This window comes from Comamonas sp. BIGb0152, assembly GCF_024809975.1.
Taxonomy (GTDB): domain Bacteria; phylum Pseudomonadota; class Gammaproteobacteria; order Burkholderiales; family Burkholderiaceae_C; genus Comamonas.
The window spans coordinates 227,732-285,402 of the sequence record NZ_JANUDY010000005.1; the positions used below are offsets into that span (position 1 = coordinate 227,732).

Annotated in this window: 45 protein-coding genes (2 of these 45 running past the window's edge); 21 read left to right on the forward strand and 24 right to left on the reverse strand. The window is 63.4% G+C overall.

Annotated elements, in window-relative coordinates; genetic code table 11:
* The 3 genes from M2375_RS11995 to M2375_RS12005 form a co-directional block, all read right to left on the reverse strand.
* Positions 1 to 428, reverse strand: partial view of a GntR family transcriptional regulator gene (locus M2375_RS11995; protein WP_259166976.1) — the 5' portion only. Its footprint begins 259 nt before the window's first position; 428 of the gene's 687 nt are visible here — the first part of the coding sequence; the start codon lies at positions 426 to 428; its stop codon lies beyond the left edge, outside the window.
* Positions 429 to 432: 4 nt separating this feature from the next.
* On the reverse strand, positions 433 to 1,740 hold the full coding sequence (locus M2375_RS12000) for a C4-dicarboxylate transporter DctA (RefSeq protein WP_259166986.1): 1,308 nt from the start codon (positions 1,738 to 1,740) through the stop codon (positions 433 to 435).
* A gap of 220 nt (positions 1,741 to 1,960) precedes the next feature.
* The gene (locus tag M2375_RS12005; protein WP_259166988.1) at positions 1,961 to 2,326 is read right to left on the reverse strand and encodes a RidA family protein; all 366 of its coding nucleotides are present in this window, start codon (positions 2,324 to 2,326) and stop codon (positions 1,961 to 1,963) included.
* Between the two features lie 131 nt (positions 2,327 to 2,457).
* Between M2375_RS12005 and M2375_RS12010 the strand changes: the two genes are divergently transcribed.
* Positions 2,458 to 3,123, forward strand: coding sequence for a TenA family protein (locus M2375_RS12010; RefSeq protein ID WP_259166991.1), 666 nt, complete (start codon positions 2,458 to 2,460; stop codon positions 3,121 to 3,123).
* 80 nt (positions 3,124 to 3,203) lie between these two features.
* Positions 3,204 to 4,403: a threonine ammonia-lyase gene (locus tag M2375_RS12015; protein WP_259166994.1), complete on the forward strand. Its 1,200-nt coding sequence runs from the start codon at positions 3,204 to 3,206 to the stop codon at positions 4,401 to 4,403.
* A gap of 11 nt (positions 4,404 to 4,414) precedes the next feature.
* Here the strand turns inward: M2375_RS12015 and M2375_RS12020 are convergent, their stop codons facing one another.
* Positions 4,415 to 5,923: a PLP-dependent aminotransferase family protein gene (locus M2375_RS12020; RefSeq protein ID WP_259166995.1), complete on the reverse strand. Its 1,509-nt coding sequence runs from the start codon at positions 5,921 to 5,923 to the stop codon at positions 4,415 to 4,417.
* Positions 5,924 to 6,031: 108 nt separating this feature from the next.
* On the opposite strand from M2375_RS12020, the gene M2375_RS12025 reads away from it, so the two are divergent.
* The 3 genes from M2375_RS12025 to M2375_RS12035 all read left to right on the forward strand — a co-directional run bounded on the left by M2375_RS12025 (position 6,032) and on the right by M2375_RS12035 (position 9,148).
* A complete protein-coding gene (locus M2375_RS12025; RefSeq protein ID WP_259166996.1) occupies positions 6,032 to 6,643 on the forward strand; it encodes a LysE family translocator in 612 nt (203 codons plus the stop codon).
* 109 nt (positions 6,644 to 6,752) lie between these two features.
* Positions 6,753 to 6,911 carry a hypothetical protein gene (locus M2375_RS12030; RefSeq protein WP_259167001.1) on the forward strand — a complete coding sequence of 53 codons (159 nt, stop codon included), beginning with the start codon at positions 6,753 to 6,755 and terminating at the stop codon, positions 6,909 to 6,911.
* Between the two features lie 368 nt (positions 6,912 to 7,279).
* Positions 7,280 to 9,148, forward strand: coding sequence for a phosphoenolpyruvate carboxykinase (GTP) (locus M2375_RS12035; RefSeq protein WP_259167002.1), 1,869 nt, complete (start codon positions 7,280 to 7,282; stop codon positions 9,146 to 9,148).
* Positions 9,149 to 9,587: 439 nt separating this feature from the next.
* Here the strand turns inward: M2375_RS12035 and M2375_RS12040 are convergent, their stop codons facing one another.
* A complete protein-coding gene (locus M2375_RS12040) occupies positions 9,588 to 10,025 on the reverse strand; it encodes a hypothetical protein (RefSeq protein ID WP_259167004.1) in 438 nt (145 codons plus the stop codon).
* 147 nt (positions 10,026 to 10,172) lie between these two features.
* Here M2375_RS12040 and M2375_RS12045 point away from each other — a divergent pair, with 147 nt between their 5' ends.
* Positions 10,173 to 11,150, forward strand: a complete 978-nt coding sequence (locus M2375_RS12045) for a LysR family transcriptional regulator (protein ID WP_259167012.1) — start codon at positions 10,173 to 10,175, stop codon at positions 11,148 to 11,150.
* Between the two features lie 38 nt (positions 11,151 to 11,188).
* On the forward strand, positions 11,189 to 12,034 hold the full coding sequence (locus M2375_RS12050) for a metallophosphoesterase (RefSeq protein WP_259167021.1): 846 nt from the start codon (positions 11,189 to 11,191) through the stop codon (positions 12,032 to 12,034).
* A gap of 126 nt (positions 12,035 to 12,160) precedes the next feature.
* Here the strand turns inward: M2375_RS12050 and M2375_RS12055 are convergent, their stop codons facing one another.
* The gene (locus M2375_RS12055; RefSeq protein WP_259167028.1) at positions 12,161 to 13,717 is read right to left on the reverse strand and encodes a Fic family protein; all 1,557 of its coding nucleotides are present in this window, start codon (positions 13,715 to 13,717) and stop codon (positions 12,161 to 12,163) included.
* Positions 13,718 to 14,060: 343 nt separating this feature from the next.
* On the opposite strand from M2375_RS12055, the gene M2375_RS12060 reads away from it, so the two are divergent.
* Positions 14,061 to 14,483, forward strand: coding sequence for a universal stress protein (locus M2375_RS12060; protein WP_259167038.1), 423 nt, complete (start codon positions 14,061 to 14,063; stop codon positions 14,481 to 14,483).
* A gap of 177 nt (positions 14,484 to 14,660) precedes the next feature.
* Here M2375_RS12060 and M2375_RS12065 read toward each other — a convergent pair whose 3' ends face one another.
* Entirely contained in the window at positions 14,661 to 15,605 is a 945-nt protein-coding gene (locus M2375_RS12065; protein WP_259167039.1) for a LysR family transcriptional regulator ArgP, read from the reverse strand.
* A gap of 87 nt (positions 15,606 to 15,692) precedes the next feature.
* Between M2375_RS12065 and M2375_RS12070 the strand changes: the two genes are divergently transcribed.
* Positions 15,693 to 17,027, forward strand: a complete 1,335-nt coding sequence (locus M2375_RS12070; RefSeq protein ID WP_259167040.1) for a D-amino acid dehydrogenase — start codon at positions 15,693 to 15,695, stop codon at positions 17,025 to 17,027.
* A gap of 67 nt (positions 17,028 to 17,094) precedes the next feature.
* Here the strand turns inward: M2375_RS12070 and M2375_RS12075 are convergent, their stop codons facing one another.
* On the reverse strand, positions 17,095 to 18,195 hold the full coding sequence (locus tag M2375_RS12075) for a branched-chain amino acid aminotransferase (RefSeq protein WP_259167044.1): 1,101 nt from the start codon (positions 18,193 to 18,195) through the stop codon (positions 17,095 to 17,097).
* A 241-nt stretch (positions 18,196 to 18,436) separates the two neighbouring features.
* The gene (locus tag M2375_RS12080) at positions 18,437 to 19,246 is read right to left on the reverse strand and encodes an alpha/beta fold hydrolase (protein ID WP_259167046.1); all 810 of its coding nucleotides are present in this window, start codon (positions 19,244 to 19,246) and stop codon (positions 18,437 to 18,439) included.
* Between the two features lie 156 nt (positions 19,247 to 19,402).
* Here M2375_RS12080 and M2375_RS12085 point away from each other — a divergent pair, with 156 nt between their 5' ends.
* Positions 19,403 to 19,930, forward strand: a complete 528-nt coding sequence (locus M2375_RS12085) for a flavin reductase family protein (protein ID WP_259167049.1) — start codon at positions 19,403 to 19,405, stop codon at positions 19,928 to 19,930.
* A gap of 94 nt (positions 19,931 to 20,024) precedes the next feature.
* On the opposite strand, the gene M2375_RS12090 is transcribed toward M2375_RS12085, so the two are convergent.
* From M2375_RS12090 to tssI, 12 genes are all read right to left on the reverse strand, one after another.
* On the reverse strand, positions 20,025 to 20,798 hold the full coding sequence (locus M2375_RS12090) for a ferredoxin--NADP reductase (protein ID WP_259167051.1): 774 nt from the start codon (positions 20,796 to 20,798) through the stop codon (positions 20,025 to 20,027).
* A gap of 159 nt (positions 20,799 to 20,957) precedes the next feature.
* Positions 20,958 to 21,782 (reverse strand): IclR family transcriptional regulator, encoded by an 825-nt coding sequence (locus M2375_RS12095; RefSeq protein ID WP_259167053.1) that lies wholly within the window; start codon positions 21,780 to 21,782, stop codon positions 20,958 to 20,960.
* Between the two features lie 29 nt (positions 21,783 to 21,811).
* Entirely contained in the window at positions 21,812 to 22,948 is a 1,137-nt protein-coding gene (locus M2375_RS12100; protein WP_259167055.1) for an alpha-hydroxy acid oxidase, read from the reverse strand.
* 13 nt (positions 22,949 to 22,961) lie between these two features.
* Positions 22,962 to 23,876, reverse strand: a complete 915-nt coding sequence (gene dapA, locus M2375_RS12105; protein ID WP_259167063.1) for a 4-hydroxy-tetrahydrodipicolinate synthase — start codon at positions 23,874 to 23,876, stop codon at positions 22,962 to 22,964.
* A 6-nt stretch (positions 23,877 to 23,882) separates the two neighbouring features.
* Complete coding sequence (locus M2375_RS12110; protein ID WP_259167065.1) at positions 23,883 to 25,646, reverse strand: ABC transporter permease subunit; 1,764 nt, start codon at positions 25,644 to 25,646, stop codon at positions 23,883 to 23,885.
* Positions 25,643 to 26,737 (reverse strand): ABC transporter ATP-binding protein, encoded by a 1,095-nt coding sequence (locus M2375_RS12115; protein ID WP_259167066.1) that lies wholly within the window; start codon positions 26,735 to 26,737, stop codon positions 25,643 to 25,645. Before M2375_RS12115 ends, M2375_RS12110 begins: the two co-directional genes overlap by 4 nt.
* Before the next feature lie 113 nt (positions 26,738 to 26,850).
* Positions 26,851 to 27,927, reverse strand: coding sequence for an ABC transporter substrate-binding protein (locus M2375_RS12120; RefSeq protein ID WP_259167069.1), 1,077 nt, complete (start codon positions 27,925 to 27,927; stop codon positions 26,851 to 26,853).
* A 55-nt stretch (positions 27,928 to 27,982) separates the two neighbouring features.
* A complete protein-coding gene (locus tag M2375_RS12125; RefSeq protein WP_259167071.1) occupies positions 27,983 to 29,413 on the reverse strand; it encodes an FAD-binding oxidoreductase in 1,431 nt (476 codons plus the stop codon).
* A 1,178-nt stretch (positions 29,414 to 30,591) separates the two neighbouring features.
* Positions 30,592 to 30,846, reverse strand: a complete 255-nt coding sequence (locus tag M2375_RS12130; protein ID WP_259167075.1) for an RHS domain-containing protein — start codon at positions 30,844 to 30,846, stop codon at positions 30,592 to 30,594.
* Positions 30,847 to 31,947: 1,101 nt separating this feature from the next.
* On the reverse strand, positions 31,948 to 32,133 hold the full coding sequence (locus M2375_RS12135; RefSeq protein WP_259167077.1) for an RHS domain-containing protein: 186 nt from the start codon (positions 32,131 to 32,133) through the stop codon (positions 31,948 to 31,950).
* A gap of 538 nt (positions 32,134 to 32,671) precedes the next feature.
* Positions 32,672 to 37,279, reverse strand: coding sequence for an RHS repeat-associated core domain-containing protein (locus M2375_RS12140; RefSeq protein ID WP_259167088.1), 4,608 nt, complete (start codon positions 37,277 to 37,279; stop codon positions 32,672 to 32,674).
* A gap of 61 nt (positions 37,280 to 37,340) precedes the next feature.
* Positions 37,341 to 39,686, reverse strand: a complete 2,346-nt coding sequence (tssI, locus tag M2375_RS12145) for a type VI secretion system tip protein TssI/VgrG (protein WP_259167105.1) — start codon at positions 39,684 to 39,686, stop codon at positions 37,341 to 37,343.
* A 412-nt stretch (positions 39,687 to 40,098) separates the two neighbouring features.
* Here tssI and M2375_RS12150 point away from each other — a divergent pair, with 412 nt between their 5' ends.
* Entirely contained in the window at positions 40,099 to 41,316 is a 1,218-nt protein-coding gene (locus M2375_RS12150) for an ABC transporter substrate-binding protein (protein ID WP_259167108.1), read from the forward strand.
* A gap of 90 nt (positions 41,317 to 41,406) precedes the next feature.
* Complete coding sequence (locus M2375_RS12155) at positions 41,407 to 43,308, forward strand: ABC transporter permease (RefSeq protein ID WP_259167110.1); 1,902 nt, start codon at positions 41,407 to 41,409, stop codon at positions 43,306 to 43,308.
* Positions 43,309 to 43,358: 50 nt separating this feature from the next.
* Here the strand turns inward: M2375_RS12155 and M2375_RS12160 are convergent, their stop codons facing one another.
* The 3 genes from M2375_RS12160 to M2375_RS12170 all read right to left on the reverse strand — a co-directional run bounded on the left by M2375_RS12160 (position 43,359) and on the right by M2375_RS12170 (position 46,990).
* Positions 43,359 to 43,709 carry a signal protein gene (locus tag M2375_RS12160; RefSeq protein WP_259167120.1) on the reverse strand — a complete coding sequence of 117 codons (351 nt, stop codon included), beginning with the start codon at positions 43,707 to 43,709 and terminating at the stop codon, positions 43,359 to 43,361.
* A gap of 142 nt (positions 43,710 to 43,851) precedes the next feature.
* Positions 43,852 to 45,456, reverse strand: coding sequence for a DUF3482 domain-containing protein (locus M2375_RS12165; protein WP_259167122.1), 1,605 nt, complete (start codon positions 45,454 to 45,456; stop codon positions 43,852 to 43,854).
* A 13-nt stretch (positions 45,457 to 45,469) separates the two neighbouring features.
* Complete coding sequence (locus M2375_RS12170; protein WP_259167124.1) at positions 45,470 to 46,990, reverse strand: DUF2868 domain-containing protein; 1,521 nt, start codon at positions 46,988 to 46,990, stop codon at positions 45,470 to 45,472.
* 94 nt (positions 46,991 to 47,084) lie between these two features.
* Between M2375_RS12170 and trpB the strand changes: the two genes are divergently transcribed.
* The 9 genes from trpB to M2375_RS12215 form a co-directional block, all read left to right on the forward strand.
* Positions 47,085 to 48,290, forward strand: coding sequence for a tryptophan synthase subunit beta (trpB, locus tag M2375_RS12175; protein ID WP_259167125.1), 1,206 nt, complete (start codon positions 47,085 to 47,087; stop codon positions 48,288 to 48,290).
* A 212-nt stretch (positions 48,291 to 48,502) separates the two neighbouring features.
* Positions 48,503 to 49,504, forward strand: a complete 1,002-nt coding sequence (locus M2375_RS12180; RefSeq protein WP_259167126.1) for a LysR family transcriptional regulator — start codon at positions 48,503 to 48,505, stop codon at positions 49,502 to 49,504.
* 11 nt (positions 49,505 to 49,515) lie between these two features.
* Positions 49,516 to 51,003, forward strand: a complete 1,488-nt coding sequence (locus M2375_RS12185; RefSeq protein WP_259167128.1) for a SidA/IucD/PvdA family monooxygenase — start codon at positions 49,516 to 49,518, stop codon at positions 51,001 to 51,003.
* Entirely contained in the window at positions 51,000 to 51,974 is a 975-nt protein-coding gene (locus tag M2375_RS12190; RefSeq protein WP_259167131.1) for an ABC transporter permease, read from the forward strand. Before M2375_RS12185 ends, M2375_RS12190 begins: the two co-directional genes overlap by 4 nt.
* Positions 51,971 to 52,897 carry an ABC transporter permease gene (locus M2375_RS12195; protein WP_259167133.1) on the forward strand — a complete coding sequence of 309 codons (927 nt, stop codon included), beginning with the start codon at positions 51,971 to 51,973 and terminating at the stop codon, positions 52,895 to 52,897. Before M2375_RS12190 ends, M2375_RS12195 begins: the two co-directional genes overlap by 4 nt.
* Positions 52,894 to 53,904: an ABC transporter ATP-binding protein gene (locus M2375_RS12200; protein WP_259167134.1), complete on the forward strand. Its 1,011-nt coding sequence runs from the start codon at positions 52,894 to 52,896 to the stop codon at positions 53,902 to 53,904. The genes M2375_RS12195 and M2375_RS12200 overlap by 4 nt, the downstream gene beginning before the upstream one ends.
* Positions 53,905 to 53,912: 8 nt before the next feature.
* Positions 53,913 to 54,941 carry an ABC transporter ATP-binding protein gene (locus tag M2375_RS12205; RefSeq protein ID WP_404979321.1) on the forward strand — a complete coding sequence of 343 codons (1,029 nt, stop codon included), beginning with the start codon at positions 53,913 to 53,915 and terminating at the stop codon, positions 54,939 to 54,941.
* A gap of 71 nt (positions 54,942 to 55,012) precedes the next feature.
* The gene (locus tag M2375_RS12210; protein ID WP_259167139.1) at positions 55,013 to 56,581 is read left to right on the forward strand and encodes an ABC transporter substrate-binding protein; all 1,569 of its coding nucleotides are present in this window, start codon (positions 55,013 to 55,015) and stop codon (positions 56,579 to 56,581) included.
* Positions 56,581 to 57,671 carry the 5' portion of an acyl-CoA thioesterase/bile acid-CoA:amino acid N-acyltransferase family protein gene (locus M2375_RS12215; protein ID WP_259167146.1) on the forward strand. Its footprint extends 217 nt past the window's final position, so only the first 1,091 of its 1,308 coding nucleotides appear in the window; its start codon is at positions 56,581 to 56,583; the stop codon falls past the right edge of the window. The genes M2375_RS12210 and M2375_RS12215 overlap by 1 nt, the downstream gene beginning before the upstream one ends.

The following is a 57,671-nucleotide window of genomic DNA, read 5'->3' on the forward strand; positions in this document are numbered from 1 at the left end:
AGCAGGCGGTGGCCCATGTTCTCGGCCAGGCAGACATGGAAATCGGCCAGCAAGAAGGCGCGCGTGGCGGCATCGGCGCCCTGGATCGCGCGCTGCTCCTCGTCGATATGCAGGCGCAGCTGGCGAATCACCTGCTGCATGGGGCGGCCGGCAGTCTCCAGAATGCCGGCCTCGATGATGCGCCGGGCGGCAAAGGCGTCGCGTGCCTCCTCGGCGCTGGGTTGCACCACATACCAGCCCCGGCGCGGCTGCACCTGCACAAAGCCGCGCGCCTGCAGCTGCATCAGCGCCTCACGCACCAAGGTGCGGCTGACCGAGAAGTTGTCTGCCAGCGCCTGCTCCCCCAAGCGCTCCCCGGGGGAGAGCTTCTGCGCGAGGATGGCTTCGACGACGCGTTCTGCAATGGTGGTGGGGCTGACAGCGGTCATGGGCTCAGGCGTGGGGTGTAGACAGCTCCGATTGTGCCGTGTCTTGCGGTAGTTTCTCGCCATTGAGCACCTTATGGGCCCGTTCGCGGTCGATATCGCCTTCCCAGGACGCAATGGCCACGGTGGCCACGCAGTTGCCGATCAGGTTGCCCAGTGCGCGGGCAATGCCCATGAACCAGTCCACCGACAGCACCAGCACCAGGCCGATGGCCGGAATCGCGGGGATGGCATGCAAGGTGGCGGCCAGCACCACAATCGCCGAGCCCGGCACGCCGTGCGCGCCCTTGGAGGTGACCAGCGCAATGGCCAGGATGGTCAGCAGATCGGTCATCGAGATCGGCGTGTTGGTGGCCTGGGCAATAAACACCGCCGCCAAGGTGATGTAGATCGAGAACGCATCGAGGTTGAAGGAGTAGCCGGTGGGGATCACCAGGCCGACCGTGGAGTCACGGATGCCCAGGTGGCGCAGCTTGGCCATGACCTGGGGCAGCACGCTGTCGGACGAGGTGGTGGCGAACACCACCATCAGCTCCTCGCGCAGGTAGCGCAGCAGCTTGATGAGGCTAAAGCCCGAGACCCGCATCGCAAAGCCCAGCACCACAAACACAAAGAAGGCGACGGCGACATAGAACAGCAGCACCAGCATGCCCAGCTGCTTGAGCGAGCCCACGCCGTACTGGCCAACGGTAAAGGCGATGGCGCCCAACACGCCCAGCGGCGCCAGCTTGATGATGATGCCCATCACCTTGAACAGCACATGCGACAGGGTGTCGATCAGCAGGCTGACCGGCGCGCCGCGCTCGCCCAGCATGGTCAGCCCGCAGCCAAACAGCACGGCAAACAGCAGCACCTGCAGCACATCGCCGGTGGCGAAGGCCTGCACCACGGTGGTGGGGATCAGCTTCATCAGAAAATCGACCGTGCCGCCGCTGGTCAGCTTGTCGGCATTGCTGGCGTAAGCGCTCATGGCCGAGGCATCGAGCTTGCTCGGGTCCACATTCATGCCTGCACCAGGTTGGAACACAAAGGCCAGCACCAGGCCCAACACCAGTGCAATGGTGGTGAGCACCTCGAAGTAGATCAGCGCCTTGACGCCGACCCGGCCCACGCGCTTGAGGTCCCCCGCGCCGGCAATGCCATGCACCACCACGCAGAACACCAGCACCGGGATGATCATCTTGATGAGCTTGATGAAAGCATCCCCCAGCGGCTTGAGCTTGACGGCCCAATCCGGGGCCAGCAGCCCGATGAGCACCCCCACGATGAGAGCCACCACCACCTGCCCGAACAGCGATCTGACAAAACGACGCATACGCATTCCTTTTGAGTTTGTATACAAGTTATAAAATTCTTGTATGCAAAATGTACCCAAGCACCTAACAATCAGTGAACAGGGATTACCCGTGAGCGTTCACCGACTTGTGCAGCCTGGGAGACACAAGCAAAAAGCCTGCCATGCAAGTTGCAAGACAGGCCTTGTATGCAAGGAGCGCTGCGTTCAGCGCCGTGCTGGGCAGTGCCAGGTGGCGCTATCAGGCCTTTTCGACGGCGGCGACCACCACCACTTCGATCTTGTAGGCCGGGTTGCCCAGCAGGGCTTGCACGGTGGCGCGGGGGGGCGTGTGGCCGGGGGCGACCCAGGCGTCCCAGACGCTGTTCATCTGGCCGATTTCCGTGATGTCGGTCAGATAGATCTGGCACTGCAGGATGCTGGCCTTGCTCGATCCGGCTTCGCCCAGCAGGCGGTCGATATGGCCCAGCACTTCTTGCGTTTGGGTAACGATATCGGCGCCGGGGTTGTTCTCGGGGATCTGGCCGGCCAGGTAGACGGTGCCGTTGTGGATGGCGATTTCGGACAGGCGGGCGCCGACGTGGCGGCGGTCGATGGCAGAGGTCATGCTCGTCTTTCGGTAGCTGAAGGGGCAAAGGGGATAAGCAAAAATCATAGCGCACCACCGGGCCGCTGCCCAGGCACAAGGCTGTTGCGGCACAATGGCCCTCTTCGCCCTTGCTGCCCCTGCCGCCCACCATGACTGCCAGCTTTTCCGAATCGCTCAAAGCGCTGAACCAGACCGCCTGGGATGCCTGCATCCACCACCGCTTTATCGACGAGATGCGGGCCGGCAGCCTGGATGACGCGGTGCTGCGCCGCTACCTGGTGCAGGACTACCAGTTCATCAACCAGTTTGTGGCCCTGCTGGGCGCGGCCATCGCCAGCGCCGACGGCTTTGCGCCCCGGGTGCGGCTGGCGCAGTTTGCGGCCATGATCACCAGCGACGAGAACACCTATTTTCAGCGCAGCTTTGACACGCTGGACGTGGCCCCGCCGGAGCGCGAGACGCCGCCACTGAGCCTGCCCACGGTGCAGTTCCAGGCGCTGATGGGGCAGGCCGCCCGCAGCCAGAAATACGCCAACTGCCTGGCCGTGCTCTGCGTGGCCGAAGGCCTGTACCTGGATGGTTTTGACCAGCCCGGCCAGAGCCTGCCGCCGCGCTTTGAACATGCCGAATGGATCAGCCTGCATGCCAACGCCTTCTTCCGCGATTTTGTGGGCTGGCTGCGCGACGAGCTGGACCGCATGGGCGAGAGCCTTGACCCCGATGCGCGTGCCGAGGCGGCAGACTACTTCAGCCGCGCCGTGGCACTGGAGCAGGCGTTTTTTGACCATGTCTACCAGCCGCCCAGCGCCCGCTGAACGGCGCCCACGTTCGCAGCCCCGATAACAGCGGCAGCCCTTGCCGGGCCCGCCCACCACCCACCTCAGCGAGTCACCCCATGCTCAGCATTCAAGACATCCGCGACGCTGCCCAGCGCATCCAAGGCAAGGTTGAGCGCACGCCCTGCCTGTACTCCCATACCTTGTCCCAGATCGTGGGTGCCAAGGTCTACCTCAAGTTCGAGAACCTGCAGTTCACGGCCGCCTTCAAGGAGCGCGGAGCCTGCAACAAGCTGATGCAGCTGAGCGAGGAACAGCGCGCACGGGGCGTGATTGCGATGAGCGCGGGCAACCATGCCCAGGGCGTGGCCTACCATGCGCAGCAGCTGGGCGTGCGGGCGGTGATCGTGATGCCGCGCTTCACGCCGGGCGTCAAGGTCGAGCGCACGCGCAGCTTTGGTGCCGAGGTGGTGCTGCATGGCGACACCCTGGAAGAAGCGCGCATCCATGCCTACGCGATGGCCGAGGAGCAGAAGCTGGTGTTTGTGCACCCCTTTGACGATGCCGACATCGCCGCCGGCCAGGGCACCTTGGCGCTGGAGATGCTCGAAGACCACCCCGATCTGGACACCTTGTTGATCGCAGTCGGCGGTGGCGGCTTGATTGCCGGCATGGCCACCGCCGCCAAGGCCGTCAAGCCCGGCATCCAGGTGGTGGGCGTGCAGACCTCGCGCTTTCCCAGCATGGTCAATGCGGTGCAGCACAAGGATCTGCCGGTGGGCGTATCGACGATGGCCGAAGGCATCGCCGTGGCCACGGCCGGCCTGATCACCCGCGAGATCGTGGCCCGCACCGTCGATGACCTGGTGCTGGTCGAAGAGAGCGACATCGAGCAAGCGGTGCTGATGCTGCTGGAGATTGAAAAGACCCTGGTCGAGGGCGCGGGCTCGGTAGGGCTGGCGGCGCTGCTGCGCTACCCCGAGCGCTTTGCCGGCCAGAAGGTGGGCCTGGTGCTGTCGGGCGGCAATATCGATCCGCTGCTGCTGGCCTCCATCATCCAGCGCGGCATGGTGCGCTCGGGCCGGCTGGCGCGCCTGCGCATCAGCTCGCGCGATGTCCCCGGCATGCTGGCGCGTATCACGGCCATCGTGGCCGAGGCGGGGGCCAACATCGAAGAGGTGCACCACCAGCGCGCCTTCACCAAGCTGGCCGCGCAGAACACCGAGATCGACATCGTGCTGCAGACCCGCAGCAAGGCGCATATCGACGAGGTGGTGGACAAGCTGCGCGCCGTGGGCATGCAGGTCGACCTGGCCTGAGCCCGGTGCTGTCAAGCGCCCCGGTGGCGCTTGAGCAGCAAGGCCAACGTCTGCCAGGCCGCTGGCTGCTCGGCCATGGCCACGGAGATCCGCAGCAAGGTCGAGGGCGCCTGGCGCGGTGAAAACAGCACACCGGGCGCTAGCAGCAGGCCATGCTCGGTGGCCTGGCGCGCCAGCAATTCAGAGTCCATACCGCAGTCCACCCAGGCAAAGGTGCCAGCCACCGGCTCATGCACGGCGTGGCAATCCAAGGCTTCGAGCTGGCGCAGGCAGCGGTGGCGCGCCTTGTCCACGCGCTCGCGCAGCCGGTCCACATGCTTGCGGTAGCTGCCATCGGCCAGGATGCGGTGCACGATCTGCTCGCTGGGCAGGGCCGAGGTCAGGCCGCCCAGCAGCTTCAGGTCCGTCAGCCGGTGGATGAACGCGGGGCGCGCCGCCACATAGCCCACGCGCAAGCCACCCGACAACGTTTTGGAATAGCCGCCCACCAGCAGCACGCGCTGCAACTGGTCCATGGCCGCCAGGCGCAAGGGCATATTGCCCAGGTATTCGGAGTAGGTGTCGTCCTCGACCAGCAGAAAATCATGCCGCTCGGCGATGCGCAGCACCTCGTGCGCCACACCGGCCGACAGGCTCAGTCCCGTGGGGTTGTGCACGGCGGTGTTCAGGATGAAGAGCTTGGGCTGGTGCTGCGCGGCCAGTGCCTGCAGCGCCTGCACATCGGGGCCGCCGGGCAGGCGCGGTACGCCCACCACGTTGACCCCCATGGTGTTGAGGCGGCCAAAGATCAGGAACCAACCCGGGTCCTCGACCAGCACGGTGTCGCCGGGCTGCAGAAAGCAGCGCACGATCAGGTCCAGCCCGTGGGTGACGCCGCTCACGGTCATCAGATGGGTCTCGGGGTGGGCCGGCACCTCTTGCGCCTGCAAGGTCGATGCAATCTGGCGGCGCAGCGGCGCCAGGCCCTGGGGCAGGCCATAGCCGAGCAGGCTGCGCTCGGCACGCAGGCCTTGCTTCAAGATGGCACGCAGCGCGCCGCTGATCAGGCCTTCGTCCATCCAGCTGGCGGGCAGGCAGCCGGCGCTGCCGGTGTGGCCGGAGCCATCGGCATCCTCGCGGAAGATGCCGCGCAGCAGGTAGGGGGTGTCAAAGGCGGCGCCCTGGGCCAGGCTCACTGCAGGCGCAGCGGCCGCCTCGGCCAGCGCGCGCTGGGCACAGACAAAAAAGCCCGCGCCCCGGCGTGACTGCACCAGGCCCTGGGCGGCCAGCCGGTCATAGGCTTGCACAACGGTATCGCGGCTCACCCCCGCTTGCTCGGCCAGCGCCCGCACCGACGGCAGGCGCATGCCCGTGCGCAGCCCATGGTTGCGGATGCGGTCGCTGAAATGGGCCACCAGCTGCTCGACCAGGGACGCGCTACCGGTACGCACCGGCTGCCAGCCCCAGGCGGCCGCAGCCAGCGGGCTGACGCCAGGGGACAAGGCGGCGGTATCGGCTAAGGACGAAAGTGTCTGGGTCATAAGAGCAGGCCAATTCTTGAAGTGGCCAGATAAAGTGTACCGGTACTGTACTGCATGGCAGCGCTAGGATGGCAACAGCTTTTCTTATCTCCTTTTTTGCAGCTTGCCATGTCTGTTTTGCCTGAAACCTCCGCCTTTGTGTTGCCCCTGGCCTTGTTCGCCTTTGTCAGCTCGGTCACGCCGGGCCCCAACAATGTGATGCTCACCGCCTCGGGCGCCAGCTTTGGCTACCGCCGCACGGTGCCGCACATGCTGGGCATCAGTCTGGGCGTGGTGGCCATGCTGCTGCTGGTGGGCCTGGGGCTGGGCGTGGCCTTTGAGCGCGAGCCGCGCCTCTACACCTGGCTCAAATACCTGGGTGCCGCCTACCTGCTGTGGCTGGCCTGGAAGATTGCCCGCGCGGGCCAGGCGGGTGCCGGGCAAACTGGCGCCCAGCCCTTGGGCTTTTGGCAGGCCGCCGCCTTCCAGTGGGTGAACCCCAAAGCTTGGATCATGGCCATCGGCATTGTGGCCACCTACACGCCGCGCGATGGCTATGCCGCCAACCTGCTGCTGGCCGCCCTGGTGCTGGGGCTGGTGAACTACCCCAGCGTCAGTGTCTGGACCTTGTTTGGCAGCGCAGTTGGCCGGGCCCTGCGCACGCCCCAAGCGCTGCAGCGCTTTAACTGGTGCATGGCGGCGCTGCTGGTGCTGTCGCTGTACCCGGTGCTGGCAGCCTAGTCCGCATCCACTGTGACGGCTCAGGGTTTTTGCCCGGCATGCAGGCCGGGGCTCGCTCGCTACAATGGTTCTTAGCTTTTTTGCCAGCCCTTTGCATTGGAGAGAGCCCATGTCCAGCCCGCACAGCGACGTCGACACGAATGTCGACACCGAACACCCCCCTGTAGATACCGTGGACGCCATTGTTCCGCTGATGCCGGTGGTGCTGCCCGTGGTGGGCGCGCTGATGATGTTCCTGCTGGCCTTTATTGCCGTGAACATGGCCTGAGCGCCCTTGACCCTCCCCGCTGAACCCGCCGCTGGCGGGTTTTTTCTTGCCCGAAGCTGGCTGGCAATGGCCCGCTGCAGGGCCTGGCGGTGCCCACCCGCCACCTGCGCGACAGCGCTTGCGAGCAAGAAACCGGTATCAATACTGCTATGCATATATGCATGCATCAAATGCATAGATATGCCTGGCAAAAATCACCGTTTTGGGGGCCGACTGATAAAATCGCCAGTCCAGCGCAGGCATCGGGGGCACCACCGGGGTGCGGTTCCTGCCGCTGTGGAGACGGTTTTTCAAAAATGGGTTGCTGTCGGCCAGGGAGCATGTCGCAGCGGTTTTTGATGAACCGTTTACAACTTTGAAAGCTTCCGATGAACGCAAACATCCAAGCCGGTGTCGCCATCCAGGCCCCCGACTACGTCAAGAACCCCAAGCTCATCGCCTGGGTGGCCGATATGGCCGCGCTGTGCAAGCCTGATGCCGTCTACTGGTGCGACGGCAGCCAGGAAGAATACGACCGCCTCTGCCAGCAACTTGTCGATGCCGGCACCTTCAAAAAGCTCAACCCCGCCAAGCGCCCCGGCAGCTTTCTGGCCTGGTCCGATCCCTCGGACGTGGCGCGCGTGGAAGACCGCACCTACATCTGCTCGGCCAAGAAGGAAGACGCCGGCCCCACCAACAACTGGATGGAACCTGCCCAGATGCGCTCGACTCTACAGCCGCTGTTTGACGGTTGTATGAAGGGCCGCACCATGTATGTGGTGCCGTTCTCGATGGGCCCGCTGGGCTCGCCGATTGCCCACGTGGGCATCGAGCTGTCCGACAGCGCCTATGTGGCGGTCAACATGAAGATCATGACCCGCATGGGCCGTGCCGTGTACGACGTGATCGGCAGCGATGGTGCATTTGTGCCTTGCGTTCACACCATCGGCGCGCCCCTGCAGGCCGGCGAAAAAGACACCACCAGCTGGCCTTGCAACAAGACCAAGTACATCGTGCACTACCCCGAGACGCGCGAAATCTGGTCCTACGGTTCGGGCTACGGCGGCAATGCGCTGCTGGGCAAGAAGTGCTTTGCGCTGCGCATCGCATCGACCATGGGCCGCGACCAGGGCTGGCTGGCCGAGCACATGCTGATTCTGGGCGTGCAAAACCCCCAGGGCAAAAAGTACCATGTGGCAGCGGCTTTCCCCAGCGCCTGCGGCAAGACCAATTTCTCGATGCTGGTGCCGCCCACTGGCTTTGATGGCTGGAAGGTAACCACCATCGGTGACGACATCGCCTGGATCAAGCCCCAGGCCGACGGCTCGCTGCGCGCCATCAACCCCGAGGCTGGCTACTTTGGCGTGGCCCCTGGCACCAACTACCACACCAACCCCAACTGCATGGCCAGCTTGGACCAGGGCGTGATCTTCACCAACGTCGCGCTGACCGACGACGGCGATGTGTGGTGGGAAGGCATGGAAAAGGACAGCGGCCAGCTGCCCGATCACCTGATCGACTGGCAAGGCAAAGACTGGACCCCCCAGATCGCCAAGGAAACCGGCGCCAAGGCCGCCCACCCCAATGCCCGCTTTACGGTGGCTGCCACCAACAACCCGGCGCTTGACGAAGCCTGGGACGACCCCAAGGGCGTGAAGATCGATGCCTTCATCTTTGGTGGCCGCCGCTCGACCACGGTGCCGCTGGTGACCGAGGCGCGCAACTGGAAGGAAGGCGTCTACATGGCTGCCACCATGGGCTCCGAAACCACCGCTGCGGCCTTTGGCGCGCAAGGTGTGGTGCGCCGCGATCCGTTCGCGATGCTGCCTTTCATGGGCTACAACATGAGCGACTACTTTGCCCACTGGCTGAACCTGGGCCAAAAGCTCGAAGCCGCTGGCGCGCAACTGCCCAAGATCTACACCACCAACTGGTTCCGCAAGGATGCCGCTGGCAAGTTTGTCTGGCCCGGCTACGGCGAAAACATGCGCGTGCTCAAGTGGATGCTCGACCGCCTCGAAGGCCAGGTGCAGGGCACGCAGACCGCCTTTGGCGTGGCACCGCAGTATGCCGAGATCAACTGGACCGGCCTGGACTTCAATGCCGAGCAGTTCAAGACCGTCACCAACATCGACACCGCTGTCTGGACCGAAGAGCTGGCATCGCACCAGGCCCATTTTGACCACCTCGCCCAGGGCCTGCCCCAGGCACTGCTGGACATCAAGGCCGATCTGGAAAAGCGCCTGGCTGCTGCGTGATGCGCCGCCGTAGCCGCTGATCACCCCGTGCTGCCCGCAGCACGGCCAGCGACATAAAGCAAAACCCCGTATGTCTCAGGCATGCGGGGTTTTGTTTTGGGTGCCTGGGGGGTGCTTTAGGGTGCTTTGGAGTGCGCTGGGGCAGGCGAGGCGGGGCGCCAGCGGCTGGCTTGTACTGTGGTGTGTTGCATACAGCCCCTGCCTCGCTGTGCTGAAAAACGCTTGCCCAACCGCTGCAGGGCCGCATGCAGTCTGCAGGGGCTGGGGGTGTTGGGCAAGCTGGGGTCTTCGCACGCGCAGCGCATCCCCATGCCAGGCAAGCGGTTCGGAACCCGCTTGCGGCGGCAGCCAACGACAAAAAAGCCATGGCATGCCATGGCTTTTGAAAGGGCAGATCGTGGCTGCCGGCGCCTGGGTCTTAGCGACCCGCCAGCGCTGCTCAGTAGTTCTTGTGGTAGAACGAGACCGCAGCGTCGCTCATGGAGCGGTTCAGATCAGCCATCACGCGGCTGTCTTGCAGGGCCACTTGCCAGGTCTTGTCGTCTTCCATGGCGCGGCGGTGGCCTTCGTCCCAGCTGCGGCGGGCGGCGCGCAGGCTGCTGCTCAGGTTACGGGCAGGGGCGGCCAGCAGTGCGATGGCCACAAAGGCCACAGCCCACAGCAGGGCCCAGCCAGCGATCCAGTGGCTGCCGCCAGCGACGGAGTCGACCAGGCGGGTGGCAACCACCAGCACGGCAGCGACCAGCGCGGCCAGCATCAGCGATGCGCCAACGCCCTTGGTGCCGAAGGTGGATTTGAGATGTTCAGCAGCACGTTCCACACGCAGAACGCCCGTGTGCTCGGTAGCCATGTCGGTGTGTACAAAACTGTTGGTCATGATGGATGTCTTTGGTTTTCAATGCTTCTTTGAAGCGATGAACGAAGTATAGGGTTTACCCTAGACGATCTCAAATTTATCTTTTGAATCTGTATCATTCATGCCAGTGATGTATTGCGGGTCGTCCAGCGCTGCAAAGGATTGAAAATGCTGCCCCACCAATTTCGCCACCTGGATCTGAACCTGTTGCGTGTATTCGACGAGGTGATGAACGAGCGCAGCCTGACGCGGGCAGCAGACAAGCTGGCCATCACGCAACCGGCCGTCAGCAATGCCATACGCCGGCTGCGTGAAGCCTTGAACGACGAGCTGCTGGTGCGCAGTGGCCAAGGCGTGGAGCCTACGCCGCTGGCCAATGCGCTGTGGCCGGTGGTGCGCGAATCCCTGGCGCGCCTGCAAGCCAGCTTTGCGCCCGAGCGCTTTGACCCCGCCCATGCCACCCAGGCCTTTGTGGTGGCAATGGCCGATGCCACGGCGGCCACCTTGCTGCCCAGCCTGATGCATATTCTGGAGACCGAGGCGCCAGGTGTCTCCGTGCATGTGCAACCACTCACTACCCGAGACCCACGCCAGGAGCTGGAGGCCGAGACGGCCGACCTAGCCGTGGGCTATTTCCCCTTTGTGCTGGCCGAGATGACGGCCCGCGCCCAGTCGGGCGACCTGGTGGATTTCGAGAGCCGGCGGCTCTACGACGGCGAATACCTCTGCGTGATGCGCAAGGACCATCCCTTGAGTGAGGGCTTGCTGACTTTGGAGCGCTACTGCGATGCGCGCCATATGCTGGTGAGTTTTTCCGGCCAGCCCTTTGGCTTTTTGGATGAGGCGCTGGCATCGATTGGCCGCAAGCGCCGGGTGGTGCTGACGGTGAACCAGTACTTCACCGCAGCGCGGGTGGTGGCGCGCACCGATTTGATCACCGTGCTGCCCCGCCATTTTGTGCCGGCCACCGGCATTGCAGATTTGCTGGCTTTTCAGCCGCTGCCGCTGCGGGTAGAGGCCGTGCATGTGGATGCGCTGTGGCGCAGCCGCAGCGGGCATATTCCGCCCTCGGCGCTGGAATGGATGCTGCATGCGCTGGAGCGCTCGGCCCGGGCCGCTTTCCCCGACCAGGAATTGCCTCTGTAGCGGGCTGCAAAGCTGCGAGCTGCATGGTAGGCTTGGTGATGCACCTGCAAATCCTGTCCGACCTGCACCTGGAGACCCATCCCCATTTTCGCGCCCAGCCCGCGCCCGGCGCCGCGCTGCTGGTGCTGGCCGGAGACATCGGCTCCTACCAAAGCGGCTCCATGCTGGCCGATGCCGATTTTGGCCTCGCGCAGTTCAGCCCCCAGCAGGCCGGCGGCCACTGGCCCGAGCCGGTGATCCTGGTGCCCGGCAACCACGAGTTTGACGGCCAGGATTTTGATGCCGCCCGGCTGCGCCTGCGCGCCAGCTGCGAGAAGCTGGGCATCACCCTGCTCGACTGCGACACCCTGGTCATCGATGGCGTACGCTTTATCGGCACCACGCTCTGGTCCGACTACGACGCCATTGCGCTGCACAACGGCGTGACCGAGCTGGGCGCGCTGATGAAGCAGCGCGAAAAAGCCTTCAAGGCCGCCAACTTCTACCTGACCAAGGCCCAGATGCAGCGCAACGGCCAGCCCTTTTTGGCCGCCGAGATGCGCGACGAAGCGCTGCGCTGCCAGGCCTGGCTGCGCGCCGCACTGGCCGAGCCTTTTGACGGCAAGACCGTCGTCATCACCCACTTCGCGCCCAGCCTGCGCAGCGCCGACCCGCGCTATGGCATGACGCCAGGCACGGCCGGGTTTTGCAATGCGCTGGACGACTTGCTGCCCTATGCCGATATCTGGATCCACGGCCACCTGCATGCGCCCAGCGATTACCTGGCCCGTGGGACACACAGCGATGGCCGCAGCTGGCAATGCCGGGTGGTGGCCAACCCGCTGGGCTATGCGCGCAAGGGCGAGCAGGAGACGTTCAACCCGCATTGCCTGGTGGCGGTGTAAAGCGGCAGGGTCCGGTCGTTGGGTCTGGCAAAAATCCACACTGGGTACCGATTGCGCATTGCACGCCGTTGGTATCTTTTTTGTGGGTTCATGGACGAAGTCTGAGTTGGCGGGGGCCTCATGGATTCATCGGGCCACCACATCAACGCGCGGCACCACGTCATCGTCATCATTGCCATCGTCGGGCAGCAACTCAAAGGCCTTGAAGACCGCGCGCTCAACGCGCTTGGTGAGATCTTCATCGTTGAAGACACCGGGGTACGTTTTGCGCAGCTTGCCGCTGACCTGCATGTTCGTCACCAGGGATCGGATGATCGTCGCATAGTCCTCATCGCGGCCCTCGATGATTTCCTTGAGGCTGTTGCGTGCGGTTTCGTAACGCAGCAGGTAAATCGCTTCGTCCTTGAGTCCGTGCAGGATCGAGTGACGGATGACGTCGACCAGGTACTCAGACTGGAAGCTGAGGTCCGCATAGCGCCAAGTCGCCAGACCCCGGTCCCACTCGGCTACGTGCAGGTTGGACTTGACGCCATCTTCGTATTGCACGGTCGCGCCAAACGTGCACACCGAATTCATCGTAGCCATCAGCGGCCGTGACAGATGCTCCAAAGCGGTGTCGTAGGCAGCGCGCCGCATGGCGTTCTCGCTGATCACAGCCGAGACTGGCAAGATGACCGGCGCTGGCAGAAAGCCATCGCGCCGAAGGATGTCGTTGATCAGGAAGCGTGAGAGACGGCCATTTCCGTCACCCAGCGGGTGGATGTAGACAAAGCCAAAGGACAGGGCCGCTGCTCGCAGCAGCGGGTTTTGCCCCCGGGTGCGCTGCTCGAAAGCACGCAGACCATCCATCATCTCGGCCACCATTGCATGGTGCGGCGCCAGGTAGTCAATTACGGGCTCGAAAACCGAGTTGGTGTGCCCGACAAAAACCGGTGACTGGCGAATGCCGAGCCTGGCGCCCACCATTTTGTCGCCCATGATGGCCTGCTGAATCATCAGCATTCCCTCTTCCGTGAGGGCAGACTCGATCTTGTCGCAGTGCATGCCCATGGCGTGCGCCAGGCGGCGGATGCGGTCCTCTTCCTTGCCCTCGGACTCGATGGCAAAGCTGGCCTTACTTTCTTTGATGGTCAGCCAGTTGACCGCACGCTCGATGGTCTCGATCCCGAACTGATCCACCATGTTGTCGATCTCAGCGCGCAGTGGCGCCGGATCAGCCGGACCCTGCTTGCCAAAATCGACCATCGGGCAAAAGGCGCGGGTGCCTGGCAGGTTGTTGTTGATGCGCCAGCGGCGCACCTTATCAGGCACCGTGGCGCTGAGGTACTGGGACGCATTGAGCAAGTCGACGTAGTTCCCGCCAGCGTCACCCACCCCATCCAAAATAGACTCGCTGAGCCATTCATAGAGGAAGCCGCAGCGGCGCGCGTACGCACCCGTGGGCTCTTCCAACGCCCACCTGGCGAGGGGCTTGGGCCCAGTAACCTCGAAGAGGCGGTTGAGAAAATCCAGCTCAACGCCCTCGTACTTGAGCGCAAACGTCAGATGCGCCCTCAGCGTTGCATCCGGTTGGTAATGTGCAGGGTAGGTCTCAACCCTGAAGCCATTTGACACCGCGCTGGAGCGCGACGAGCCAATGACGCTGCAAACCCGAAAGGGCTGCACAGGGGCCAGGTTGTACACCTCCGATAACCACTTATATCCGGCGTATCCATCTCCATTCTGCATACGGAGCCCCTAAAACAGTTATTTTTGCCATTTTCTGCGGCAAAGCAGTTATGGTCAACGGCGCGCGTGGAGGTTTTTCCCAGATCGACAAGTAGATCTAAGGGTTTTCACCTAAATTCATCGCCGAACCTGATGCACATCAATGTGTGTTTGACGATAAATCTATAAGCTGATACACATGATTTAAGCCTGCAAAGTACCTTGCCGGTATTGGCGATCGGCTTTGACAGGTCACCGTCCCGCGTTGGTGTGCGTCACCGGTGTTGGGTCCCTCACCCCTTTTCCAAGGAGTTCAGGCATGCGTATTTTGTTGGCCGTTGACGGCAGCCCCTACACTCAGAAGATGCTCGATTACCTGGCAACCCATGCGGAGTGGCTGGCCCCTGTGCACCAGTACACGGTGCTGACCGTGCAGCCCCACCTGCCCCCGCGCGCAGCCAAGGCCTTGGGCAAGGCGCTGGTGGATGATTACCACGCCGAAGAGGCGCAGAAGGTGCTCGAGCCCGTGCAGGCATTCTTGGCTGCCCACCAGGTGCAAGCGGTGGCCGAAAGCCAGGTCGGCCCGATTGCCCAGACCATTGCCGAGCGGGCCGATGAGGGCGGCTATGACCTGCTGATCATGGGCACCCGTGGCCATGGCGCACTGGCCAAACTGGTCATGGGCTCGGTGGCGACCCAGGTGCTGGCGCAAAGCAAGCTGCCGGTCTTGCTGATTCGATAAGCCGGTAGGGAGCAGATCACCGGACTGTCATTGGCTATTCACGGTATAGCCATACTTGGCGGGGATACTGCATTGCTAACGGATTTCACTGATGAGGGAGGGATGGAGCCACCTGTGCAATGAACACAGGGGTACATCCGGAAACTGCTTGCATCCCCTGGGGTGCAGGCAGTTTTTTTATGCCTTGACGGTGGCGCGGGCTGCAGCGGTGGGCGGTGCCAGGCTGCTTTTGGCGCTGTGTACCATGGCCTCGCTCAGCGCGCCGAGCAAGGCCGATTGCAGGTTCCAGCAGTGCCAGTACAGGTCCACCCGCAGCACCTGGGCCTCGGCCACATTGACCAGGCGGCCATCGGCCAGGTAGGGCCGCGCCAGCAGCTCGGGCACCACGCCCACGCCCCAGCCGGCGGCCACGGCGCGCACCTGGGCTTCGGAGTTGGGCACATACAGCTGGTGCAGGCCGACGGTCTTGAGGCCCATTGCGCGGGCGACAAACACGCGCTGCATGTCGTCCTTGCGGTTGTAGCTGAGAAACGGCAGGTGCTTGAAGTTGCTGCGGTTAAGCCCTTGGGGCACATGCTGCTCGGCAAAGCTGGGCGATGCCACCGCGATGTAGTGCATGGCGCCCAGCGCGGTGACGCGGCAGCCGCGCAGCGCCTGGGGCATGGTGGTGACGCAGCCCAGCACCTCGCCAGTGCGCAGCAGCTCCAAGGTGTGGTCCTGGTCGTCGGTGATGATCTCCAGCGGCAGCTGCTGCAAGGCAATGCCCTGCAGCGCATCCAGTGCCCAGGTGGCAATGCTGTCGGCATTGATGGCAATCGAGATGGCCTCGTCATGTGCGTTGCGGCGCATGGTGTGCGGCAGCAGGCTGTGCAGCTCTTGCTCCAGGTCGGTGCGCAGCAGGCGCAGCTGCTGGGTGTGCTTGAGCAGCAGCTGGCCCGCCGCCGTAGGGCGCAGCGGCCGGCTGCGCACCACCAGCACCGAGCCAATTTGCGCCTCCAGCGCGCGCAACCGCTGTGAGACGGCCGATTGCGTCACATTCAGGCGCAGGGCGGCCTTCTCAAAACCGCCTTCTTCGATCACGGCGGCCAGGCATTCCAGTGCAATCGGGTCCAGGTTGCTCATGGGGCTCCAGTATTAGCAGAACTGATGATTCTTGAAGAAGTTTAATTGCACTTTATGTAACAGCCAAGATGCCAGACACTGAGAAGCATGAAAGTCATCATCCTCGGCGCCGGCATCATCGGCACCAGCACTGCCTGGCATTTGCTGCAACTCGGCCACGACGTCACCGTCGTCGACCGCCAACCGGACGCGGCGCTGGAGACCAGCTTTGCCAATGCTGCGCAGATCTCGGTGAGCTACTGCGAGCCCTGGGCCAACAAGCATGCCCCGCTCAAGGCGCTCAAGTGGATGTTCGACAAGGAAGCCCCCCTGCTGCTGCGCCCCCATGCCGATCCGCAGCAATGGCGCTGGCTGACGCAGTTTCTGGCCGAGTGCAATGACCGCTCCTTTGCCCGCAATGTGCAGCAGATCGTCGCACTGGGTGCCTACAGCCACAGCGCCTTGAAGGCCGTGGTGGCGCAGACGGGCATCCAGTACAACCGGCTCGAACGCGGCATTGCCCATTTCTTCACCAGCGACGAAGCGGTGCAGGATGCGCAGCTGGCTGTTGATCTGATGCGCCAGTACGGGGTGAACCGCCGCATGGTCAGCACCGAAGAATTTTTGAAGATCGAGCCCGCCTTCCGTCCCTATGCGGCGCACATCAAAGGCGGCACCTTTACCGAAAGCGATGAAAGCGGCGATGCGCGGGTGTTTACGCAAAAGCTGGCCCAGCTGTGCGCCCAGGGCGGCGTGCAGTTTCTCTACAACCACCGCGTCGAGCGGCTGAATGTGGCGGGCGGCGCGATCGACGCGGTCACCGTGCGCTCCACGGCGGCGGGCGCCGACAGCGCTCCGCAGACGCTCAAGGGCGATGCCGTCATCGTGGCCTGCGGCAGCTATACCGCGCCGCTGCTGCGCACCGTGGGCCTGAATGTGGCCATCTACCCGGGCAAGGGCTATAGCGCCACCTTGCCGATCCTGAAGCCCGAGGCCGCGCCCTTTGTCAGCTGCATCGATGATGGCAACAAGCTGGCGATGAGCCGCCTGGGCAACGAGCTGCGTGTGGCCGGCACCATCGAGCTCAATGGCTTTGACAGCTCGCTGGACAGCCCGCTGGCCAAGGCCCGATGCCACATGCTGGCGCGGCGGGTGGAAGAGTTGCTGCCCGGCGTCTGCGACACCCGCCTGCCCGAGCAAGGCGGCAACCCCCAGTTCTGGACCGGCCTGCGCCCCGCTACGCCCACCAATATCCCCTTTATCGGCCGCACCAAGATCGACAAGCTGTGGATCAATGCCGGCCACGGCACCCTGGGCTGGACCCATGGCGCCGGCAGCGGCAAGGCCATGGCCGAGCTGGTGAGCGGGCGCATGCCGGAGATGCGTTTTGGCTTCTATGGTTTCGAGAACGAAAGCAAGCGCCAAGCTGTTGTCGCAGCTTAAATCGCGGCTCCCTGCACCATGAAAAAGGGCCGCACAGTGTGCGGCCCTTGTGTTTGGGTGGGAGCAATCAGGCGTCCAGGCGCACCAGCCAGCCGTGGCGGTCAGCGGCGCGGCCGTACTGGATGTCGGTCAGCTCCTTGCGCAGGCCCATGGTGACTTCGCCGGCCGGGGCCGACAGGTCGCCCACCGAGAAGCCTTGGCCCTTGAGCTGGCCGATGGGGGTGATGACGGCAGCGGTACCGCAGGCGAAGACTTCGGTGATATCGCCCGAGGCCACGCCTTGCTTCCACTCGTCGACGGCGATCTTGCGCTCTTCGACCACCATGCCCCGGTCGCGTGCCAGCTGCAGCACGGAGTCGCGGGTGATGCCTTCCAAGATGCTGCCCGACAGCTCGGGCGTGACCAGCTTGTTTTGCTTGCCGTAGACCAGGAAGACATTCATGCCGCCCAGCTCTTCGAGGTACTTGCCTTCGGCAGGGTCGAGGAAGAGCACCTGCGAGCAGCCATTGTCTTGCGCCTGCTGCTGGGGCAGCAGCGATGCGGCGTAGTTGCCGCCGCACTTGGCAGCGCCCGTGCCGCCCTTGGCCGCGCGGGCATAGTCGGTGGACAGCCAGATCGCCACGGGTGCCACGCCCTTGGCAAAGTAGGGGCCTGCGGGGCAGGCGATCACGTAGTAGCTGGCCTTGTGGGCGCTGCGCACGCCCAGAAAGACCTCGTCACCAATCATGAAGGGGCGCAGGTACAGGCTGGCCTCGTTGCCGCTGGGCACCCAGTCCTTGTCCACGGCAATGATCTGCTTGAGCGATTCCACAAAGATGTCCACCGGCAGCTCAGGCAGCGCCAGGCGGCGGGCGGAGCGTTGCAGGCGCTCGGCATTGGCCTGGGGGCGGAAGGTCCAGATCGAGCCGTCGGCGTGGCGGTAGGCCTTGATGCCTTCAAAAATCTCCTGGCCGTAGTGCAGCACGGCAGCGGCCGGGTCCAGCGCAATCGGGCCGTAGGGGGTAACTGCCGCATCACGCCAACCGCCTTCTTTGTCCCAGTGCACCGAGACCATGTGGTCGGTAAAGTGCAGACCAAAACCCGGGTTGTCGAGAATCTTGGCGCGTTCTTGGGCGCTGCGTGGTTGGCTCGATGGGGTGAGGGCAAAGCTCAGGGAAGAGGGGGACACGGGACTAATCCTTCCAGTTGGCAACAGGGACAGCAGCGGCTTGTGAGGAGGGCCGGCGCCGGTCATGGTGGCCGTCCGCCAGTGCTGGAGCGCTCCAGGAGAGTGACGGGCTGCACGCCAAACCCCATAGCATGCCAGTTTTTTGGCCCAGTGGCGCCAAGGTTTGTGCATTGCCAGCTTGGCGAGTCAACCACCTGCAGAGGCAAAGCGCTGCTGTTGCGCCGGGATTTACGGGTTTTTCCTAGTGCACCGTGGCCTTTTGGCTCGCCAAAAAGTCCAGCAGCAGGCCTTCGAAGGCATCCGGGTTCTCCAGCTGCGGCCAGTGGCCAATGCCCTCCAGGCAGGCATGCCGGGCCTGGGGCAGTTGATCGGCCAGCGCCTGCATGCGCTGGGGCGGCATGCAGACATCCTGGCCGCCGCTCACCAGCAGGCAGCGCTGGCTGATATGGGCCAGGCGCTCGGCCAGTGTGCTGGGGCCAGCGAGCATCTCCAGCATGCGGCCATAGGCCAGCGGCTGGATCTGGGTGATGGCATGGCGTGCCAGTTGCAGCCCTTCGGGCAAGGCCTGCTGGCCCGATTGCAGCTGCACCAGCAGCTCGGCAAAGCGCTGCATCTGCACCGCCTCGGTGCTGGCGTGCTGCAGGCATTGGGCCAGCAGCTGCTGGCGGCTTTGCACCCAGTGCTGCTGGGCGCCGTCATCCAGCGCCGGGCCGCCTGCCACCAAGGCCAGGCTGCGCACGCGCGTGGGGTAGCGCAGCGCCAGCTCGGCGGCCACCATGGCCCCCATGCCATGGCCCACGATATGGGCGCGGCCAATCTCCATCGCATCGAGCAGGCCATCGGCCGTGGCGGCCAGTGCCTTGAGGCTGTAGCCCCCATAAGGCGGTGGGTTGCCGTGGTAGCCGGGCATGTCCCAGGCAATGGCGCGGTAGCCCTGGCTGGCGAGCAGCTCCACCTGCGGCGCAAAGCCCAGGTGGTCGGTGTCGGCATCGTGGAGCATCAGCACCGTCGGGCCACTGCCGAGCATCGCGAAGTTGGGAATCAAGGACATAGGTTTGCTTCTCGCCGTGGATTTTGCTTGCAGATGCGGTCCGCCTGCCTTGTTTTCAAGCACCTACGCGGGCAGGGGCCTCGCCCCCTGGCCGATAATGGCCGCTACCCCCTGCTTTTGACGGCATGGCCTGTGCTCCTGCCGTCTGCCTGTCCCGTGAACCGCTCCTTGCCCCCTGAACACCTGCAATCTCCCGCTTCGCCCGCGTTTTCCGAACGTGAGTTTCGCAATGCGCTGGGCCAGTTTGCCACCGGGGTGGCGGTGGTGACAGCGCTGGCGCCCGATGGCAACAAGGTCGGCTTGACCATCAGCTCCTTCAATTCTGCCTCGCTCACCCCGCCGCTGGTGCTGTGGAGCCTGATGAAGACGGCCACCTCGATGCCGGTGTTCGAAACCGTCAGCCACTACGCGATCAATGTGATGGGCGCGCACCAAAAGGCGCTGGCCTTGCAGTTCAGCCGCAAGGGCATCGACCGCTGGGCCGGTGTGGACTACGCGCTCGGCGTGACCGGCGTGCCGCTGCTGGCAGGCGCCATTGCCAGCTTTGAGTGCCGCAACGGCCCGCACCATGACGCAGGCGACCATGTGATTTTGGTGGGTGAGGTGGCGCATTGCCAGCACCAGGTGGGCGTGCCGCCGCTGCTCTACCACGGTGGCAATTTCTACACCGAGCAGCTGATCTAAGCGATTTACTCCTTCGCCAACCGGCCTTGCTCCTTGGGACGCAGGCAACAAAAAACGACCCTCGGGTCGTTTTTGCATGGGGGGATGCAGCTGCCTACTTCTCGACGAAGGCGCGCTCGACCACAAAGTCGCCGGGCGTGGAGGTGTTGCCCTCCTTGAAGCCCTTGGCTTCCAGCAGTTCCTTGAGCTCAGCCAGCATTGCGGGGCTGCCGCAGAGCATGACGCGGTCGGTGTCCGGATTCAGTTCGGGCAGACCGATGTTTTGCGGGAAGGTGCCAGCGGTGATCTGGTTGGAGATGCGGCCCTGGTTGCGGAAGGGCTCGCGCGTCACCGTCGGGTAGTAGACCAGCTTGTCCTTGACGATCTCGCCCAGCAACTCGTGGTTGGGCAGCTCTTCTTCCAGCAGTTGCTGGTAGGCCAGCTCCTCGATCTGGCGCACGCCATGTACCACGACGACCTTCTCGAAGTGGTCATAGGTCTCGGGGTCGCGCGCCACCGACAGCCAAGGTGCCAGGCCCGTGCCTGTGCCGATCAGGTACAGGTTCTTGCCAGGCAGCAGGTAATCGACCAGCAAGGTGCCCGTGGGCTTTTTGCCGACGATGATGGTGTCACCCACCTGGATGTGCTGGAGCTTGCTGGTCAGCGGGCCGTCATCGACCTTGATCGACAGGAACTCCAGATGCTCTTCGTAGTTGGGGCTGGCGATGGAGTAGGCGCGCAGCAAGTTCTTGCCATCGACCTTCAGGCCAATCATGGTGAAGTGGCCGCTGGAGAAGCGCAGCGCAGGGTCACGGGTGGTCGTGAAAGAGAACAAACGATCGGTCCAGTGGTGAACAGACAGGACACGTTCTTCGAGAAAGGCGCTCATAGCAGTGCAGTACTCAGTTAGTCTTGTGTATATCTATAAACGCTATTGTTCACTATTCATACAACTTAAACGTCATATGGACATATCGGCGCGTTGTGAACGGGGTTTTTCAGCAGAGGGCTGCGTTTTTTCGTCGCCCCGCAGATGAATGGCACGGACTTAGAAATTATCGAGGATGTTGGAGATGGACGTGGCGGCCAGCAGCACATGGGGCAGTAGCTCGGCCTCGGCCTTGGCCGTGCCCCAGCGGGTGGAGGGCGCCGAGATGGTGATGGCGCCAATGGGCACGCCGCCCCGGCCGGTAATGGCGGCGGCCACGGAGATATCGCCCACCACGGTCTGGTTTTGCACGATGGCATAACCGTCGCGCTCGGCCGCCTCAATGCTGCGCAGCAGCTCTTCGGGGTCGGTGACGGTTTGCGCGGTGATTTTGACCAGCGGCGTGGATGCGATCAGGCGCAGGCGCTCGTCCATCGGCAGCTTGGCCAGCATGGCCCGGCCCGATGCGGTGTAGGCGGCGGGCAGGCGCGAGCCCACGGCAAAGTCCGAGTTGTAGATAAAGCGGCCCGGCACCTTGGCGATAAACACCACCTCGTTGCCATCCATCTCCTGCAGGTTCGAGGTCTCGCCCAAGGTGTGGGTCATCTCGATCAGATATGGGTAGGCGCGCTCGACGATGCGCTGCGAGCGCAGGTAGTTGTAGGACAGGCGCAGCACCTCGGGTGCGAGCGTGTAGAGGTTGGAGTCGGGCAGGCGCCGGATGTAGCGCAGCTTCTCCAGGGTGAAGATGATGCGCTGGGTGGCACTGCGGTCGAGCTGGGCGGCGCGCGCAATCTCAGCGAGCGACATCTCACGGTGGGTGTCGCGAAACGCCTCCAGCACCTGAAAGGCCTTGGCCAGGGAGCCGACAAACAACGAAGATTCACGGGCGGTGGGTTCAACGCTTGCTACGGGCTCGGCAATGCTGTGTGTGGTTTTAGGCATCGTAAAAAGCGGCTGTCTCGGGTCACTGTCTAATGGTTTTGCAGAAAGGTCGCGTTCAGGCTTGTGGCCTGCGGGGCGCCCAGCAATCGGAGGGTGGTCTCCAGCTCGGTGCGCAAAATCTCCAGAACCTCGGCCACGCCCTGGGGCCCGCGCGAGGCCAGTCCGTAGAGCGGCGCGCGCCCCAGCAAGACGGCATCGGCCCCCAGCGCCCGGGCTTTGGCCATGTCACTGCCTCGGCGCACCCCGCCATCGACAAAGATATGCATCTTGCCATGAACGGCGTCGGCAATCTGCGGCAATTGCGCCATGGGCGCGGGCGCGCATTCCAGCTGCCGCCCGCCGTGGTTGCTGACCACGATGCCGTCTGCGCCCGCCTGCAGCGCGCGCTGGGCATCCTGGGCGCTGAGCAGGCCCTTGACGATGACAGGGCCCTGCCAGTGGCGGCGCACCCAGGCCAGGTCTTCCCAGCGCAGGGCCATGTCCATCTCGCGGCTCATGGCGGCAGCCTGCTTTTGGATATTGCTTTCCACCCCGGCACTGCGCGCCAGGTTGACCAGTTGCGGCGAGCCGCCCTGGCGCAGCATGCGCAGGCACCAGCGCGGGTGGCTGAGCAGGTCGGCCAGCAGCCGGGGCGTCCAGGGCACGGGCATGCGAAAGCCGTTGCGCACATCGTGGTCGCGCTTGCCGTGCACCATGGTGTCCACCGTCAGCATCAGCGCGCTAAAGCCCGCCGCCTGCGCGCGCGCCATCATGCTCTGCGCAATGCGCCGGTCCTTTTGCACATACAGCTGCAGCCACAGATCGCCTGGGCTGGCGGCGCGCACATCTTCCAACAGCGACGTGGACGCGGTCGACATCACAAAGGGCAGGCCGGCGGCATGGGCCGCGCGGGCCAGCACCTGCTCGGCCTGCGGCCAGTACAGGCCGTTGAGCCCAGTCGGGCCCACAAAGGCCGGCATGGCCTGCTTGCGGCCAAACAAGGTGACGCTGGTGTCCACCTGGCTGACATCGACCATGGCGCGCGGCAAAAAGGTGACATCGCCCCAGGAGGCGAGGTTGCGGGCCATGCTGCGGCCGTCTTCCGCGCCGCCTTCGAGGTAGTCAAAGGCAAAGCGGGACAGGCGCCGGCGCGCCAGCGCGCGGTAGTCTTTGATGGCGGGCAGCATGGCGGGTGCCCGATCAGGCCAGCTGGCGCTCGGCCTGCAGCCGCACTGTCAGCGCCTCGCGCAGGCGGGCCGACAGCTGTGGGTTGCAATCGACCAGCGGGGCCAGCAGGTGTGGCGCTTGCACGCCCACCAGGTCCCAGACCGACTTCATCGGGCCGGGGTTGGTCTCGGCAAAGGCCAGGTCCAACAGGCCAATCAGTTCCTGGTGCAGGGCCAGCGCCTCTTGGGTCTTGCCGCTGGTCAGCAGCGCGTACATGCGGGTCCACGTCTTGGGCAGCAGGTTGGCCGTGACGATGATGCCGCCCTGGGCGCCGCAGAGCATCTGCGCGGGGAAGATGGTGTCCTCACCGCTCAGCACCGCAAAGCTGGCATCCACGCCCTGCACCACCTTGAGGAAGTGGTACATGTCGGTGTTGCAGGCCTTCATGCCGATGATGTTCTCGTGGCGCGAGAGCTCGTGCAGCACTTCGGGCGCGATGGAGATGCGCGTGCGGTAGGGGATCTCATAGATCACCACGGGCAGCGGCGAGGCATCGGCATAGCGCATGAAGTAGTCGCGAATGCCTTGCTGCGATGGCGTGGTGTAGTAGGGCGTGAGCACCATCAGCGCGTCCGCACCCGCATCGGCCAGCGCCTGGCCGGAGGCGATGGCGTCGTAGTAGCCCGGGTCGAGCACGCCGGCCAGCACCGGCAGGTCAGCGGCCTGGTGCTCGCGCACCGTGGCCACCATGCGGGCCCGCTCAGCGCGCGAGAGGGCGCCGTATTCGCCAGTGCCGCCCAGGGGCACGCTGCCGCTGATGCCGCTGCCTTGCAGGTGGGCGAGCAGGGCGCGCACGGCCTGGGTGTCGATCTGGCCGTCGGCGGTGACGGGCGTTGCCAGTGCCGGGAAGATGCCGCGGAGTTGCTCAGAGGTAATACGTGTAGTCATGGTTCATCAATTCAAAGAAGCGGCGGAGCGGCGACGCAGCCAGTCCGCACAGGTGATCAAAATGCCGATGAAGGCGAACAGGCAGGTCGAGACGGCGGCGATCACCGGCGAGATCTGCAGGGTCACTTCATCCCAGAACTGCTTGGGCAGGGTGGAGCTGAGGCCACCAGAGGCAAACAGCGAGATGGTCAGCTCGTCAAACGAGGTGGCAAACGCGAACAGGAAGGACGAGGTCAGGCCGGCGGCAATGATCGGGAAGGTCACGTAACGCAAGGTCTGCCAGGGGCGGGCGCCCAGGCTTTGGGCGGCCATGTCCAGGCGCGTGTCGTAGTTGCGCAGCACGGCCATCATGGTCATCACCACATAGGGGATGGCGATAACGGTATGCCCCAGCACCAGGCCCAGCGAGGTGCCCACCAGGCCCACCTTGGAGAAGAAATAGAACATGCCGACGGCAATGATCATGCGCGGGATGATCAGCGGTGACAGCACAAAGGCCAGCAGCAAGGCCTTGCCGCGCATCTGGCCGCGCACCAGCAAAAAGGCCACCGGCGTGCCCACGGCCATGGCCGCCAGCGCGGCAAAAAAGCCCACGACAAAGCTGCGCACCGTGGCGTTGATCCACAGCGGCGAGGCCAGCATGTCCTGGTAGTGCTGAAGGGTAAAGCCCTGGGGCGGCCAGTTAAGCCCCGACTTGTCGGCAAAGGAGATCGGGATCATCAACAGCGCAGGCACGCTCAAGAACACCAAGAGCGCCACCACACTGGCGCGCAGCACGAAGGAATCACCCTGCTGCAGATCGCGTTTGCGCGAGCGCGGCACCAGCGCAATCAGGCGGTCGCTGATGCTGCCGAGCAAGCCCAGCAGCATCTCGGACAGCTGGCGCATCACGCCGCTGCTGTGGTTGCTTTTATCCGACTGTGCGCCCGTCATCGTCGACAGACCCAGCACCTTGTCATAGACCGCAAACACGATCAGCACGACGACCAGCAGCAGCACCGAGATGGCGCCGGCAAAGCCCCAGTTCATCACCTGCATCACCTGTTCGATGATGAGTTGGGTGATCATGGTTTCTTTGCGGCCGCCCAGGAGCTGCGGCACGATGAAGAAGCCCACGGCGGTGACAAAGACCATGATGGCGCCCGCTGCCACACCGGGCATGGACAGCGGAAAGTAGACGCGCCAAAAAGCAGTACCCGGGCGCGCACCCAAGGTGAGCGCGGCGCGCGGCAGGTTGCGGTCAATGTTCTCCATCACCGACAGCATGGTCAGCACGGCCAGCGGCATCAGCGCATGGACCATGCCCACCAGCACGGCACCAAAGCTGTAGAGCATGTTCGAGGGCGCATCCTGCAGGCCCAGCGCCAGCAACAGCTGGTTGGCCAAGCCATTGCGGCCCAGCACGACGATCCAGGCAAAGGCGCGCACCAGAAAGCTGGTCCAAAACGACAGCAGAATCCAGAACACCCAGCGGCTTTTCTTGTCCTTTTGCAAGGACGAGACCAGGTAGGCAATCGGGTAGCCGCCGACGATGGACAGCAGCGCCGTGACCAGCGAGATCTTCAAGGTGATCCACATCGTGTCCAGGTAGACCGAGGAGCTGAACAGCTGGCTGTAGTTGTTCCACTTGAAGCTGCCGTCGCTGTAGATGCTCAGCAGCAGCAACTGACCCACGGGGTAGACCAGCAGCACCAGAAACAGCATGACCAGCGGGGCGGCCATCATCAGTGGCTTCACCCAGGCTGCGCGGGGGGTGGCGGCGCTGTTCATGCGGGCTCCGGTACGGCGACGGCGTCGCTGCTGGACCAGCCAAAGTCCAAAGTGCTGCCCAGCGCGTGGTCATGCTTGGCGATGGAGGTCGGGAAGGACAGCACCACCGGCTCGGTGCTGAGCGCAGGCGCCTTCAGGTAGAGCTTGGTGAGGCTGCCGGTGATCATGGTGTCCATCAGCTGGCCGCTGAAGCGCTCGCTGGCGCCCTGGGCCGCTGCGGCGGCTGCCATGTTTTGCGGGCGCACCATCACGCAGACCTTGGCGCCGGTAGCCAGTGGCTGGTCGGCCGAGGCCAGCAGCTCGGTGTTGGTGCCGGTCAGGGCCACGCGGGCCTGGCCCGCCTGGCTGGCCACCACCGTGCCCTTGAATAGATTGCTCTCGCCCAGAAAGTCGGCCACAAAGGGCGTGCGCGGGCGGAAGTACAGGTCAGCAGGCGTGCCCAGCTGTGCAATGCGGCCGCCATCCATCAGGCAGATGCGGTCCGACATGGTCATCGCCTCTTCCTGGTCGTGGGTCACATAGACGATGGTGGTGCCGGCCTCGCGGTGGATGCGCTTGATCTCCAGCTGCATGTGCTCGCGCAGCTTCTTGTCCAGGGCGCCCAGGGGTTCGTCCATCAGCACGATCGAGGGCTTGTAGACGAGGCAGCGCGCCAGTGCAATGCGCTGCTGCTGGCCGCCCGACAGCTCCTTCGGAAAGCGCTGCGCCACATGGGGCAGGTGCACCAGCTCCAGCGCCTCCATGGCGCGCTTCATCGCGGTGGCGCGGTCGAGCTTGCGCATCTTCAGCGGGAAGGCGATGTTCTCGGCAATCGTCATGTGCGGGAACAGCGCATAGTTCTGGAACACCATGCCGATGTCGCGCTCATAGGGCGCGCCATAGGTCACGTCCTTGCCATTGATCAGCAGCTGGCCGCCATCGGGCACGGACAGGCCGGCGATCATGCTCAGCAAAGTGGTCTTGCCCGAGCCCGAGGGGCCCAGCAGGGTCAGGAACTCGCCCTCAGGCACTTCCAGGTTGGTGGGGTGCAGCGCGACAAAAGAGCCATAGCGCTTGGTCAAGCCCGCAATCGACAGTTTTATATTCTTCATTTCAATCTTCTCCATTGCACCGTGCTGCAACGAATCAACCTGGTGGTGCCTGTGCTGAGGCCGGTACGGTGTGCCGCGCCTCAGCAGGCTTGGTCATCGCTGGCGGGCAGCGCTTACTTGAGCACCCAGCCGTTGAACTTCTCGATCACCGCGGCCTGGTTGGCCACCCAGTACTTGGCATCGATCTGCACGCCGTTCTTGATGTTCTCGGGATAGGTGGGCGAGTCCTTGGCCACCTCGGGCTTGATGTACTTGAAGGCCTCGGGCTGGGTCACGCCAGCGGCAAAGTACTGGCTGAGCGAGGCCATGCGCTGGGGCTCGGAGGCGAACTTGATGAACTCGCGGCAGGCATCGGCATTGGGCGTGCCCGCCAGGATGGACCAGCTGTCCACGCCCCAGATGTTCTGGTTCCAGACGATGCCGATCTTGGCGCCATCGGCATTGGCCGACTGCGGGCGCGACACCCAGGTGGCGATCATGTCCACTTCGCCGGACTTGAGCATCTGCTCGACCTGGGCACCCGAGTTCCACCAGACATCGATCTTGGGCTTGATCTGGTCCAGGGCCTTGAAGGCGCGGTCCAGATCCAGCGGGTACAGCTGCGCGGCCGATACGCCCGAGGCCATTGCCGCCTGCTCCATCGTGTCAAACGGGTGCTTGCGGATGCCACGGCGGCCGGGGAAGTCCTTGACGTTCCAGAAATCGGCCCAGGACTTGGGCGCTGCGCGGCCCTTGAAGGCCTCTTCGCGGTAGGCCAGCACGGTGCTGTAGACATTGGTGCCCACGCCGTAGGGCGACATGTACTGCGCCGGGATGGTCTTGACGAAGGGGTCGTTTTCCAGGCCGTGCTTTTCCAGCAGCACCTTGCCGCCTTCGGTCAGCAGCAGAATAGCCGGCTGGCTGATCTTGGCCATGTCCCAGGTGTAGTTCTTGGTCTCCACCATGCTGCGGATCTGGGCCACGGGCTCGGCCGTTGCCTGCACGCCCACCACTTCGATGCCGGTCTTCTGCGTGAAGGGCTTGTAGTACACCGCACCGTAGGCCTTGGTGTAGATACCGCCGTCATCACGCACCACGATACGCTTGGACGTGGCACGGGCATAACGCAGTACGGCAGGTGCAGCAATCAGGCCTGCGCCAGCCACGGCCGCCTTCAGTGCGGTGCGACGGGAGGTAGTGATCTCAGTCATAAAGTGTCCTTTCAAAGGAAGAGGCAGGGAAGTGGAGGGAGGGGAACAGGGGGGATCAGGGGGCGGGCGGCAGCAGGCGCCCGGGGTTGAAGCGCTGCTGCGGATCAATGGCGCGTTTGATGGCCTGCATCAGGTCCAGCTCGACGGCAGGCTTGAACAGCGCCATCTCATCGGTCAGCACCTGGCCGATGCCGTGCTCGGCACTGAAGGTGCCCGCCAGCGCGCAGGCCACTTCATTGACGGCCTGCTTGACGCGGTGCGAGAGCTGGTCCTGCTCGGCGGGCGTGAGCGCCTGCCACTGCGCAAACTGCAGCTGCGGGATGAAGTGCACATTGCCGTCGCCCAGGTGGGCCACGATGATGATGGGCGCGCCCGGCACTATGCCGTGCGCCGCGGCCGTCGCCTGGCTGATGAAGGCTGGGATGGCCGACAGTGGCACGGCCGGGTCGGTGTTGATGCCGATGCCGGCCTTCTTGTTGCCCTCGGAGACGCTGTGGCGCACCTCCCACCAGTCGGCCTGTTGCTTGCCATTGGTGGCGATGGCCGCATCCAGCAGCAGGCCCTCTTCGGCGGCGGTCGACAAGGTCTCTTCCAGTGCGGCGGACAGCAGCGCCTCGTCGCAGGTATCGGTCAGCTCCACCAGCACATGCCAGGGGTAGCTGGGGCTGAGCGGTGCGCGGCGGTCGGCCACATGGTTCAGCACAATGTTCAGCTGCACATCGTTGACCATCTCGAAAGCTGACAGCGAGGCGCTGCAACGGCTCTGGAACCGGGCCAGCATGTCGATAGCGGCCTGTGGTGATTCGACCGCCAGCCAGGCCATGGCACGAGCCGTAGGCAGCGGGTGCAGCTTGAGCGTGGCGCCGGTGATGATGCCCAGCGTGCCTTCGGAGCCGATGAACAAATGCTTGAGATCAAAGCCGGTGTTGTTCTTGCGCAGACCGTAGAGCCCGTCCCAAATGCGGCCATCGGGCAGCACCACTTCCAGGCCCAGCACGTTCTCGCGGGTATTGCCGTAGCGCAGCACGCCTGTGCCGCCGGCATTGGTCGCTATATTGCCGCCCATCTGGCAGGATCCCTCGGCGCCCAGGCTCACCGGGTACAGGCGCCCATGGTTGCGGGCCGTTTCTTGCACGGTCTGCAGCACGCAGCCGGCATCCACCACCATCGAGTTGTTGGCCGGATCAACCGAACGCACATTGCGCATGCGCCCCAGGTTGATGACCACGGTCTGGGGCAGATCGGCACGCGGAATGGCGCCTTCGCACAGGCTGGTGTTGCCACCCTGGGCCACGACCGGCACCTGGGCCGCATGGCAGAGCTTGACCACCGCTGCGACCTGCGCCGTCGTCGACGGGAACAGCACGCACTGGGCCTGGCCCTGGTAGCGCCCGCGCCAGTCGGTCACATGGCCGGCCAGGTCCTGCTGGCTGCGGAGTACTGCGCTTTCACCGAGCAACGCGATGAAGTTCTGAATCAAGTCCATATGCCCACGGGTCCCAGTCTGGAGGAGAGGACTCGATGATCGCTAATTCTTAATAAGATTAGTATTAGATGAAATACGAATACATGTGATTGCAATGCGATTGGACAAGCATGGTTGTTATCGCTGGTGCGGGCATGGCTGACGATCATTGCCGACGCTGGGGCCAGGTCTTGAGAGGAATGTGGAGGGGGGTTCGAAGGCGCACTGCAGCGCGCATGGTGGGTTGGGCGCTGTCTGCCTCTTTGAGGCGCCGTGGAAAGCTTGTGGATCTTCAAGCCGAGCATGTGGGTTTGATTGCGCTGATGAACCCCATCTAAGACATGCGCAAGCCTTGGAACAGCGTTGCTTGGTCAGCATCACTTGGGTAGTTTCAATGCCGATTTGCTCAAGGAATGAAATGTATTTCCAGCTTGTGATGCGCTATGAAAGAACGAAACAATCTTAATGAAGAAGCCCAAGAAAAACAGTGATGGATTTATCTGGCCATTGTCATTGATCAAGTTCTTCGGAATTCGATTGAATACGATTTGCTATTTTGTATAGTTGTTCCATGAGGATGAGACTAATTAAATAGCATGGAAGTATGAGTATAATTTTCCATGAAATATAAAAAGAGAAAATAGACTCATTGCCTCCAAGTATTTTTGGTAAAACACTAATTAATAATGCGAATATGCAAAATCCAATTAAATAAAAACAATGTCTTAGATATTTCCGCATATTAATCTCTGATCGTGAATTGGATGGGGTCTTCACTGTCAGATCCATGAGATCTGGTATTCGAGCAATGTAGCTTTTACAATATACTTGTAAAGCGCGATTAAAAATACGTGACTTTTTATTTAGGTGTGGCTGCTCTTTTTGTGAATAAAGTGATGGGCAATGCTGTGCGAAATGCCGGGCACACTGCCCCAATCAAGCACAAATGCTAGCCATGCCCAGCTATTCATGGAGTTGTTTGGGAAGAAATAAAAACCAACTGAGACTAGAATTCCGCCTAGAAACGGTATCCAAGATGGTGACGGCCGCCTTTTTATGAATGCCACATAAAAGCAGTGCCAGTTCATTACTGTTAACCATACACCAGTTAGCAGCAGAAGGGCGCAAAAAACTGTCGTCATGGTGGATAGACATCTTTCTAATATTTGTTGAAGACTGAAATATTTTGATAATTTCAACTAAACGTTGGCATCGGTCAAGGCCAGCGGGGTGCCCAGGTGGTCGCAGTGGTAGTAGTGGGTGGCGATGCGGGCATGGGCTTGCTGTAACTGCAGCTGCTCGCGCATACCTTGCAGCAGCTGGGCGCCGCGTTGAGCGGTCTCGCCCATGAATGCGGAGGCAGCTGGCATGGCGGTGCTTTGCAGCGCCTGCTGCATGTTCTGCTCGGCCTGCTCTTGCATGCTGGCGGGCATGGCGCTGAGCATAGATTGCATCAGGGCCAGCGCTTGGGTGTTGCTGTCATCGTTTGCATTACCGCCAGCAGCATTGCTGCAGTTTGTGTCGGCCAGGCACCTTTGCAGCGAATACCATCGAGTGCGGCTGCTCAACTCGAAGCACCGCACTGTTTGCCGCATGCGGCATCTGTCAAAGTGGCAGAAGCTGTGCGCGCGTCCGTGCATGTCGAGAAGAATTGGCTGCAGAAGGAGGAGCGAGGCGTGTTATCACTTCTCTTTGCTTCTCCAACGCTTCACCCACAGCAGGATGGGAACGATCAGACAGAGAACCGCTCCCCCCAGCTCTAGCCCAGCCCATGTCGCGTACTTCAGCTTGTCCTTTCCAGGAAAGGAACCCAGCCAGGTAGTTTGTACCGCCCACATGAGCAAGACGAGTGCAGCTAGCAGTAGCACGATCGTTAGTGGCCATAGGACCCATTTGCGCATAATTATTTTCTCCGCCTGGCGTACGGATAGCGGATGTACGGCTTACCAAGGCGCAACTCGTTATTGACGCACCTACGTTGGGCAACGAATTGCTGGATCAACGAGGCATGGATCAGGTGACCTGCTGGCTGCAAGTGCGTTTGTCGTGAACTCATATGTGCAAGTCACGTGAGATTGATGTGTTGCACTTCAAATCCGAGGAGACGATCCAAAAAGATTTTAATTTCTAAGAAACTCACTGCCATACCAAATTAGTGGCATATTAAAAAAAATGACAAATAAAAAGCTGCAGAAATCGATCAATATATCTTTCATGGAAAGAGATCTGAAATTTAAGAAAGATATTTTTATTTTGAGAATTAAAAATACAATAAGACAGCACATTCCAAGTGTGTATATTGTTGACCATACATTATCGAAAAAAATATTGATTGCTAAATTGAAGTAAGCTAAAGTCGATATTACAAGAAAGGTCGCTCCTATAAATTCAATTATCACCATTGAATTTATTTTTCTATTTTTCATATCATCATAAAACGACCATAGTGAGAATGTTACATAGATAGCAAGGTATATTGCCATCCAAACTGATATTTTCTGAGCAGCCAAAATAATTTAACCTAGGTTGTTGGTACACACATTCGAAGAGATTTTTCATATTCTTCGTAATTTTCGAATGGTGTTCCGGGTCCATAATGCGATCTGGCCTTTGCTATCGGTCAAGGCCAGCGGAGTGCCCAGGTGGTCGCACTGGCAGTAGTGGGTGGCGATGCGGGCATGGACTTGCTGTAACCGCAGCTGCTCACGCATGCCTTGCAGCACTTGGGCGGTTTCGCTCATGGAAGTTATATCGCGATATTTTCTATAATGTAAAATGTATTTTATAAATATATATCAATTGGTGATGTTTATTTATTTTTTAATTTTAATAAAAGTATTTTCCCAAGTGAGTATATGCCGCAACTTAAAAATAATATTATTAAGGATGGCATTACGCGAGAAAAAATCACCAAAGCCTCAAATGTTAATAATTTAAAAAACGTCATGAAATTTAAGGTGTTTATTTCTTTTAAGAGGGTGATGATGTTGATCCAGATGAATTTAGGAATAACAAATGTAGGAGGGAAATAGAAAGTGGCGAAAATATAAGCTATTGTACTAGCGTAGGTTTTTGCTATCTTCTTTGATGAATAAATTGTTATACTGAGACCCAAAAGGAAATTTGATCCCGCTATTACTAGGCGAACTATTTCATCGTTGATAGATATAGTGGTTGCAATAGTTGTTGAAATCATGGCGGTGCATAAAATCAATGACGCTAATGAAGAGATAAATATTATTTTATAATGTGGCATTCGTATAATACGCATCAATTAATTTATTTGAAAAAATCAAATGTAGGATGTGTTGATTGGAGTAAATCAACGCAATTTCTTGAGGGCGATGTGTAGTAGCCATAAGAAATTTGAGAATTGACAATAAATCCAGATTGAATATTCTCAACCGCCGCCGATATTGGGCCGTCTGCATAGATCGATAATTTCTTGGCTGCTAAAGCTAATTTAGCTGCTTCTGGTGTCAACTGATCATTTTCCACGCGATCAGAAATTTCTTTTTCTGCCTTGCACATGAGGATATCCTGCTCTTTTTTAATCTCTCTACCTTTTTCTACATTTTCTTTCCAACTCAGTATGTCTTGCGCCTTATCCCACCAGTCCTTCGTTTTTCCGAGGTCTGGCCCTCTTGCAGGAGGCTGTGTTGGGTCAAGCCCTAAAGGATCTATCCACATCATGGGATTGAGTGGGTATTTTGATTTGTTTGTTCCTCCCGCCAACCCAATCGGATCCTGCGTGATATACCCCCCAACCTGCGGGTCGTAATACCGGTGCCGGTTGTAATACAGCCCCGTCTCCAGGTCATGGATCTGCCCCGGTAAACGCATCGGCTGCCCAATCCCATGCGGGTCGTACTCATCGAGCACATTGCCCCAGGGGTCTAGCCTGGCGGCCCATGCGATCTGGCCTTTGCTATCGGTCAAAGCCAGCGGAGTGCCCAGGTGGTCGCAGTGGTAGTAGTGGGTGGCGATGCGGGCGTGGGCTTGCTGTTGCTGTCGCTGCAGCTGCTCGCGCATGCCTTGCAGCAGCTGGGCGCCGCGTTGAGCGGTCTCGCCCATGAATGCGGAGGAAGCTGGCATGGCAGTGCTTTGCAGCGCCTGCTGCATGTTCTGCTCGGCCTGCTCTTGCATGCTGGCGGGCATGGCGCTGAGCATGGATTGCATCAGGGCCAGCGCTTGGGTGTTGCTGTCGTCAGCTTCACTGTTACCACCGCTTCCACTGTCTCCATCGCTGCTGTCCCCTCCGGCCATCCCCGCCTGCAGCGCGCGCAGCAGCAGGGGCGGCTGTTGGTGCTCGCTGAGCTGGGCGGTGGTGCTGAGCCGCACCAGCGGGGTAAAGCTGCCGTCTTCGTAGATGGTGTGTTCAATGTGCCGGCAAGGTTGACCATCGGGGCTATCGGGGCCGGGGCGCAGGTGCTCGGTGTGGATGAGCCGCTCTCCGTCCCAGCCGTAGTAGCTGGTGTGTTCGGCCGCTGCGGTACTGCTTTTTTTGCTCAGGCGGCGGCCCAGCGCGTCGTAGGTGTAGCGCAGCTGCTGCGCTGGCCTGCCATCGCTGTAGGCGGTGTGGACCTCGATGAGTTGGTGGTTGCCGTCGTAGCGCAGTTCTTGGCGGCTGCGCTGGGGCTGGCCTTGCGCGTTGGTGGCTAGCGATTGCAGCTGCTCGATGCGCCTGCCGAATTCGTCGTAGCGCCATACGCAGTCACTGCTGTAGCCGATGCGGTTGTCGTCCCATTGTTTGACTGGGCCACGTTGGTAGGCGGCCAGGTGGCCCAGGCCGAGCAGGTTAAAGCTTTCTTGCCGCCAGTGGGCGTGCACCTGGGCGGCCCATTGCTGGGAGTCACTGCCGGGGTTGTCTGCGCTGGGGGCGGGGCCGGGCAAGCGGTTGCCGGCGGGGTCCGTGCGCCACTCTTGCATGCTGGTGGGGCGCAGGCCTTCTGCGGATGCGCGCAGGCGACCGGCGGTGTCATAGGCATAGCGCAGCAGTTGTGCGGGCTGGCCGCCGGCCCCCGCTTGCTCGATGTCGCTGAGCTGGCCCAGCGCATCGTAGCGGTAGCGTCTGCCGGCGATCTGGCCGACCAGGTGCAAAGCCAGGGGCGGGGCGGCGGGGTCTGCCGATGTGGGTAGCTGCAGGCCCTGGGTGGCCGTGGTGGACAGGCGGCCCAGGCTGTCCCATTGGCGTTGTACCTGGATGGGGGTGGGGCCGTCCGCCTGGCCGGGGGCACCCAGGCTGCGCCGGGTTTCTCGGTGCAAGGCGTCGCGCTCCATGTCGACGAGGGTATTGCCGTTGTGCTGCAGCCCATGCACATGGCCTGCGCCATACCGCTGCCAGGCAATGGTGCCCAGGCCTTGTAGATGGCTGTGCTGGCGGTTGCCCAAGGCGTCCAGCCCGTGGCTGATGCGGTGTTCGTACTCCAGCGCGGCCGAGGGCGCGGGGTGGCCGTTGCTATCGCTGCGGTAGAGCTGTTGCACTTCGCCGGTGATGCGGCCCAAGGCGTCGCGCTGCAAGCTAATTTGGCTTTGCAGCTGGGCGGGCAGAGGCTGGCCGGCATCTTCAGCCGATACGGGCTGCAGCCACACGCTGGCAGCGGTCAGTTGCCCGGCAGCGTTCCACTGGTAGTGGTGGGTTTGCGCGGGTGCATGCGCGGTGGCGGGCCATTGGCGTTGGGCCAATCTGGCGCTGCTGTCCCAGGTGTAGCGGGTGGTGCTTTGGTGCATGGCATTGCCGTCGCTGCTGGTGCGCAACTGGCCGGCTGCATCCCACTGGTAGCGCTGCAGCCGTTGGTCAAAGCCTTCTTCCAGCACCAGGCGGTCTTGTGTGTCCCAGGCAAAGCGGCTTTGGGCGCCGTTCTCGTTCACCAGCCGGGTCAGGCGACCAGCGCTGTCGTATTCCAGGCTTATGCTCAGGCCCCCCTGGCTGCGTTGCAGCAGCCGGCCCCAGAGGTCATAACTCAGATGAATGCTGTGGTCTGCAGGGCCTGCCTGGTCAGCATGGCCCGCGGATGGGGGGCTGTCCGTCTTTTGGGCGGGGTCGATGCGTACCAGGTGGCCGGCTTCGTTGTAGTGGTAGCGCTCTACCAAAGGGCCTTGCCACTCGATGGCAACCAGGCGGCCCTGTTCATCTCGCAGGTAGCGTTCTGGCACGCCCCTGGCGTCGGTGGTTTCTGCCAGCGCGCCGTAGCGGTCGTAGCGGTAGTGGCTGGTATGGCCGGAGCAGTCGGTGTAGGACAGCAGTTGGCCCGCGTTGCTCCAGCTCAGGCGCTTGCTGGCCCCGTGGGCGTCTTCGATGCGCAAGGGGCTGTCGCAGTGCAGGGGTGACTCGCTGGGGCTTGGGTAATGGTAGCGTTCGTAGCTGCCATCGGCCTGGGTGGTCTGCGTCACTCTGCCCCACTGGTCGTACTGGTAGCGTGTGCAGGCACCGGCCGCATCGGTGCTGTGCAACAGCCGGCCGGTCGCGTCGTCGTAGTGCTGCTGGGTGCTGCCGCCACCGGGCAGCTGCATGCCGGTGATGCGGCCCTGGCCGTCGCGGCGCAGGTAGGTGCTGCGCGCTAATGGATCGGTGCTGCAGGTCAGGCGCCCAAAGGCATCGTAGGCCTGCAGCCAGCGGCTGCCGTCTGCCTTGTCGTGGGCCACCAGGCGCGACAAGCCCGGAGCGCCCTCGAAGTGGTAGGTTTCCACGCGGCCCAGGCTGTCGCTGACGCGGGTGCTGGCGCGCGGCAGGCCTTGCGGGCTGTCAGGCAACGGCTGGTAGTCAAAACGGTAGCCCAGGCCCTCTTGGTTGCTGTGCTCGATCACGCGCGCACCAGGCGCTTTGCTTTCGTAGCGGTAGTGGTGCCAGGGGCCTTGGGCAATGCGGTGGGCGCTGATGCGGTGGTGATCCCACTGGAAGGTACGCACCAGGGCGTTCGCGCGGTTGTGTACGGTCACCAGGTCACCTTCGTCGCTGTAGCCGTAGCGCACCAGGGTGATGGAGCCGCGCAAGGGGGTGACAGGGTCTTGGAAGAGCTCCACCGAGACCAGGCGCCAACCGTCGTCTGCCCCCCAAAGCGCATGGGGGTCTTGCGCCTTCTTGCCGTTGTGGATGCGTTGCTGCCGCAAGCGGTAGTGGCGCCCCGCACCATCGATCAGCGCGACCAGCATGCCCAGCGGCAGAGGGCGGCTGTGGGTGGCGTCGCGCTGGCTGCCGTCGCTGTACTGGTAGCGCTGGATGCGCCCCAGGCGATCTGAGACGGCCAGCAAACGCCAGCGGTCTGTAGCGCCGCCCGGGGGGGCTTGGGTGGGCACGGTGCCCAAGTGCCAGAGGGTATCGCCATTGCCGCTGGCCGCGAGGATGGTGTCCGCACTGCGCGCCAGCGCGGGCGCGATGTGGCGCCAGCGTGCATCGCTGGCCCAGGGCGCGGTGCCTGCGTCTTTGCCATCGCCGCCACTACCACCCCCGCGCAGCAGCCACAGCCCTTCGCTGGCGCTGTAAAGCTGGCCGCCTGGGGGCAGGGGCTCGTCAAAGGTGATGACCCGGCCATTGGCATCAAACAGCAAGGTGCTGTCTTCTTGCAGCGCCACGCTTAGCTCATGCCACAAGCGCCAGCCGTAACCTAAAAGCCCGCAGGCGGCGCCGTGGCTGGGGTTGACGTAGCTGCTGTAGCGGCGCTGCCAGACCAGGGGCAGCGCGCCAGGCAGCGCAAAGTCCAGGTCTTCTTCGCCCAGCAACACCTTGGCGCCGATTTGCGGATTGACGGGCGAGCTGACGGTGATGCCACCGGGGCATTCGGAGCAGGCGATGCCGCCTTGGCTGCCGATAAGCACGGTGCGTGAGCCTTGAACGATCTTGCCTTTGGCGACGCGATCGCCCTTGCGGGCTGCGGGTTGGCCACTCATGAGAGGGGTCTCCTGGAGTTGGGTGAATAGCGATGTCGAGATGGGGGGCGCTGTGAACGCACTAGCAGTTCAAGCGGTCTTCGGGCGACAGAATCTCGATGCGGCCGGGCGTTATCTTGAGGGTGCTGTCGCCGCAGCTGAAGATGATTTCTTGCTGCGCTTCCAGGCGGATATTGGCGGCGGTGACGGTGACGTTCTGGCCCGTCATGCTGATGTTGGAGGCTTTGCCGCCACCACCACTACCGCCGCCTTCACCGCCGGGACTGACGATGTTCATGGAAGCGCCTGCAGCGCCACCCCCTGCGCTGCCGCCACTACCACCACCACCTCCGCCGCCGACGGTGAGCGAATACTGCTCGCCTACCTGGGTGGTCTGCTTGCTGCCGACCTTGGTGCTCTGGTTCTCGCCCACGCTCAGGCTTTGGTTCATCCCCACGTGGGTTTGCATGAACATGCCAATGTTCTGCATGTAGTTCACGCCGATGTTCATCATCTTGATGGCGCCGACGTTTTGCAGGTAGGCCATGCCGATGGTTTGCGTTTTGAGCACGCCGACGTCGATGGTCCAGTTGTTGCCGATGCTGTCGGTCTCGTTGCGGCCCACGGTCTTGTCACGGCTGATGCCGATGTCTACCGACTCCTTCAGATCGACGCGGCGTTTGCGGTTTTGGTGGACGGTGAGGGTTTCATCGAGGTCCACCTCCTCGGTGCGCCAGCCATGTACATCGATCTTCTCGTTGCGGTCCACCACTTCGGTACGGTCGCGGTGGATGGTGTTGAATTCGTCGCGGTCGATGACCTTGCGCCTGTCGTTGCCCACCCACTTGTCTTCGTCGTTCTCGACTTCGGTGAGCTGGTCTTTTTGCGCATGCAGCCACAGTTGCTCCTGGCCCTTTTTGTCTTCAAAGCGGATGGCGTTGGCATCGCCTGCACCGTCTTTCTCCCCTGCGCCGGGGGCACCATCCTTGCTGGAGTTGGTCTTGATGCCGGACTGCGTTTTATTGGCTGGCAAATCCCAGGGCGGCATCTGCATGGCGTTGTAGACCCGGCCGGTAACGATGGGGTGGTCGGGATCGCCATTGAGAAAATCGACGATCACCTCTTGCCCGATGCGCGGGATGTGCATGCTGCCGAAGTTGCTGCCGGCCCAGGTTTGGGAGACACGAATCCAGCAACTGGAGTTTTCGTTTTTCGTGCCATAGCGGTCCCAGTGGAACTGCACTTTGACGCGGCCGTATCGGTCTGTGTAAATCTCTTCGTTGGGTGGCCCGGTCACCACAGCAGTCTGGGGGCCTGTGGTGCGGGGCTTGGGGGTGCTGCGCTGGCTGCGGTAGGCAGTGCTTTTGGGCACGGCAGAAAAGCGGATGCGGTAGCTGGCACCATGGTCTGCACCGCCTCCGTCACTTCTGCGCACATTCTCTGCAAAGCGGTAATAAGCGGACTCGATCAGGTAGTCCTTGTTCTGGTCGCTGCGCGGGTATTTGCTGAAGGTGAACAGATAGCCTGGTGCGATGTTTCTCGCATTTCCGTCGCCTTGCACCACTTCACGCTGGGCGTGCTGCTGTTCGATACGCACGCGGGCATAGTTTTCTCCATCGGTGACATCGGTGTAGCCACCGGGCCAGTCGTAGCGCTCGCGGCTGTCTTCGGTATGGCCAGCCGGCTGATGCTGCCGGGTGTCCAGTATCGCTCTGGGGCGTTCGAAGTCGTAGTCATCGGCAGCAAAGTGACCGGATGCGATGTCTTCGGCGAACACCCAGGTGTCCAGAAAATCTTCGTCGTGCACATGGGCGGCACGATCGCCTGCGTAGTAGGGATGGGTGCTGGGGCCGTGGGGCAGCGGGCTGTGGCTGCCAATGTCATCGGCCAGCACCAAGCTATGGCTGCCGTTGCGGTGTTCGAAGAAGAAGTAGGCGCCTTCCATCTCCAGCAGGCGCGAGACGAAGTTGAAGTCGCTCTCCCCGTACTGCACCATGTAGTCCCAGCTGCGGTAGTTGCCGATGAGCTTGTCGTCGACGAGAAAGCCATACGGTGCCAGTACTTCCTTGACGATGTCTGGCACTTTCTTGAACTGGAAAATCTTGAAATCCGTGCGCCGGCTGGCGTGCCATAGCCAGGGACGCAGTACCGCTTCATAGGCGTAGAACGCGCCCTCTCTGCCGGTAAAAGTGAACTGGGTGATTTGCCCAGAGAGAAAGCGTATGTCGCTGCCATGGATCTTGGTGGTCAGATCGATCTCGATGCTCATGTCCTGACCCAGAAGGCTTTTGGCAGAGATTCCCTGAGATTCGCTGATGAGCCGGACCCGGTACTCAAACAAGCGGGAGATCTGCTCACTGCCCTCCAGCGAGCGAAACTGCAATTGCTCGCCCAAGGGGCTGTGCGCCACAAACGTACGGTTAGACATATGCGTGATCCCGCCTTGGATTAAATGAATGAATTGATGATATTTAAACAATAGTCAAAGGCAATAAATAACATAAAAATGATTTGATTTTTCAAATAGATAACCAGGCTGGTGCGAGAGGGGATGCTGGGTCGCGCTACCTGCTGCGGGGATGAGCGGTGTGGACATTTGGCAAACTTTAGAGACGACTATCGGCCGCCTCTGGTACCTGAGCCGCTGTTGCAAACGCGTTGGCGCTTGGCAGATGGCCGCAAAACCTGTTGCACCAAGCGGTCAAAACCGGGGCCGACGCCGCAGGGCGGCTGCCCTTTGCGGGCATGGGCGCTGGCCGCGCGCGGAAGCCGTCACAATAGCGGCCTGAATGTCAGCGCCTGCCTCTGCTAGGAGGCCGGTCCCACCTGGAGACTTTTGCATGCGTATTTCTGCCCGCTACCGTCTGTTGTCCCGCACTGCCAGCGCGCTGGTGCTTGCTGGTTTGGGGGCCTCGGCTGCCCAGGCCGCTGGTGTCATCAAGATCGGTGAGATCAACAGCTACAAGAACCAGCCCGCGTTTCTGGAGCCCTACAAGCGCGGCATGGAGCTGGCGGTGGACGAGGTCAACCGCGCAGGGGGCGTGAACGGCAAGAAGCTCGAACTCATCACCCGCGATGACAATGCCAACCCGGGCGACACCGTGCGCGTGGCCGAGGAGCTGATTGCGCGTGAAAAGGTCGATGTGCTGGCCGGCGGCTTTCTGTCGAACACCGGCATGGCGCTGACCGACTTTGCCAAGCAGCGCAAGTTCTTCTACCTGGCCACCGAGCCGCTGACGGACAAGATGGTCTGGAGCAATGGCAATGCCTACACCTTCCGCCTGCGCCCCTCCACCTACATGCAGGTGTCCATGCTGGTCGAAGAGGCGCTCAAGCTCAAGAAAAAGCGCTGGGCCCTGGTCTACCCCAACTACGAATACGGCCAGTCGTCGGTGGCCACCTTCAAGGCCCAGATGAAGGCGGCGCAACCTGATGTGGAGTTCGTCACCGAGCAAGCCACCGTGCTGGGCAAGGTCGATGCCGGTAGCGTGGTGCAGGCGCTGGCGGACTCCAAGCCCGATGCGATCTTCAACGTGCTGTTTGCCACCGACCTGACCAAGTTTGTGCGCGAAGGCAATACGCGCGGCCTGTTCAAGGAGCGCGCCGTGGTCAGCGTGCTCAGCGGCGAGCCTGAGTACCTGGACACGCTCAAAGACGAAACGCCCAATGGCTGGATCGTCACCGGCTACCCCGTGCACAGCTTGAAGACGCCCGAGCACAAGGCCTTCTTTGACGCCTACCAGGCCAAGTACAAGGACTACCCGCGCCAAGGCTCGGTGGTCGGCTATGCCGGCATCAAGTCGTTGGCCGAGGGCATCAAAAAGGCCGGCAGCACCGACACCGATGCGCTGATCAAGGCCTTTGAAGGCCTGCAGTTGATGTCGCCGTTTGGCCCCATCACCTGGCGCGCACAGGACCACCAATCGACCATGGGCGCCTATGTGGGCAAGCTCAAGAACGTGGGCGGCAAGGGCGAGCTGGTGGACTATGTCTACCGCGATGGCAAGGACTACCTGCCCAGCGACGAAGAAGTGCGCAAGATGCGTCCGCAGCCATAAGCGGCGCTGCCGGGCCAGTCGCAGCGGGTGCAAGACCCGGCGACTGGTGACTGGCGAGAGACAGGGTTTGCAACACGCGCAGGGAGCCGCATGAGTTTTTCAGGTCTGCTGGTGCAACTGCTCAACGGCCTGGCCGGCGCCTCGTCGCTGTTCCTGGTGGCCGCCGGGCTGTCGCTGATTTTCGGGGTCTGCCGCATCGTCAACTTTGCGCATGGCTCCTTCTACATGGTGGGGCTGTACGCGGCCTACGCGTTGGCCGAGGCGCTGGCGCCGCTGGGCGGCGGCTGGGGCTTTTGGCTGTCGTTGCCGCTGTCGGCCATCGCCGTCGGGTTGCTGGGCGGCGTGGTCGAGGTGCTGCTGCTGCGCCGCATCTACAAGGCGCCCGAGCTGTTTCAGCTGCTCGCCACCTTTGCGCTGGTGCTGGTGATCAAGGATGCCGTGCTCTGGCTCTGCGGGCCCGATGAGCTGCTGGGCCCGCGCGCGCCAGGGCTGGGCGGCGCGGTTGATATTCTGGGCCGCGCTTTTCCCACCTATGACCTGTTTCTGATCGCCGTGGGCCCACTGGTGCTGGGTGCCACCTGGCTGCTGCTGCACCGCAGCCGCTTTGGCATGCTGGTGCGCGCTGCTACGCAAGACCGCGAGATGGTGGGCGCCCTGGGTGTGCGCCAGGCCTGGCTGTTCACGGCGGTGTTTGCGCTGGGCGCCGCCTTGGCCGGCCTGGGCGGCGCCTTGCAGCTGCCGCGCGAGCCCGCCACCTTGGAGCTGGATCTGCAGACCATTGGCTCGGCCTTTGTCGTGGTGGTGGTGGGCGGCATGGGCTCACTCACTGGGGCTTTTGTGGCGGCGCTGTTGGTGTCTACCGTGAAGGCGTTGTGCATCTGGCTCGGCGTGGTGCAGATCGCGGGCATCGATATCGCGTTTCCGCAGCTGACCCTGGTGGCGGACTTTTTGGTGATGGCCGTGGTGCTGGTGCTGCGCCCCTGGGGCCTGCTGGGCAAGCCCCAGGCCGCCAGCCGCAGCCATGGCCTGCGTGAGCAGCCGCTGCGTGCGCCACCGCCCGCTTTGAAGGCGGTCGGTGCCGCCGTGTTGCTGGCCTTGCTGGCCCTGCCCTGGGTGGTGGATGCGCAGTCCTACACCTTGGTGCTGATGGTGGACCTGGTCATTGCCGCGCTGTTTGCCACCAGCCTGCATTTTTTGATGGGGCCGGCCGGCCTGCATTCCTTTGGTCATGCGGCCTTTTTTGGCCTGGGCGCCTATGGCGCGGCGCTGCTGCTGAACGCCGCAGGCCTGCCGATGCTATGGGCGCTGTTGCTGGCGCCGCTGCTCGCGGCCTTGGGCGGCCTGCTGACGGGCTGGTTCGCCGTGCGGCTGACGGGCGTGTATTTCTCGATGCTGACCCTGGCCTTTGCGCAGATCATCTGGGCCACCACCTTTCAGTGGGATTCGGTCACCGGCGGCAGCAATGGCCTCACTGGCGTCTGGCCGGCCAGCTGGCTGGAGGACAAGCGCTGGTTCTACCTGCTGACCCTGCTGCTGGCCGCCGCTGGTGTGCTGGCGCTGTGGCGGGTGCTGTATGCCCCCCTGGGCTATGCGCTGCGCGCCAGCCGCGATGCGCCACTGCGCGCCGAGGCCATCGGCATTGCGGTGGCCCAAGTGCAGTGGATGGGCTTTGTGCTGGCCGCCACGGTGGCCGGGCTGGCGGGGGCCTTGTTCGCGTTCTCCAAGGGCAGCATCTCGCCCGAGACCATGTCGGTGGCCAAGTCGGTCGATGGCCTGGTCATGGTGCTGCTCGGCGGTGTGCAAACCTTGGTAGGCCCGATTCTGGGCGCCTTCAGCTTTACCTGGCTGCATGACGCCATGGCGCGCAACACCGATTACTGGCGCGCCACCCTGGGCGCGGTGATCTTGCTGCTGGTGCTGCTGTTCCCCCAAGGCATTGCCGGCTACGGCAAGCGCTGGTGGCAGTGGCTGGCGCAGCGCCGGGGAACATAAAAAAACCCCGCCAGTGTGCGCGGGGTGGAGTGTGTTGGGGTGGGGCTCGATCAGCTGTTGCAGGCCTTGCTGCCCTTGGCGGGTTGAATGCCCTTGGCCTTGGCGTCTGCCACCGTCATGTACTCGCCTTGCTTGGTGGTGCCGTAGTAGCGGTCGCCTTGGCAGTGGTAGATCTTGGAGCTGGTATTGGCCCAGACCTTGCCGGCACCGCCGCCGGGGGCTGGGGTCTTGGCCTTGGCTTTGTCGGCAGCTGCTGCAGCGGTGGGGGCCGCCGGCGCGGCCTTGGCGGCAGGTGCCGGTTTGGCCGCCGGTGCCGTGCCCGCTGCCGGGGTTTGGGCAAAGACGGCTGCTGTGCTGCACAGGGCCAGGCCGCTGATCCAGGCTTTCCAGGTATTGCGCATAAAACTCTCCTGTCGTTATGTTGCTTGAATGCCTGGCCGCATTGCCATGGCATTTCCATGCTGCGGTGGGCACCTGCAAAAAACAAGCGGGTCAATGCGAATGGAGGTTGCTTACAGCTGATTATTTTGTAATTGCTTGTTTTTATTGAATATTTGAATTAGCACTGGCTGCTGCTCTATCGATGTCCGGGTACAAGCGCTCCAGTGCCTGGTGCAGGCATTCGCCCAGCTGCAGCTGCAGCGCCTGCAAATAGGCGGCGCGTGCCTCATCGCTTAAGCCCGCCTCCGGCGACAGGCTGCCCAGCGCCTTCCACTGCTGCTGCCACTGCATGGCGCGGTGCTGCACGGCGGCTTGCACGGCTTCGCTCCACTGCTGCGGTGCGCTGGGGCTGGTGTAGCGCCCGCGCCCCCGGCCAAAGTGCGAGATCACCAGGTACTTGAGCAGCAACTGCCCGGTCAAGGCGCTCAGGTAGTCGGGCGAGAGGTGAAAGCGCTGGGCCTGCTGGTCAAACATCTTGTTGGCGCTCCAGGCCGCGCCGGCAAAGGTGACGGCGCCCACCAGCGCGCCCACCAGCGCACCGGCGCCCAAGGTCATGCCGCCGGCGACCATGTCGGCACCCAGGCCCGTGGCGGCGCCGGCCGTGAGTGCACCCCAGAGGCTGGCCGTCTGCGGGTCCAGCGGCGTGCTGGTTTTCAGGTGGTCCTTGAGCTGCTGCTGGATCTGGCTGGCCGCCTGGCCGTCGAGCTGGTGCAGCGCCAGCAAGGCCTGGGTGCTGGCCAGGTCGGCCTGCTGCAGTGACTGGGTCAGGCGCTGCATCGCGGCGGTCTGCTCGGGGCTCAGCTCGGCGCCATCCGGGCCGCTGCCACGGATGGCCTGGGCGACCGAGCCGCTGACCTTGCTCCAGGCGCGCTGCCAGAGCTTGTTGTCGCTGGCCTGCACGGTCTCCTGCGCGGTGGCCGCCAGCAGCAGCTGCTCGGCCAGCGCTTGCAGGCTGGCCGCTTCGCGTTGCTGCTGGCGCGCGGCGCGGGTTTGCAGCAGGCGCTGGTAGGCCGGCTGCTTGGCATCGGGCAGCAGCGGGGCGATGGACTGCATGACCTGCTTTTCATGCCACCAACTGCGGGTAAAGGCATCGAGCACCTGCACCGAGCGCACGGTGCCGGCAAACTCGGCCGTTGCCGCACGCCAGCGCTGCAGGTCGGCGGCGGTTTGCGCGGCCGTGGTGTCGCTGCCAATCTGGTTGAGCAGCACCAGCACGGGCTTGTCCATCCACTGCAGGATGCGCATCTCGCTGGCCCAGTAGCCCGCGTCGGCCGGGTCTTCGGCGGCGTTGACCAGGTAGAGCATCACATCGGCATGGTCGCGCGCGGCCTGCAAGGCGCGCTGGCTCATGTAGAAGGGCTTGTCGCGCCAGCGGTCCCAGACATTCGACAGAAACCAGCCCAGCGGGTTGCCCTGCTGCTTCAAGCGGTTGTAGAGCCGCACCGAATCACCAAAACCCGGCGTATCCCAGAGCCACAGTTCATCGCCCTGTTCCGTGCGCTGCAGCAAGTAGCGCTGCGATTGGCTGGTGACATGGGCGGCGTCCTGCACTTCGCCAATGTCCTCGGCCACCAGGGTGCGCGCCAGGGTGGTCTTGCCGATATTGGTGTGCGACAGCAGGCACCAGGCGATGGTCTGGTCGCTGGCGCCGTCCGCCTCTTGTGGCACGGCGGCGGGGAGTGGGGGCGCGTTGGTCATCTCGGTCATCGTGCGGGTCTCGTCAGGTGCCGGTGGTGATCAGCTGGGCGTTGAAGCCGTGCTGCTGGGCAAACTCCTGCCACAGGGCTTCGCGCTCCTGCAGGCGGCGGGGCGCGCCGGTGTTGCGCGCGGCAAAATCGCTGGCCCAGAGCCAGAGCTGGCCATTGGCACCATAGCGGTTGCGCAGCTGGGTCAGCAGCTCGCCGTGCACCTCGGCCTCGGGTGTGGCCGACAGGTTGATAAGCGCAATCGCCTGCGCAGCCGGGGCGATATCAACAGCCGGCAGCGGCGCGCCATAGGCCAAGGTCGGCAGCCAGTCGACATGGGCGCCGGCGCCATACAGGCCGATGGCATGGTGGTCGATCGCCGCGCGGCGCTCCGGGGTCACATCCATGCTGAAGGGCAGCAGCACCAGGCGCGTGGCCAGGCCGCCAAAGTCGCGCTGCAGGCGGGCAAAGTAGGCCTGGTTCAGCGGTAGCTGCAGGTGCTGGCGGCGCCAGCGCGCGCGCAGCCCCTGCCAGGCGGCCAGCAGCAAGCGGGGCAGCACGACGGTGGCGCCCAGCAAGGCGGTATAGGCCCAGACCCAGCGCTCGCCCACACTGGAGGCGGGGACTACGATGGCCTCGGCGCCTGCGGCTCCAGCAGCGCGGGCCGCCGGCAGGCTGCTGCTCACCCAGCCCTGCAGCGCCTGGATGTCGGCCAGGCTCCAGGGCGTCGTCCACTGCAGCCATTGGGTGGGGGCGAACAGGATGTTGAGCCAGTGCTGCACCTGCGTGGCCGACAGAAAGGTGCTCTCCCAGCCGACCTGGTATTCCTTGGTCAGGCCCGTGAGCCAGAGCGAGGCCAACGCGCCGACTGCCACCAGCGCAGCACCCAGGTGCAGCCACTGCAGCCACTGGGCATTGCGCACGCCTTCGCTGGCCAGCCACCAGTTGCGCTCAAAGCGCAGCGCCATCTTGCGCAGGCCGCTGCCGCGCAGCGCGGGCATGGCCTTGCCGCGCAGCCGGGCCAGCCAGCCGGGGTGCTCGTCGGAAACTGTGGCGCTGGGGGCTGCGCCGCTGGCGGCCAGTTGTGCGGGTTCCCAAGGGGCCACTCTGGCGGGTTGGCGCCGCGCCAGGCGCAGCAGGCTGCGCAGCAGCAGCACCGCATACATCAGCAGGTTCCACAGCACGATGCCCATCAGGGACAGCGACAGCAGATCGACCCGGTGCGGGTCGGTAATGCGGTGGCTGGCAAAGCCAAAGCACAGCGCCAGCAAGCCGATGGCCAGCGGTGCCCAGCGCGCCAGGCCGGGGGCATGCTGCCACAGCTGGCGCACATCGGCGGGCAGCTGGCTGGCCTGGATGATGCGCTTGGCGCGCAGCTGCAAAAACTGGGCAAAGGCAGCCTGGCCGGCCCTGCCACCCAAGGCGGGTTTGCCCAAGGTGTGCAGCACCTCCTGCGTGATGGCCTCGCAGCGCGCGGCGCTGGGCAGGGCCTCATGGGGGGGCGAGGTTTCGATGGCGTGGGCCAGGGCGATATCACGAACGGCGTCAGCTTTCATGGCAGCTATTGTGGCATCGGGAAAACCTGCAAGGTTTTGCCGGGGGCGCTGTGGTATCAACAAGGCTTTGCCATCACGGAGACAACGCAGCTTTATGACAACAATGCACTTTGCCGCCATGCCCGATGCCGACGGTTTCTTTGGCGCCTACGGTGGCCAGCTGGTGCCGCCGCACCTCAAGCAGGCCATGGACGATATCTCTGTGGCCTATGACCAGATCGTGCAGCGCCAGGATTTTCAGGACGAACTCCAGCAGCTGTTCCAGGACTATGTGGGCCGCCCCAGCCCCATCTTCCATGCCCGCCGCCTGTCGGAGCAGCTGGGCGGCGCGCAGATCCACTTGAAGCGCGAGGACCTCAACCACACGGGAGCGCACAAGATCAACCACTGCCTGGGTGAGGCGCTGCTGGCCAAGTTCATGGGCAAGACCAAGGTGATTGCCGAGACCGGCGCCGGCCAGCATGGCGTGGCCCTGGCGACGGCCTGCGCGCTGGTGGGCATCCCCTGCGAGATCCACATGGGCCAGGTCGATATCGAAAAGGAGCACCCCAATGTCACCAAGATGCGCATCCTGGGCTGCAAGCTGGTGCCGGTGACCTTTGGCCAGGCGACCTTGAAGGAGGCGGTGGACAGCGCGTTTGAGGAATACCTCAAGGACCCGACGAACTACCTGTATGCCATCGGCTCGGTCGTGGGCCCGCACCCGTTCCCGAAGATGGTGCGCGATTTCCAATCCATCATCGGGCGCGAGGCGCGCGAGCAGTTCCAGACCCGCCACGGCAAGCTGCCCGACTATGTGGCCGCCTGCGTGGGTGGCGGCTCCAATGCGATGGGCATCTTCACGGCCTTTTTGCCCGATGCCGGTGTGAAGCTGGTGGGCGTGGAGCCAGCAGGCGAGGGCGTGGACCAGCCGGGCAAGCATGCCGCCACCTTGTCGGTGGGCAAGCCCGGCGCCATCCATGGCATGAAGTGCTATGTGCTGGAAAACGCCGATGGCAGCCCCGCGGCCGTGCATTCCATCGCCTCGGGCCTGGACTACCCCGGCGTGGGCCCGCAGCACAGCTACTTGAAGGACCTGGGCCGGGTCGACTACCAGGCGGTAGACGACAAGGCCTGCCTCCAGGCCTTCATGACCCTGTCGCGGGTCGAGGGCATCATCCCGGCACTGGAAAGCGCCCATGCCGTGGCCTGGGCCATGCGCATTGCGCCCCAGCTGGACAAGGGGGTCAACATCCTCGTCAACCTCTCGGGCCGGGGCGACAAGGATGCCGATTACGTGGCCAAGAAGCTGGGGCTCTGAGCTGCACAGCGGCAGCCACCACAGCCACCACAGCCACTACATCCACACACAGGGAGCGCAGGCTCCCTTTTTTGCGCCCCCATTCTCCGTAGCGGCAGACCGGGCTCCTGCCTCTACGCGGGTAAATACGCTTCTGCTATTTGGATATGCTGATTTAGTATTTGTGAATTGCATACTCAATGCTTCAGAATGCGGTTTTCGCATTCAATACCATGGAACTTCGCCAGCTTGAGGCCTTCGCGGCCGTGATCTCGACCGGCAGCGTGACGGCCGCCGGCCGCATGCTGGGCCGTTCGCAGCCGGCGATCAGCCGCTTGGTGCAGGAGCTGGAGCAGGAGATTGGCTACGCGCTGTTCAGCCGCAATGGCCCGCGCATTACCCCCAATGAACAAGGATTTTTGCTGTATGAGGACGTGGCCCATGCGCTGCACAGCCTGCAGCAAATCCGCCAGCGCGCCCGCGAGATCGCAGGCGGTAGCCAGCGCCCGCTGAACCTGCTGGCCACGCCGGCGCTGGCCGCGGGCCTGGTGCCTGCGGCGCTGGCGCGGCTCGAAGGCGCGATGGCGCAGAGCATCTCGCACATCCAGCTGCGCAGCGCATCGCCCGAGCAGGTGGCGCAAGGCGTGCTGACCGGTGCCGCCCAGTTGGGCGTGAGCAGCCTGCCGCTGGAGCACCGGGGCCTGCAGGTGCACTGGATTGGCCGCGCACCCTGCGTGGCGGTGCTGCCCGAAGGCGATCCCCTGGCCGCACTGGACGTGGTGCCACTGCTGGCGCTGGCTGAGCGCCGCATCATCACCATGGCCAACCCCTACCGGCTGCGCGGGCGCCTGGATGAGGCCTTTGCCGCAGCCCGCCCTGGCGCGCAGCCCGGCCAGACCCAGTTCATGGAAACCAATGCCTCGGTCAACGCGATGGCCGCTGTGCGCGCGGGCCTGGGCGTATCGGTGCTGGAGCCGGTGACAGCGCTGGGCCTGCCCTTGCAAGGCGTGGTGGTGCGGCCGCTGGATACCGAAATCCCCTTTTTGTTTGGCGTGGTCAGCCAGCAGGCCACGCCGTGCACGCCGGCCATGGATGCGCTGTGCCAGGCCCTGACCGAGGTGGCGCAGGCGCTGCTGCCCGGCTTTGTACTGCATGACGCGCGGGCCCATGCCGCGCTGCTGGAAGAGATGCTGCCCGAGGGCCAGCGGCCCGGCGCGGGCCCCCAAGAACTTTGAGAGAACCACGAATGAACGACGACCGTTTACTGCCGCCCCAGGGGCTGGCCGCACTCGAAGCCCGGGTGCGCCAGGACCTGGCCTGGCTGGACCTGCCCGCCAAGGACTGGCTGCCCGAGACCGCGCTGGAGGGCGTGCCGGTGCTGCCCGTGGCCATCATTGGCGGCGGCATGTCGGGCCTGGCCGCATGCGCGGCGCTGCGCTTTATGGGCGTGCCGGCCGAGATTTTTGACCAGTCGCCGGCGGGCTTTGAAGGCCCCTGGGCGACGACGGCACGCATGGAAACCCTGCGCTCGCCCAAGCAGCTCACCGGCCCGGCGCTGGGCAAACCGGCACTCACCTTCCGCGCCTGGTTCGAGTCGCAGTTCGGCCTGGAGGCCTGGGAGGCGCTCGACAAGATCCCGCGCCTGCAGTGGATGGACTACCTGCGCTGGTACCGCCAGGTGCTGGCGCTGCCGGTGCACAACGGCCACAAGGTGCTGGCCGTGCGCCCGCGCGGTGCCGATGGTGTCGTGCAGCTGGACCTGGACACGCCCAGCGGCAAGCGCCAGGTGCTGGCCCGCCATGTGGTGCTGGCCACCGGCCGCGACGGCCTGGGCGGCGCCTATGTGCCCGAGATGGCCCACAGCCTGCCGCGCGACCGCTGGGCCCATTCGTCGGACACCACGGACTACACCCAACTGGCCGGCCAGCGCATCGGCGTGGTGGGGGCCGGTGCCTCGGCCATGGACAGCGCAGCGACGGCGCTGGAGAGCGGCGCGGCCAGCGTCGATCTGCTGATCCGCCGCAAGGACATTCCCCGCGTCAACAAGGGCAAGGGGGCTGGCAGCCCGGGCCTCACCTACGGCCATCTGCAGCTGCCCGACGACTGGAAGTGGAAGATCCGCCACTACATCAATGTGCAGCAGGTGCCGCCACCCCGGGGCAGCACCTTGCGCGTCTCGCGCCATGCCAACGCCCGCTTCAACCTGGGCTGCGCGATTGAGCGCATGGAATGGACCGGCGACGAGATCCGCGTACATACCTCCAAAGGCGTGTTCCACCTCGACTTTGTCGTGTTCTCCACCGGCTTTCGCATCGACTGGACCTCGCGCAGCGAGTTTGCCCCCTTTGCCGCCCATGTGCGCAACTGGGGCGACCGCTTCCGCCACCCCGAGGGCGAGGACGACCAGGAGCTGTCCGACTCGCCCGACCTGGGCCCGGCCTTTGAGCTGCAGCAAAAGATTCCCGGCGCCTGCCCGGGGCTGGAGCGCATCCATGCGTTCTCCTACCCGGCCGCGCTGACGCATGGCACGGTGTCCGGCGATATTCCTGCGATCAGCGTGGGCGCCGAGCGCCTGGCCCAGGGCATCAGCAGCCGTCTGTATGCCGAAGATGTGCAGTGGCACTTCGAAAAGCTGCAGGCCTTCAGCGACCCCGAGGTGTTTGGCGATGAGTGGACGCCAGCCGAGCCGCCTGGCCAGACCGCCGCGCTGCTGGACAAGGCGGGCGCACCATGATCGGCTGGCTGCTGCGCCGCCTTGCGCAGGCCGTGGTGGTGGTGCTGCTGATGACGGTGATCGTCTTCGTGGGCCTGCATGCCATTGGCAACCCGGTCGATATTCTGATCGGCCAGGACGTGGACCAGGTCGAGCGCGCGCGCATCATCGCCCAGCTGGGTTTTGACCAGCCGCTGTGGCGCCAGTACCTGGGCTTTGTCGGCGGTGCGCTGCAGGGCAACCTGGGCGTGAGCTTTGTCTACAACGTGCCGGCCATCGAGCTGATCTTGCAGCGCCTGCCCGCCACCCTGGAGCTAGCGATTGCTGCGCTGCTCATCGCCGTGGTGCTGGGCGTGCCGCTGGGCCTTTTGGCCGGCTTGTATCCGGACAGCTGGTTTTCCAAATCCATCATGGCCGGCAGCATTGTGGGCTTTTCGCTGCCCACCTTCTGGGTCGGACTGATGCTGATCATGACCTTCAGCGTCTCGCTGGGCATGCTGCCGTCCAGCGGACGCGGCCAGACGGTGGAGTTTCTCGGCGCGCAGTGGTCGTTTTTGACCACTGATGGCCTCAGGCACATGCTGCTGCCCGCTATCAACCTGTCGCTGTTCAAGATCTCGCTGGTGATCCGCCTGACACGCGCCGGTGTGCGTGAGGTGCTGCCGCTGGACTATGTGAAGTTTGCCCGCGCCAAAGGCCTGTCGCCCTTGCGCGTGGTGGGCCTGCATGTGCTGCGCAATACCATGATTCCGCTGGTCACCGTGCTGGGGCTGGAGCTGGGCTCGACCATCGCCTTTGCGGTGGTGACCGAGAGCATCTTCTCCTGGCCGGGCGCCGGAAAATTGATTTTGGACAGCATCAATGCGCTGGACCGGCCGGTCATCGTCTCCTACCTGGTGGTGGTGGTCTGCCTGTTTGTCACGCTCAATCTGGTCGTGGATATTTTGTACAAGGTGCTCGACCCCCGCGTGCGCCTGGAAGGCGCAGCATGAGCAGTACCAACACCCCCGTGGGCACGGCTCCGGCCAAGGCACTGCGCCAACCCTCGCCCTGGCGCGCGCATGTGGCTGATTTCATGGCCTCGCGCCTGGCGCTGTTTGGCCTGATCGTCGCCGTGGTGCTGATTCTGGCGGCGCTGGTGGCGCCCTGGATCACGCCGCAGAACCCCTATGACCTGCAGCAGCTCGATGTGCTTGATGCGCGGCTGCCGCCGGGCTCGGCCAATGGCCTGGACAGCTTCCGCTACCTGCTGGGCACCGATGGCCAGGGCCGCGATCTGTACTCCGCGATTCTCTACGGCCTGCGCATCAGCCTGGTGGTGGGCGTCGGATCGGCGCTGATTGCCGGCGTGGTGGGCACCTTGCTGGGCTTGCTGGCCGCCTATGCCGGTGGCAAGACGGACACGGTGATCATGCGCGTGGTCGATCTGATCCTGTCCTTCCCCTCGATCCTGGTGGCGATGATGATCCTGGCCTACCTGGGCAAGGGCGTGGGCAATGTGGTGCTGACCCTGGTGATCCTGGAATGGGCCTACTACGCCCGCACCGCACGCGGCCAGGCCCTGGTCGAGCGCCGGCGCGAGTATGTCGAGGCGGCGCGCTGCCTCGATATCCCCAACTGGCGCATCATGGTGCGCCATATCCTGCCCAACTGCCTGCCGCCACTGATCGTGATCGGCACCTTGCAGATCGCCCGCGCCATCACCCTGGAGGCTACCCTGAGTTTTCTGGGCCTGGGCGTGCCGGTGACAGAGCCGTCACTGGGTCTGCTGATCTCCAACGGCTACCAGTTCATGCTCTCGGGCCAGTACTGGATCAGCTTCTACCCCGGCATTGCGCTCTTGGTCACCATCGTGGCGATCAACCTGGTGGGCGACCGCCTGCGCGATGTCCTGAACCCGAGGAACACCCGATGAGCAGCGTGCCCACCTTGCAGGTGCGCAATCTGCGCACCGAGTTCGCGACCCGCGCCGGCACCCTGCGCGCGGTCAATGATGTGTCTTTCAGCGTGGAGCGGGGCCGCATTCTGGGCCTGGTGGGCGAGTCCGGTTCGGGCAAGTCCGTCACTGGTTTTTCCATCATGGGCCTGGTCGATGCGCCGGGCCGCGTGACGGGCGGCGAGATCCTGTTCCAGGGCCGCGATATCACCAAGATCACGCCCCGTGAGCTGCGCCATCTGCAGGGCAACCGCATCGCGATGATCTTCCAGGACCCGATGATGACGCTCAACCCCGTGTTGCGCGTGGACACGCAGATGATCGAAGCGGTGCGCGCCCACACCTCGGTCAGCAAGGCCCAGGCGCGTGAGCGGGCCCGCGAGACCTTGGCGATGATGGGCATTGCCAGCCCCGACGAGCGCCTGCAGGCCTACCCGCACCAGCTCTCGGGCGGCATGCGCCAGCGCGTGGCCATTGCCACCGCCATGCTGCACCGGCCCGATCTGATCATTGCTGACGAGCCCACGACGGCGCTGGATGTGACCATCCAGGCGCAGATCCTGTCCGAGGTGCAAAAGCTGGCGCGCCAGCAGGGCACGGCGCTGATCTGGATCACCCACGACCTGTCGGTGGTGGCGGGGCTGGCCGACGAAGTCGCCGTGATGTATGCCGGCCGCATCGTTGAGCAAGGCGGCGTGGACGCCGTGCTGGACAGCCCCTTGCACCCCTATACCGCTGGCCTTATCGGCAGCCTGCCGGCCAACAACCGGCGCGGCAGCCGCTTGCAGCAGATTCCGGGCATGACGCCCAATATGCTGCAGCTGCCGCCCGGTTGCGCCTTTGCCGCGCGCTGCGCCCGCGCCACTGCCGCTTGCCAGGCCCAGCCCGAGCAGACCGAGCCGCTGCCCGGGCGCCTGGTGCGCTGCTTTCACCCGGCGCTGACCGCTAATGCCGCCCCGGCGCAGAGCCTGGAGGTGCGCGTATGACTGACACGATGACGAATACACCCACGGCAGACCCCACGTTGCCCACCCCGGTAGTGGAGCTGCGCCAGGTCAGCAAGCGTTTTGGCGAGCAAAAGCCCGGTCTGGGCGGGCGCCTGCTGCAAAGCCTGGGCCTGGAAAAGCCCCACCCGGTGACCCGCGCGGTCGACCGTGTCGATCTGCTGGTGCGCCCCGGCGAGGTGGTGGGCCTGGTGGGCGAATCCGGTTGCGGCAAATCCACCTTGGGCCGCATCGCGGCGGGGCTGCTGCCACCGTCGGATGGCGAAGTGCTGTTCTCCGGCAAGGCCATGGCCAGCCTGACGCCGGCCGAGCGCCATGCCGAGCGCCTGCGCATCCAGATGATTTTTCAGGACCCGTACGCCAGCCTGAACCCGCGCCTGCGCGTGGACGAGATCGTCGGCGAGGCGGCCCGCATCCATGGCCTGGTTGACCAGGCTGGTTTTGACGATTACGTGTGCGCGCAGATGGAGCGCGCCGGGCTGGACCCGGCCTTGCGCAGCCGCTACCCGCACCAGTTCAGCGGTGGCCAGCGCCAGCGCATTGGTATTGCGCGCGCGCTGGCCGTGCAGCCCAGCATGCTGGTCTGCGACGAGGCGGTGGCCGCCCTCGATGTGTCCATCCAGGCGCAGATCCTGAACCTGTTCATGGACCTGCGCGAGCAACTGCACCTGACCTATCTGTTCATCAGCCATGACCTGGGCGTCGTCGAGCATATCTGCGACCGGGTGGTGGTCATGTACCTGGGCCGCGTGATCGAGACCGCACCGGTCGAAGAGCTGTTTGCCCGGCCCAACCACCCCTACACCCAGGCCTTGCTGGCCGAGGTGCCCAACATGAACGCGCGCCACAAGACCTACTCGGCGATCCAGGGCGAAATCCCCAGCCCGTTGAACCCGCCCAGCGGCTGCCACTTTCATCCGCGCTGTCCGCGTGCCATGCCGCGCTGCAAAGTGGAGGCGCCCCAGCTCAAGGGCATTGCCATCCAGCACCAAAGCGCCTGCCATTTGAACGACGCCTGAACGCTCAGCTGAGCGCCGCCTTTTTCTCCGTATTCATTGCCCCGTTTTCACAGTTTCACCAGGAGTTCGCCATGAAACGCATCATCGTCTCTTCCCTCACCGCTGCCCTGATGGGTGCTGGCCTGGCTGCCCATGCGCAGACCTTGAACATCGGCTTTGCCGACCCGGTCTCGTCGATGGACCCCCAGCTCAACAACCACGCCGGCGACCGCTCGGTGGACCTGCACTTCTGGGATCTGCTGGTGCAGAACAACCACAACAAGCTGCAGCCCGGCCTGGCCGCCAGCTGGAAGAACCTGGACCCCAAGACCTGGGAGTTCAAACTGCGCAGCGATGTGAAGTGGCAAGACGGCAAGGCCTTCAGCGCCGAGGATGTCATCTACTCCTACCAGCGCGCCCGCGCCGTGCCCGGCAGCGTGGCCACCTTTGCCGGCTACCTGCGCACCGTCGAATCGGTCACCGCCAAGGACCCGCACACGCTGATCATCAAGACCACCATCCCCAACCCCGATCTGCCGCTGAACCTGGCCTCGGTGCACATCGTCAGCAAGCATGTGGGCGAGAAGTCGGCCACCGAGGACTACAACTCGGGCAAGGCCATGGTCGGTTCGGGCCCCTACAAATGGGTGTCTTACACGCCGGGCGACCGCGTGGTGATGCAGCGCAATGAGGGCTACTGGGGTGACAAGCCGATCTGGGACAAGGTCAACTACCGCTACATCAACAACGCCGCATCGCGCACCGCCGCACTGCTGGCTGGCGACGTGGATGTGATCGACAAGGTCTCGGTGTCTGACCTGGCCCGCCTCAAGAGCGCGCCCAACATCGCCGTCTACCCCTACGACGGCCTGCGCGTGATGCTGCTGCAACCGAGCTTCAACCCGGCGCCCAATGCCTTTATCACCGACAACGCCGGCAAGCCCTTGCCCAAGAACCCGCTGCTGGACCAGCGCGTGCGTGAGGCGCTGAACCTGGCCATCAACCGGGGCGCCATCGTCGACCGCATCCTGCAGGACGCGGCCACCGAGGCCAACCAGTGGATGCCCAAGAACACCTATGGCTACAACCCCGACATCAAGAACATTCCTTTTGATGCCGCCAAGGCCAAGAAGCTGCTGGCCGATGCCGGTTTCCCCGAAGGCTTCAAGCTGACCATGCATGTGCCCAACGACCGCTACCCACAAGGCCCGGAAACGGCCCAGGTGGTGGCCCAGTTCTGGACGCGCATTGGCGTCAAGACCCAGGTCGAGGTGGTGCCATGGGCCGTGTACTCGGGCCGCGCCAACAAGAATGAATTTGCGATGAGCATGCTTGCCTGGGGCAATGGCACCGGTGAAGCGAGCTACGCGCTGGTCAATGTGCTGGCCACGGTCGATGCCAAGAAGGGCCTGGGCGCCTCCAACTGGGGCCACTACAGCAACGCCGCGGTGGACAAGGCGCTGACCGAATCCACCGAAGAGTTCGACATGGCCAAGCGCGAAGGCATCCTGCGCCAGTCGGCCAAGGTGGTGTCCGATGACGTCGGCATCATCCCGCTGTTCCACTACCGCAATATCTGGGCGGCCAAGAAGGGCCTGAAGGTCACCCCGTTCAGCAGCGACCGCACCACCGCATCGATGGTCACCAAGGTGGCTCCCTGATGGCCCAGCTGTCCATCACGATTGACCAGGCGGACGCGCTGATCGATGTGGCGCGCCACATCCGCATCGAAGGCGCGCAGCCCGGTGAGGCGGTGGAGGTGACTGCCGAGACCCAGCGCAGCGGTGTGCTGTGGCGCGCGCAGGCGCGCTTCATCGCCGATGCGCAGGGGACTGTCGATCTGAACCGCGATGCGCCCGTCTCCGGCAGCTATGCCGGTGTCGATGGCATGGGCCTGGTCTGGTCGCAAAGCCCGGTGCAATCCACCAGCCGCGAGCTGTTCAACCAGACAGTGACGGATGCGCTACTGACTGATCTGACGGCTAGCACAGCGGCTGCGCAAGCGCAGGCCAGCTTCAGCCAGCAGCTCGCTGCCCCCGGCGTCACCCGCCGCGAGGTGCGCGAGGACGGCCTGGTCGGCACTCTGTACCTGCCCGCTGGCCCGGGACCGCACCCGGCGGTGATGATCGTCAACGGCTCCGGCGGCGGCATCAACGAGCCGCGCGCGGCGCTCTATGCATCGCGCGGCTATGCGGCCTTTGCGCTGGCGTATTTCAAGGCGCCAGGCCTGTCGCCCTATATCTCCAACACCCCGCTGGAGTATTTTGAAAAAGGCCTGCAATGGCTGCGCCGCACGGTGCAACCGGCGCATGACTTTGTCGCGCTCAGCGGCCAGTCGCGCGGGGGTGAGCTGGTGCTGCTGCTGGGGGCCACCTTTGCGCAGCAGGTATCGGCCGTGGTGGGCTATGTGCCCAGCGCTTTTGTGCACAGCGGCCAGAACGCCTGCGACCCCCAGGTCGGCCGCGAAGGCCCGACCTGGCTGCTGGGCGGTAAACCGCTGACCCACATCTGGGAGAACAACCGCACAGCGAGCTGGGCACCGTTTGACGAAGGCCCATCGCCCCACCGCCATGAGCGTGCAATGCGCACGGCCTTGCGCGATGCCGAGGCCGTGGCGCGTGCGCGCATCCCGGTGGAGCGCATCCAGGGCCCGGTGATGCTGTTGTCGGCCACCGACGATGGCTCCTGGCCGTCGAGCGCGTATGCGCAAATGGTGCGCGACAAGCTCGCCGAGGTGCAGCACCCGCACGA

Coding starts and splice junctions, on each gene's coding strand:
- M2375_RS12000 (WP_259166986.1), bottom strand. CDS start 1,740: ATGCGTCGTTTTGTCAGATCGCTGTTCGGGCAGGTGGTGGTGGCTCTC.
- M2375_RS12005 (WP_259166988.1), bottom strand. CDS start 2,326: ATGACCTCTGCCATCGACCGCCGCCACGTCGGCGCCCGCCTGTCCGAA.
- M2375_RS12010 (WP_259166991.1), top strand. CDS start 2,458: ATGACTGCCAGCTTTTCCGAATCGCTCAAAGCGCTGAACCAGACCGCC.
- M2375_RS12015 (WP_259166994.1), top strand. CDS start 3,204: ATGCTCAGCATTCAAGACATCCGCGACGCTGCCCAGCGCATCCAAGGC.
- M2375_RS12020 (WP_259166995.1), bottom strand. CDS start 5,923: ATGACCCAGACACTTTCGTCCTTAGCCGATACCGCCGCCTTGTCCCCT.
- M2375_RS12025 (WP_259166996.1), top strand. CDS start 6,032: ATGTCTGTTTTGCCTGAAACCTCCGCCTTTGTGTTGCCCCTGGCCTTG.
- M2375_RS12030 (WP_259167001.1), top strand. CDS start 6,753: ATGTCCAGCCCGCACAGCGACGTCGACACGAATGTCGACACCGAACAC.
- M2375_RS12035 (WP_259167002.1), top strand. CDS start 7,280: ATGAACGCAAACATCCAAGCCGGTGTCGCCATCCAGGCCCCCGACTAC.
- M2375_RS12040 (WP_259167004.1), bottom strand. CDS start 10,025: ATGACCAACAGTTTTGTACACACCGACATGGCTACCGAGCACACGGGC.
- M2375_RS12045 (WP_259167012.1), top strand. CDS start 10,173: ATGCTGCCCCACCAATTTCGCCACCTGGATCTGAACCTGTTGCGTGTA.
- M2375_RS12050 (WP_259167021.1), top strand. CDS start 11,189: ATGCACCTGCAAATCCTGTCCGACCTGCACCTGGAGACCCATCCCCAT.
- M2375_RS12060 (WP_259167038.1), top strand. CDS start 14,061: ATGCGTATTTTGTTGGCCGTTGACGGCAGCCCCTACACTCAGAAGATG.
- M2375_RS12065 (WP_259167039.1), bottom strand. CDS start 15,605: ATGAGCAACCTGGACCCGATTGCACTGGAATGCCTGGCCGCCGTGATC.
- M2375_RS12070 (WP_259167040.1), top strand. CDS start 15,693: ATGAAAGTCATCATCCTCGGCGCCGGCATCATCGGCACCAGCACTGCC.
- M2375_RS12080 (WP_259167046.1), bottom strand. CDS start 19,246: ATGTCCTTGATTCCCAACTTCGCGATGCTCGGCAGTGGCCCGACGGTG.
- M2375_RS12090 (WP_259167051.1), bottom strand. CDS start 20,798: ATGAGCGCCTTTCTCGAAGAACGTGTCCTGTCTGTTCACCACTGGACC.
- M2375_RS12095 (WP_259167053.1), bottom strand. CDS start 21,782: ATGCCTAAAACCACACACAGCATTGCCGAGCCCGTAGCAAGCGTTGAA.
- M2375_RS12100 (WP_259167055.1), bottom strand. CDS start 22,948: ATGCTGCCCGCCATCAAAGACTACCGCGCGCTGGCGCGCCGGCGCCTG.
- dapA (WP_259167063.1), bottom strand. CDS start 23,876: ATGACTACACGTATTACCTCTGAGCAACTCCGCGGCATCTTCCCGGCA.
- M2375_RS12110 (WP_259167065.1), bottom strand. CDS start 25,646: ATGAACAGCGCCGCCACCCCCCGCGCAGCCTGGGTGAAGCCACTGATG.
- M2375_RS12115 (WP_259167066.1), bottom strand. CDS start 26,737: ATGAAGAATATAAAACTGTCGATTGCGGGCTTGACCAAGCGCTATGGC.
- M2375_RS12120 (WP_259167069.1), bottom strand. CDS start 27,927: ATGACTGAGATCACTACCTCCCGTCGCACCGCACTGAAGGCGGCCGTG.
- M2375_RS12125 (WP_259167071.1), bottom strand. CDS start 29,413: ATGGACTTGATTCAGAACTTCATCGCGTTGCTCGGTGAAAGCGCAGTA.
- M2375_RS12130 (WP_259167075.1), bottom strand. CDS start 30,846: ATGCAATCTATGCTCAGCGCCATGCCCGCCAGCATGCAAGAGCAGGCC.
- M2375_RS12135 (WP_259167077.1), bottom strand. CDS start 32,133: ATGAGCGAAACCGCCCAAGTGCTGCAAGGCATGCGTGAGCAGCTGCGG.
- M2375_RS12140 (WP_259167088.1), bottom strand. CDS start 37,279: ATGAGTGGCCAACCCGCAGCCCGCAAGGGCGATCGCGTCGCCAAAGGC.
- tssI (WP_259167105.1), bottom strand. CDS start 39,686: ATGTCTAACCGTACGTTTGTGGCGCACAGCCCCTTGGGCGAGCAATTG.
- M2375_RS12150 (WP_259167108.1), top strand. CDS start 40,099: ATGCGTATTTCTGCCCGCTACCGTCTGTTGTCCCGCACTGCCAGCGCG.
- M2375_RS12155 (WP_259167110.1), top strand. CDS start 41,407: ATGAGTTTTTCAGGTCTGCTGGTGCAACTGCTCAACGGCCTGGCCGGC.
- M2375_RS12160 (WP_259167120.1), bottom strand. CDS start 43,709: ATGCGCAATACCTGGAAAGCCTGGATCAGCGGCCTGGCCCTGTGCAGC.
- M2375_RS12165 (WP_259167122.1), bottom strand. CDS start 45,456: ATGACCGAGATGACCAACGCGCCCCCACTCCCCGCCGCCGTGCCACAA.
- M2375_RS12170 (WP_259167124.1), bottom strand. CDS start 46,990: ATGAAAGCTGACGCCGTTCGTGATATCGCCCTGGCCCACGCCATCGAA.
- trpB (WP_259167125.1), top strand. CDS start 47,085: ATGACAACAATGCACTTTGCCGCCATGCCCGATGCCGACGGTTTCTTT.
- M2375_RS12180 (WP_259167126.1), top strand. CDS start 48,503: ATGGAACTTCGCCAGCTTGAGGCCTTCGCGGCCGTGATCTCGACCGGC.
- M2375_RS12185 (WP_259167128.1), top strand. CDS start 49,516: ATGAACGACGACCGTTTACTGCCGCCCCAGGGGCTGGCCGCACTCGAA.
- M2375_RS12190 (WP_259167131.1), top strand. CDS start 51,000: ATGATCGGCTGGCTGCTGCGCCGCCTTGCGCAGGCCGTGGTGGTGGTG.
- M2375_RS12195 (WP_259167133.1), top strand. CDS start 51,971: ATGAGCAGTACCAACACCCCCGTGGGCACGGCTCCGGCCAAGGCACTG.
- M2375_RS12200 (WP_259167134.1), top strand. CDS start 52,894: ATGAGCAGCGTGCCCACCTTGCAGGTGCGCAATCTGCGCACCGAGTTC.
- M2375_RS12205 (WP_404979321.1), top strand. CDS start 53,913: ATGACGAATACACCCACGGCAGACCCCACGTTGCCCACCCCGGTAGTG.
- M2375_RS12210 (WP_259167139.1), top strand. CDS start 55,013: ATGAAACGCATCATCGTCTCTTCCCTCACCGCTGCCCTGATGGGTGCT.